This window comes from Achromobacter sp. SX5, assembly GCF_056711425.1.
This window is the reverse complement of sequence record NZ_CM160041.1, coordinates 506,856-563,968: the sequence shown is the minus strand read 5'-3', so window position 1 is coordinate 563,968 and position 57,113 is coordinate 506,856. Positions and strand designations below refer to the sequence as shown.

Annotated in this window: 51 protein-coding genes (2 of these 51 cut by a window edge); 28 read left to right on the top strand and 23 right to left on the bottom strand. The window is 68.7% G+C overall.

What is annotated here, in order from left to right; translation table 11 throughout:
* Positions 1–2,282: the 3' portion of a WG repeat-containing protein gene (locus AC1M14_RS02640; protein WP_479730910.1), read on the top strand. Its footprint begins 595 nt before the window's first position; only the last 2,282 of its 2,877 coding nucleotides appear in the window; its start codon lies off the left edge, out of view; its stop codon occupies positions 2,280–2,282.
* Positions 2,283–2,294: 12 nt separating this feature from the next.
* Here the strand turns inward: AC1M14_RS02640 and AC1M14_RS02635 are convergent, their stop codons facing one another.
* Positions 2,295–3,155: an isocitrate lyase/PEP mutase family protein gene (locus AC1M14_RS02635; protein WP_102773374.1), complete on the bottom strand. Its 861-nt coding sequence runs from the start codon at positions 3,153–3,155 to the stop codon at positions 2,295–2,297.
* Between the two features lie 103 nt (positions 3,156–3,258).
* Between AC1M14_RS02635 and AC1M14_RS02630 the strand changes: the two genes are divergently transcribed.
* Positions 3,259–4,137, top strand: coding sequence for a LysR family transcriptional regulator (locus tag AC1M14_RS02630; protein WP_102773373.1), 879 nt, complete (start codon positions 3,259–3,261; stop codon positions 4,135–4,137).
* Positions 4,138–4,146: 9 nt separating this feature from the next.
* Here the strand turns inward: AC1M14_RS02630 and AC1M14_RS02625 are convergent, their stop codons facing one another.
* The 4 genes from AC1M14_RS02625 to AC1M14_RS02610 form a co-directional block, all read right to left on the bottom strand.
* Positions 4,147–4,962 (bottom strand): siderophore-interacting protein, encoded by an 816-nt coding sequence (locus AC1M14_RS02625; protein WP_479730909.1) that lies wholly within the window; start codon positions 4,960–4,962, stop codon positions 4,147–4,149.
* A 23-nt stretch (positions 4,963–4,985) separates the two neighbouring features.
* Positions 4,986–5,711, bottom strand: a complete 726-nt coding sequence (locus tag AC1M14_RS02620; RefSeq protein WP_479730908.1) for a PadR family transcriptional regulator — start codon at positions 5,709–5,711, stop codon at positions 4,986–4,988.
* Between the two features lie 85 nt (positions 5,712–5,796).
* Positions 5,797–6,603 (bottom strand): pyrroline-5-carboxylate reductase, encoded by an 807-nt coding sequence (gene proC, locus AC1M14_RS02615; protein WP_479730907.1) that lies wholly within the window; start codon positions 6,601–6,603, stop codon positions 5,797–5,799.
* A 32-nt stretch (positions 6,604–6,635) separates the two neighbouring features.
* Positions 6,636–7,769, bottom strand: coding sequence for an alpha-hydroxy acid oxidase (locus AC1M14_RS02610; protein ID WP_479730906.1), 1,134 nt, complete (start codon positions 7,767–7,769; stop codon positions 6,636–6,638).
* A 271-nt stretch (positions 7,770–8,040) separates the two neighbouring features.
* On the opposite strand from AC1M14_RS02610, the gene AC1M14_RS02605 reads away from it, so the two are divergent.
* Genes AC1M14_RS02605 through dapA form a run of 5 tightly spaced genes read left to right on the top strand, consistent with a single transcriptional unit; the run spans position 8,041 to position 14,409 of the window.
* A complete protein-coding gene (locus tag AC1M14_RS02605) occupies positions 8,041–9,468 on the top strand; it encodes an FAD-binding oxidoreductase (protein WP_479730905.1) in 1,428 nt (475 codons plus the stop codon).
* Positions 9,469–9,495: 27 nt separating this feature from the next.
* Positions 9,496–10,578, top strand: coding sequence for an ABC transporter substrate-binding protein (locus AC1M14_RS02600; protein ID WP_102773367.1), 1,083 nt, complete (start codon positions 9,496–9,498; stop codon positions 10,576–10,578).
* 20 nt (positions 10,579–10,598) lie between these two features.
* Entirely contained in the window at positions 10,599–11,687 is a 1,089-nt protein-coding gene (locus tag AC1M14_RS02595) for an ABC transporter ATP-binding protein (protein WP_479730904.1), read from the top strand.
* A 4-nt stretch (positions 11,688–11,691) separates the two neighbouring features.
* Positions 11,692–13,467, top strand: a complete 1,776-nt coding sequence (locus AC1M14_RS02590; protein ID WP_102773365.1) for an ABC transporter permease subunit — start codon at positions 11,692–11,694, stop codon at positions 13,465–13,467.
* A 33-nt stretch (positions 13,468–13,500) separates the two neighbouring features.
* The gene (dapA, locus tag AC1M14_RS02585; protein ID WP_479730903.1) at positions 13,501–14,409 is read left to right on the top strand and encodes a 4-hydroxy-tetrahydrodipicolinate synthase; all 909 of its coding nucleotides are present in this window, start codon (positions 13,501–13,503) and stop codon (positions 14,407–14,409) included.
* A gap of 89 nt (positions 14,410–14,498) precedes the next feature.
* Here dapA and AC1M14_RS02580 read toward each other — a convergent pair whose 3' ends face one another.
* The 4 genes from AC1M14_RS02580 to AC1M14_RS02565 form a co-directional block, all read right to left on the bottom strand.
* Entirely contained in the window at positions 14,499–15,326 is an 828-nt protein-coding gene (locus tag AC1M14_RS02580; protein WP_102773363.1) for an IclR family transcriptional regulator, read from the bottom strand.
* A 125-nt stretch (positions 15,327–15,451) separates the two neighbouring features.
* The gene (locus tag AC1M14_RS02575) at positions 15,452–16,228 is read right to left on the bottom strand and encodes a phytanoyl-CoA dioxygenase family protein (protein WP_479730902.1); all 777 of its coding nucleotides are present in this window, start codon (positions 16,226–16,228) and stop codon (positions 15,452–15,454) included.
* Positions 16,229–16,322: 94 nt separating this feature from the next.
* Positions 16,323–17,411: an AI-2E family transporter gene (locus tag AC1M14_RS02570; RefSeq protein ID WP_209164671.1), complete on the bottom strand. Its 1,089-nt coding sequence runs from the start codon at positions 17,409–17,411 to the stop codon at positions 16,323–16,325.
* 150 nt (positions 17,412–17,561) lie between these two features.
* Positions 17,562–18,617, bottom strand: a complete 1,056-nt coding sequence (locus AC1M14_RS02565; protein WP_102773537.1) for a LysR family transcriptional regulator — start codon at positions 18,615–18,617, stop codon at positions 17,562–17,564.
* A gap of 396 nt (positions 18,618–19,013) precedes the next feature.
* Between AC1M14_RS02565 and AC1M14_RS02560 the strand changes: the two genes are divergently transcribed.
* From AC1M14_RS02560 to AC1M14_RS02535, 6 genes are all read left to right on the top strand, one after another.
* Positions 19,014–20,213, top strand: a complete 1,200-nt coding sequence (locus AC1M14_RS02560) for an efflux RND transporter periplasmic adaptor subunit (protein WP_102773360.1) — start codon at positions 19,014–19,016, stop codon at positions 20,211–20,213.
* A 34-nt stretch (positions 20,214–20,247) separates the two neighbouring features.
* Positions 20,248–23,463, top strand: a complete 3,216-nt coding sequence (locus AC1M14_RS02555) for an efflux RND transporter permease subunit (protein WP_102773359.1) — start codon at positions 20,248–20,250, stop codon at positions 23,461–23,463.
* Positions 23,464–23,484: 21 nt separating this feature from the next.
* Positions 23,485–24,963, top strand: a complete 1,479-nt coding sequence (locus AC1M14_RS02550; protein ID WP_479730901.1) for an efflux transporter outer membrane subunit — start codon at positions 23,485–23,487, stop codon at positions 24,961–24,963.
* Positions 24,964–25,147: 184 nt separating this feature from the next.
* Positions 25,148–25,303: a helix-turn-helix domain-containing transcriptional regulator gene (locus tag AC1M14_RS02545; RefSeq protein ID WP_479730900.1), complete on the top strand. Its 156-nt coding sequence runs from the start codon at positions 25,148–25,150 to the stop codon at positions 25,301–25,303.
* A 150-nt stretch (positions 25,304–25,453) separates the two neighbouring features.
* A complete protein-coding gene (locus AC1M14_RS02540) occupies positions 25,454–25,771 on the top strand; it encodes a type II toxin-antitoxin system Phd/YefM family antitoxin (protein ID WP_479730899.1) in 318 nt (105 codons plus the stop codon).
* Positions 25,764–26,150, top strand: coding sequence for a type II toxin-antitoxin system RelE/ParE family toxin (locus AC1M14_RS02535; RefSeq protein ID WP_479730898.1), 387 nt, complete (start codon positions 25,764–25,766; stop codon positions 26,148–26,150). Before AC1M14_RS02540 ends, AC1M14_RS02535 begins: the two co-directional genes overlap by 8 nt.
* 26 nt (positions 26,151–26,176) lie before the next feature.
* On the opposite strand, the gene AC1M14_RS02530 is transcribed toward AC1M14_RS02535, so the two are convergent.
* Together AC1M14_RS02530 and AC1M14_RS02525 are read right to left on the bottom strand one after the other, a co-directional pair.
* A complete protein-coding gene (locus tag AC1M14_RS02530) occupies positions 26,177–26,722 on the bottom strand; it encodes a hypothetical protein (protein ID WP_479730897.1) in 546 nt (181 codons plus the stop codon).
* The gene (locus tag AC1M14_RS02525; RefSeq protein ID WP_479730896.1) at positions 26,722–27,657 is read right to left on the bottom strand and encodes a LysR substrate-binding domain-containing protein; all 936 of its coding nucleotides are present in this window, start codon (positions 27,655–27,657) and stop codon (positions 26,722–26,724) included. The genes AC1M14_RS02530 and AC1M14_RS02525 overlap by 1 nt, the downstream gene beginning before the upstream one ends.
* Positions 27,658–27,818: 161 nt before the next feature.
* On the opposite strand from AC1M14_RS02525, the gene gtdA reads away from it, so the two are divergent.
* The 14 genes from gtdA (at position 27,819) to AC1M14_RS02455 (ending at position 41,233) form a co-directional block, all read left to right on the top strand.
* Entirely contained in the window at positions 27,819–28,871 is a 1,053-nt protein-coding gene (gtdA, locus tag AC1M14_RS02520) for a gentisate 1,2-dioxygenase (RefSeq protein WP_111826021.1), read from the top strand.
* 73 nt (positions 28,872–28,944) lie between these two features.
* A complete protein-coding gene (locus AC1M14_RS02515) occupies positions 28,945–29,643 on the top strand; it encodes a fumarylacetoacetate hydrolase family protein (protein ID WP_479730895.1) in 699 nt (232 codons plus the stop codon).
* 2 nt (positions 29,644–29,645) lie between these two features.
* Positions 29,646–30,905: a flavin-dependent oxidoreductase gene (locus tag AC1M14_RS02510; RefSeq protein ID WP_479730894.1), complete on the top strand. Its 1,260-nt coding sequence runs from the start codon at positions 29,646–29,648 to the stop codon at positions 30,903–30,905.
* Between the two features lie 49 nt (positions 30,906–30,954).
* The gene (locus AC1M14_RS02505) at positions 30,955–31,923 is read left to right on the top strand and encodes a tripartite tricarboxylate transporter substrate binding protein (protein ID WP_102773352.1); all 969 of its coding nucleotides are present in this window, start codon (positions 30,955–30,957) and stop codon (positions 31,921–31,923) included.
* Between the two features lie 52 nt (positions 31,924–31,975).
* Positions 31,976–32,614: a maleylacetoacetate isomerase gene (gene maiA, locus AC1M14_RS02500; RefSeq protein WP_102773351.1), complete on the top strand. Its 639-nt coding sequence runs from the start codon at positions 31,976–31,978 to the stop codon at positions 32,612–32,614.
* Positions 32,611–32,997, top strand: coding sequence for a chorismate mutase (locus tag AC1M14_RS02495; RefSeq protein ID WP_111826022.1), 387 nt, complete (start codon positions 32,611–32,613; stop codon positions 32,995–32,997). Before maiA ends, AC1M14_RS02495 begins: the two co-directional genes overlap by 4 nt.
* Entirely contained in the window at positions 32,990–34,003 is a 1,014-nt protein-coding gene (locus AC1M14_RS02490; RefSeq protein WP_479730893.1) for a Bug family tripartite tricarboxylate transporter substrate binding protein, read from the top strand. The genes AC1M14_RS02495 and AC1M14_RS02490 overlap by 8 nt, the downstream gene beginning before the upstream one ends.
* Before the next feature lie 39 nt (positions 34,004–34,042).
* Positions 34,043–35,395: an FAD-dependent oxidoreductase gene (locus AC1M14_RS02485; protein ID WP_479730892.1), complete on the top strand. Its 1,353-nt coding sequence runs from the start codon at positions 34,043–34,045 to the stop codon at positions 35,393–35,395.
* A gap of 18 nt (positions 35,396–35,413) precedes the next feature.
* Positions 35,414–36,637: a 3-hydroxybenzoate 6-monooxygenase gene (locus AC1M14_RS02480; RefSeq protein WP_102773347.1), complete on the top strand. Its 1,224-nt coding sequence runs from the start codon at positions 35,414–35,416 to the stop codon at positions 36,635–36,637.
* A 27-nt stretch (positions 36,638–36,664) separates the two neighbouring features.
* Entirely contained in the window at positions 36,665–37,846 is a 1,182-nt protein-coding gene (locus AC1M14_RS02475; RefSeq protein WP_479730891.1) for an ABC transporter substrate-binding protein, read from the top strand.
* 55 nt (positions 37,847–37,901) lie between these two features.
* The gene (locus tag AC1M14_RS02470; protein WP_102773345.1) at positions 37,902–38,816 is read left to right on the top strand and encodes a branched-chain amino acid ABC transporter permease; all 915 of its coding nucleotides are present in this window, start codon (positions 37,902–37,904) and stop codon (positions 38,814–38,816) included.
* Between the two features lie 11 nt (positions 38,817–38,827).
* Entirely contained in the window at positions 38,828–39,796 is a 969-nt protein-coding gene (locus AC1M14_RS02465) for a branched-chain amino acid ABC transporter permease (RefSeq protein ID WP_102773344.1), read from the top strand.
* Positions 39,789–40,541 carry an ABC transporter ATP-binding protein gene (locus AC1M14_RS02460; RefSeq protein WP_479730890.1) on the top strand — a complete coding sequence of 251 codons (753 nt, stop codon included), beginning with the start codon at positions 39,789–39,791 and terminating at the stop codon, positions 40,539–40,541. Before AC1M14_RS02465 ends, AC1M14_RS02460 begins: the two co-directional genes overlap by 8 nt.
* A complete protein-coding gene (locus tag AC1M14_RS02455; protein ID WP_111826028.1) occupies positions 40,541–41,233 on the top strand; it encodes an ABC transporter ATP-binding protein in 693 nt (230 codons plus the stop codon). Before AC1M14_RS02460 ends, AC1M14_RS02455 begins: the two co-directional genes overlap by 1 nt.
* Positions 41,234–41,410: 177 nt before the next feature.
* On the opposite strand, the gene AC1M14_RS02450 is transcribed toward AC1M14_RS02455, so the two are convergent.
* From AC1M14_RS02450 to AC1M14_RS02440, 3 genes are all read right to left on the bottom strand, one after another.
* The gene (locus AC1M14_RS02450) at positions 41,411–42,424 is read right to left on the bottom strand and encodes a Bug family tripartite tricarboxylate transporter substrate binding protein (RefSeq protein WP_102773341.1); all 1,014 of its coding nucleotides are present in this window, start codon (positions 42,422–42,424) and stop codon (positions 41,411–41,413) included.
* Between the two features lie 87 nt (positions 42,425–42,511).
* Positions 42,512–43,366, bottom strand: a complete 855-nt coding sequence (locus AC1M14_RS02445; protein WP_479730889.1) for an enoyl-CoA hydratase/isomerase family protein — start codon at positions 43,364–43,366, stop codon at positions 42,512–42,514.
* A gap of 13 nt (positions 43,367–43,379) precedes the next feature.
* Positions 43,380–44,600, bottom strand: a complete 1,221-nt coding sequence (locus AC1M14_RS02440) for a CaiB/BaiF CoA transferase family protein (protein ID WP_111826029.1) — start codon at positions 44,598–44,600, stop codon at positions 43,380–43,382.
* Positions 44,601–44,695: 95 nt separating this feature from the next.
* On the opposite strand from AC1M14_RS02440, the gene AC1M14_RS02435 reads away from it, so the two are divergent.
* Positions 44,696–45,544 carry a LysR family transcriptional regulator gene (locus AC1M14_RS02435; protein WP_479730888.1) on the top strand — a complete coding sequence of 283 codons (849 nt, stop codon included), beginning with the start codon at positions 44,696–44,698 and terminating at the stop codon, positions 45,542–45,544.
* 8 nt (positions 45,545–45,552) lie between these two features.
* Here AC1M14_RS02435 and AC1M14_RS02430 read toward each other — a convergent pair whose 3' ends face one another.
* The 9 genes from AC1M14_RS02430 to AC1M14_RS02390 form a co-directional block, all read right to left on the bottom strand.
* Entirely contained in the window at positions 45,553–46,527 is a 975-nt protein-coding gene (locus tag AC1M14_RS02430) for a Bug family tripartite tricarboxylate transporter substrate binding protein (RefSeq protein ID WP_102773338.1), read from the bottom strand.
* 30 nt (positions 46,528–46,557) lie between these two features.
* Entirely contained in the window at positions 46,558–48,369 is a 1,812-nt protein-coding gene (locus tag AC1M14_RS02425) for an acyclic terpene utilization AtuA family protein (protein WP_479730887.1), read from the bottom strand.
* Positions 48,366–50,330, bottom strand: a complete 1,965-nt coding sequence (locus AC1M14_RS02420) for an acetyl/propionyl/methylcrotonyl-CoA carboxylase subunit alpha (protein WP_479730886.1) — start codon at positions 50,328–50,330, stop codon at positions 48,366–48,368. The genes AC1M14_RS02425 and AC1M14_RS02420 overlap by 4 nt, the downstream gene beginning before the upstream one ends.
* An 18-nt stretch (positions 50,331–50,348) precedes the next feature.
* On the bottom strand, positions 50,349–51,518 hold the full coding sequence (locus tag AC1M14_RS02415) for an acyl-CoA dehydrogenase family protein (protein WP_102773335.1): 1,170 nt from the start codon (positions 51,516–51,518) through the stop codon (positions 50,349–50,351).
* A 12-nt stretch (positions 51,519–51,530) separates the two neighbouring features.
* On the bottom strand, positions 51,531–53,147 hold the full coding sequence (locus tag AC1M14_RS02410; protein ID WP_111826032.1) for an acyl-CoA carboxylase subunit beta: 1,617 nt from the start codon (positions 53,145–53,147) through the stop codon (positions 51,531–51,533).
* Between the two features lie 204 nt (positions 53,148–53,351).
* On the bottom strand, positions 53,352–54,092 hold the full coding sequence (locus AC1M14_RS02405; RefSeq protein ID WP_102773333.1) for an amino acid ABC transporter ATP-binding protein: 741 nt from the start codon (positions 54,090–54,092) through the stop codon (positions 53,352–53,354).
* 60 nt (positions 54,093–54,152) lie between these two features.
* A complete protein-coding gene (locus tag AC1M14_RS02400; RefSeq protein WP_479730885.1) occupies positions 54,153–55,253 on the bottom strand; it encodes an amino acid ABC transporter permease in 1,101 nt (366 codons plus the stop codon).
* Between the two features lies 1 nt (position 55,254).
* Entirely contained in the window at positions 55,255–56,445 is a 1,191-nt protein-coding gene (locus AC1M14_RS02395) for an amino acid ABC transporter permease (protein ID WP_102773331.1), read from the bottom strand.
* 162 nt (positions 56,446–56,607) lie between these two features.
* On the bottom strand, positions 56,608–57,113 hold the 3' end of the coding sequence (locus AC1M14_RS02390) for an amino acid ABC transporter substrate-binding protein (RefSeq protein WP_102773330.1). 511 nt of this gene lie beyond the right edge of the window; only the last 506 of its 1,017 coding nucleotides appear in the window; its start codon lies beyond the right edge, outside the window; its stop codon occupies positions 56,608–56,610.

The window sequence follows — 57,113 nt, the reverse complement described above, 5'->3', positions numbered from 1 at the left end:
ACCGCTCCGCCAGCGGCGAGCGCCGCTACGGCGACGCCGGCATCCATCTGATCCGCGCCTATGGCAAGCAGCTGTACGTGGCGCGCAACGACGAGGGCCGCTACGGCCTGGTGGACGGCCAGTGGAACTGGGCGCTGGAGCCGGTCTACGACGACATCCTGGAGCCGTCCGAGGAAGGCGCGCTGGCCCTGGCCTACGGGCCGCGCGGCGCGGAATTGCTGGACCCGCAGGGCCGGTCGGTGCTGGACGAGGGCCAGCGCTACCGCGAACTGAGGCAACTGGGCAATGCGTTCTGGAGCGCCGAGCTGGAGCGCGGCAGCTATGCGGTGCTGGACGCCGCGGGCAAGCCCGTGGCCAGGCTCAAGGGCGATCAGGCCTATGGTTCGCAGCGCTTTGGCGACACGCTGCTCTATCCCTCCGGCAACAAGGTGATGGCCTTGATCCCGGGCCGCGGCGAACCGGTGGAGCTGGGCGCGGACCTGGCCGTCGTCGGCGATCTGGACGGCTATGTGCGTTTCACCGACGCGCAAAACACGTCGGCCGGGCTGCTGACGCCCTCCGGCGCCTGGCTGTACGGCGACCGCGCGCCGGCCTGGCTGGGCGAGTTCAGCCGCATGGAGGTGCGCCAGGGCAGGCTGTGGCTGTTCCAGGACACCCGCCTGCTCAACGTGATCGACGCCGAAGGCCGCGCGCTGCTCAAGCCCGAGACGGTCGAGGCCGCGCAGCAGATGGCGCTGCGGCCGCTGGCGCTGGACATGCCCGGCGGCCCGCTGGGCCTGCTCAGCCACGGCTACTGCCACTGCAACACCGAGACCGGCGCCGGCCTGGTGCTGGCCGACGGCAGCATCGTGAGCGACGCCGCCTGGACCGAGGTGACCCCGCTGGACGTCGTCGACCGGTACGACGGCGAGCCGCCCGCAGGACTTGAGGCGCGGCACCTGCGCTACGCCGCCCACACGGCCGACGGCATGCGCCTGCTGGACGCGGCCGGCAAGCCCATCGACCTGCCCGCGCAGCAATACATCGGGGAATTCCGCCACGGCTATGCGCTGGCCTACGGCGGCGGCGCAAGCCGCATGATCGACCGCGACGGCAAGGCCTATGCGCTGCCGGCGGGTTACTTCGACACGGAAATCGTCGCGCCCGGCGTGGTGCGTTTCGTGGAGACCGCGGCCGAGGACGCGCCCTGGGGCCTGTACGACTTCGTGGCCGGCAAGGTCATCGCCGAGGCGCGCTATCGCAGCATCGGCGAATTCGAGCACGGCCAGGCCGTGGCCTCGCTGGGGCCGGACCGCAGCGGCGTCATCGACCTGCAGGGCCGCTGGATCGTGCCGGCCAGCCACCATGCCGCCAGGCGCGTCAACGCGCAGCTGTGGCAGGTGCAGCAGGCCGACCCGCAGCAGGAGGAATACAAACGCCCCTCCGCCCTGTTCAACGCCGAGGGCCGCGCGCTGACCGCCTTCCTGCCCAACCTGCAGGCCCACGCCGACGAGACCGGCGCCATTACCGCCGACGACGGCAAGCGCCGCTGGATCATCTCGCCCGACGGCGCCGACGCGCTGGACATGGAGGATGCGCGCTACACCCGCCTGGGCGACTGGATGGAGATCCGCCGCGCCCCGCGCAGCGGCTATCTGGACGCGCAGGGCCGGTGGCAGATCGCGCCCGCCGCCGTGATCGGCGGCACCTTCCGCGGCGCGCCGGCCCGCGCCCTGGTGAGCGACGACGACGGCGACCGCGTGATCGACGCGCAGGGCAAGACCGTCGCCGCCCTGCCCGATGGCGACTGGAGTTGGCCGGCCGGCTCGCCCACGCTGCTGCGGCGCTACATCGACCAGGGCAGGCAGAAGACCGACTACGTCGGCCTGGACGGCAAGGTCCGCGTGAGCGCCGAGGGCCTTGCGTCGGCCTACTCGGAAGGCTATGCCGTGTCGCAGCTGTCGAGCCGCGCGATGCGCGCGGTCGACGCCCGCGGCGCGCTCACCGGACCCGCGTTCGATGCGCTGGGCCGCCTGAGCGAGGGCCTGGCGCCGGTCTACGCCGACAGCGCCTATGGCTACGTCAACGCCGCCGGCGAGATGGCGCTGCTGCCCGCCTACGAAACCGTCTCGCCGTTCCGGGACGGGCGCGCCGTGGTCTCGACCATGGAATGGTCTTCCATCATCGACCGCACCGGCAGGCCGGTGGCGCGCGTGGCGATGGAATGCGGCGTGCGCACGCTGTACGGCTCGTACGGCCAGCGGCTGTGGCCGCTGACCCTGCCGCGGCGCTGCCCCGGATAGCGCCTCCCGCCGCTATTGCGCGTCCAGCGCCAGGTAGCGGCGGGTCTGCACGATCTCCTCGCGCTCCTTGAAGCTGGTGAGGCGCTCGGCCAGGGCGCTGCTGTCGCCGGTCTGGCGGATGGCCGCCAGCGTGGCCTGCATGGCATGGATGGCGGCGCGCTGCAGGTCCGACGGAATGATGACCAGGCGATAGCCCATTGCCGCCAGTTCGGGCAACGGCACCAGCGGCGTCTTGCCGCCGTAGAACATGTTGATGAGCTTCAGGCCGGGCAGGCGCTCGGCGATGGCCTGGATCTGCTCCCGCGTCTCGGGCGCTTCCACGAACAGCATGTCGGCGCCCGCTTCCACGTAGCGCTGCGCGCGCGCCAGCGCGGCGTCGAAGCCCTCGACCGCGATGGCGTCGGTGCGCGCGATCACCAGCGCGTCGGGGTCGCTCAGGGTCTGGCGCGCGATGTGCACCTTGCGGCACATTTCCTCCACGTCGACCAGGCTCTTGTCGTCCAGGTGGCCGCAGCGCTTGGGAAACGACTGGTCCTCGATGTGGAAGGCGGCCACGCCGGCGCGCTCCATGATGCGCACGGTGCGCTCGACGTTGGCCGACCCGCCGAAGCCGGTGTCGGCATCGGCCACCACCGGCAGCCCGCTGGCGTCGACGATTTTTTCCACGCGGTCCATCACTTCGGTAAAGCTCAGCAGGCCGATGTCGGGGTAGCCCGCGGCGCGCGCGATGGCGCCGCCGCTGGCGTAGACCGCCGGAAAGCCGGCCGCGGCCACCAGGCGGGCCGACATGCCGTCATAGGCGCCGGGCGCCACGACGACGTCGGCGGCCAGGCGCTGGCGCAACAGGGTGCTGGGTTTGACTGGGGCGTTCATGCGGATTCCTTGAAGGACGTATCGGATGCGTCCATGATCGTTCCGCGACACTAGAATGTCCAATATATGGAAAATTGATAATTAATACTTTCTAGATACCGATATGGAACTGCGCCACCTGCGTTATTTCGTCGCCACCGCCGAGGCCGAACACTTCACCCGCGCCGCCGAACAACTGGGCATGGCGCAGCCGCCGCTGTCGCAGCAGATCCGCCAGCTGGAGCAGGAAGTCGGCACGCCGCTGTTCGACCGCAACGGCCGGGGCGTGGCGCTGAACGACGCGGGCCGCGCCTTCCTGGCCTGCGCGCAGGACATCCTGCAGCGCGCCCAGGCGGCCGTGCTGACCGCGCAGCGGGCGGCGCGCGGCGAGGTCGGCGAGCTGACGTTGGGGTTCACGGAATCGGCTTCGTTCAACGGCGTGGTGACCGGGCTGATCCGGCAATACCGCCAGCGCTATCCGGAAGTGGAGATGACGCTGTCGCAAGGCGATAGCGAAACGCTGGTGGCGCAGCTGCGCAGCGGCGCGATAGACGCGGCCTTCGTGCGGCCGCCCTTCGCGCTGGACGGCGGGCTGGCCTTCACGCAGCTGGCGCAGGAGCCGCTGGTGGTGGCGCTGCCGCTGGGCCATCGCCTGGCCGGCGCGGCGCAACTGGCGCCCGCCGACCTGGCGCGCGAGCGCTTCATTCTGTATTCGCGCAAGTCAGGTTACGGACTGAGCGCGGACATCATGGCGGCCTGCCGGCAGCAGGGGCTCAACCCCAGCATCGGCCAGCGCGCGCCGCAGCTGTCTTCGGCGGTGAACCTAGTGGCGGCGGGCATGGGCGTGGCGATCGTGCCGGATTCGCTGCGCCATCTGCGCCCCGACGGCGTGGTGTACCGTCCGTTCGCGCTGGACTGGCCGCGCGCGGTGCTGGGCCTGGCGGTGCGCCAGCCCGGCGCGGGCGCGCGCGTGCGCAACCTGCTGGCGCTGGCCGCGGCCTGAGGCCGCCGTTCAGTCTTCGTGCGACTCGTGCACGGCGGCCGCGCCGCGCTTCCAGTAGCTGGCGGCGCGGATGCGGCGCTTGTCCACGCCATGGCCCGCCACCATGATTTCGCGCAGCGCCCTGGCCACGGCGGACTCGGCCGCGATCCACACATAGCCTTCGCCCGGCGGCAGGCGCAGTTCGCGCGCCGCGTCCAGCAGCGCCGCGCCGTCGCCGGACGCCGCGCCGTCGCGGTGCAGCCAGCGGACCGTCGCGCGCGCGGGGCTGGCCAGCGCGATCTCGTTGGCGGCATGCGGCACTTCGATCAGGGCCAGCGCCTGCGCGGTCTCGGGCAGCTCTTCCAGGCGGCGCGCGATGGCGGGCAAGGCGGTTTCGTCGCCGATCAGCAGGTGCCAGTCAAAGCCCGTGGGCACCACGAAGGAACCGCGCGGCCCGGCTATGCCCAGCCGCTGGCCGGGCGCGGCCTGCTCGGCCCAGGTCGAGGCGGGGCCGTCGCCGTGCAGCACGAAGTCGATCACGAGTTCCCTGCGCGCCGCGTCATAACGGCGCGGGGTGTAGTCGCGCGCGGCTGGCCGGGGCGCACCTTCGGGGAACGTGATGCCGTCCGGGCCGAAGCTGGGCAGGACCGGCGGCAGCGAAGGGTCGGGCGAAAAGAAAAGCTTCACGTGGTCGTCGAACGAGGCGGAGACGAAGTCGTGCAGGTCGTCGCCGGTGAAGGTGACGCGGGCCAGCAGGCCGGCGATGCGCTCGACGTGCGCCACGGTCAGCACGCGCGCCTTCAGTTCGTGGCGGACGCGTTCGACATTGAGGTCGGTGCGGGTCATGGATACTCCAGGAAGGTACGGAATCAGGAACAGGAGCCCGTGATTTCCGCCGTGGCGCGCGCCAGGATGGCCGCGATGCGCCGCTGTTCCTTGGGCGCGGCGTCGGTGCGTTCGAGCAGCGCGCGCTTGAGCGCCTGGCGGGCCTCGACGAATTCCGGCAGCCAGCCGGTGGCGGCGTCCTCGCCCTCCGGGCCGGTACTGCGCGGCTGGCCGCTCCAGGCCTGGCGCATCCAGTCCATCTTGCGCGCCACGTGCTTGAACTTGTTGAACATGAGCGACAGGCGCTCGCGGTTGGCGTCCAGGCGCTCGCGCCCCGCCGGCGCCAGGTGGTAGCGCTTCTTGGCGCCGGCCTGCTCGACCGTGGCGTAGCCCAGCTCTTCCAGATAGGTCAACGCCGGATAGACCATGCCGGGGCTGGGCGTGTAGAAGCCGTTGCTGAGCGCGCCCAGCGCCTTGATGAGTTCATAGCCGTGGCTGGGGTTCTGTTCCAGCAGGCCCAGCAGCATCAGCTGCAGGTCGTCGCCCGAGACCTTGCGGCTGCGGTTCCAGCCGCCGCCGTCGCCGCCCAGGCCGTCCGGCTCGCCGCGCCCGCCGGGCGGGCCGGAGAACCAGTCGCTGCCCGCGCCGGCATGGCGCTGGTGATGGGCGTGGCGGCCGTCGTGGTCTTGCGGCCGCACGGCCTCGTGAGGCTTGTTCCGCGCGCGGCGCGGGCCGCGCGGGAACGCGGTCAGGAATTGGGGTTGACGCATGGGACCTCCTCGGAACGTATCTTACGATATATATCGTACGATATAATTCCGATAGGCCTTCCGTCAAGCCCGGGGCGCGGACGCCCTATCCCGCGGCCAGTTCCCGCGCACGTTGCCGGGCGCAATGCACGGCCCGGGCGATCGCCTCGGCCACGCCGGCTTCGCGCATGTGCGACAGGGCCGCGTGGGTGGTGCCGCCCTTGGAGGTGACGCGGTCCTGCAGCTCGGACAAGGCGGTGTCTTCGGCGGCGGCCAGCGCGGCCGCGCCGCGAAACGCCGATACCGCCAGCCGGCGCGCTTCGGCGGGCGCGAAACCCAGTTCGACCGCGCCCTGCTCCAGCGCGGCCATGAAATGGAAGACGTAGCCCGGCCCGCTGCCGGTCACCGCGGTGACGGCGTCGATCATGGCTTCGCTGGCGGTCCAGATGCGTTCGCCCACCGCCGCGAACAGGGCGTCGGCCAGCGCGCGTTCGCGCGGCCCGCAGGCCGGCGTGGCGTACAGACCCGTCATGCCCAGGCCCACCTTGGCCGGCGTGTTCGGCATGGCGCGCACGATGCGAGCATGGCCGCCCAGCCAGTCCGACAGCGCGGCCAGTTCGACGCCGGCCGCGATGCTGACCACGACGGCCTCGGCCGACAGATGACGCCGGACCTGCGCGCAGGCCTCGCGCAGCACCTGCGGCTTGGTGGCCAGCACGCACAGCGCGGCGTCGCCCAGGCCGGGACCGGGCAGCTCCACGCAGGCCAGGCCGCGCGCGGCCAGGGCCTCGCGCGTGGGCGCGTAGGGCTCCACCACCAGGAAGTCTTCCAACGCCCTGCCCTGGCCGAGCAGGCCGTCGATGATGGCCGAGGCCATGTTGCCGCCGCCGATGAAAACGATTTTTTCGCGCATGGATGTTCCGATGAAGGTTGCAGGCGTGGAGCTCAGCGCCGCCGCACCGCGCCCGCGTTCAGGGCGTCGATGCGGCTGCGGCCCAGCAGCCTGAGGGTGTTTTCGAGTTCGGTGCGCAGAATCGCCAGCACCTCGTGCGCGCCGGCCGGCCCACGGCCCGCCAGGCCGTACAGCGGCGCGCGGCCCAGCAGCACGGCGCGCGCGCCCAGCGCCACCGCCTTGGCGATATCGCTGCCGCGGCGCACGCCGCCGTCGACCATGATTTCCAGCGAGCGTCCCAGTTCGGCCGCCACCTCCGGCAGGATTTCCAGCGGGCATGGCGCGCTTTCGAGCTGGCGGCCGCCGTGGTTGGACAGGACGATGCCGTCGACGCCGCGCGCCCGGGCGCGGCGCGCGTCGGCCAGCCCCTGGATGCCCTTGATGACGATGCGCCCGCGCCAGACGCGGCGCAGCCAGGCGACGTCGTCCCAGCTCAGCGCCAGGTCCATCTGGCGGCTGAGCGCCGAGGCCTGTTCGGTGATGTTCTCGCGCGCGTTGGAGCTGACGGCCAGGTTCTTCAACTGCGGGCCGCCGTGGCGCAGCATGCGCCAGCACCAGCCCGGATGCGCGGCCAGGTCCAGCAGCAGGCGCGGCGACGGCCGCAGCGGCAGCTTGAATCCGTTGCGCTTGTCGTGGTCGCGGTTGCCGTGGACCGGCACATCCACGGTCAGGAACAGCACGGTATAGCCGTTCTGCCAGGCGCGGTCCATCAGGTGCTCGGCGATGCGGCGGTCGCGCTGCACGTAGAGCTGCAGCCAGAGCTCGCCGGAGGTCGCCGCGCGCACGTCTTCCAGCAGGGAAGTGGACGCGGTCGACAGCACGAAAGGCAGGCCGGCCCGGTGCGCGGCGCGCGCCAGGTGGACGTCGGCGTCGGGCCAGAACAGCCCGTTCAGGCCGGTGGGGCCGACGGCGGCCGGCATGGCGGCGGTGGCGCCCAGCAGCGGCGTTTCCAGCCGGCATTCGGAGACGTCGACCAGCACGTCCGGGCGGAATTCCAGCGCGGCGTAGGCCGATGCGTTGCGCGCCATCGTCAGGCCGTCCTCCGCCCCGCCTTCGAGGTAATCGAACGCCAGCCGGGGCAGGCGTTTTTGCGCGTGGCGCCGGTAGTCCATCACGCACGGCAGCATTGCAGTTCCTTGTTTTCCATGGCCTGGCGGTGTTTAAAATAAATCGAATACAGAATAATATAATTGTATTTCGATCATTTTGAGCGCCGCAATCCGGATCGCCACTAATCCGCGGTTACGCCCGGCGCACGGGCCTGGGCGAGCGACGCGCTAGCCTAGGACATACCCTAAAATCAATTGCAATTCGATTACTTAAATCGAAAAGCAATTTAAGTAATCGTATGCTGTGCCCGAACGCGCTGGGACTCCAGCGCCCATCGGGACCACAGACATGACCAACGGCAACACCCTGCTAGACGCGCTGACCCAGGCCCTGGGCGCGGACGCCATCCTCCACAGCGAAGCCGACATGGCCGGCTACACCGAAGACTGGCGCGGCCGCTACAAGGGCCCGGCGCTGTGCGTGGCGCTGCCCGGCAACACGCAGCAGGTGTCCGAGGTGGTGCGCCTGTGCCACGCGCACGGCGCGCCGGTGCTGCCCCAGGGCGGCAACACCAGCCTGTGCGGCGGCGCCGTGCCCGCCGCCAGAGGCCGCCCGCCCGTGATCGTGAACCTGGCGCGCATGCGCCGCGTGCGCCGCGTGGACGCGGCCAACAATTCCATGGAAGTCGAGGCCGGCTGCGTGCTGGCCGCAGTGCAGGAAGCGGCGGCCGCGCAAGGCCGGCTGTACCCGATCAGCCTGGGCGCGGAAGGCTCGTGCCAGATCGGCGGCACCATCGCCACCAACGCGGGCGGCACCGGCGTGCTGCGCTACGGCAACACGCGCGACAACATCCTGGGGCTGGAAGTGGTGCTGCCCGACGGCTCCATCTGGGACGGCCTGACCGCGCTGCGCAAGAACAACACGGGCTATGACCTCAAGCACCTGTTCATCGGCGCCGAAGGCACGATGGGCATCGTCACCGCCGCCGTGCTGAAGCTGCATCCCCTGCCCAGCGCGCACGCCGTGGCCTGGCTGGCGCCGGACAGCCCGCAGGCCGCGCTGGACATCCTGGGCCTGTTCCAGCGGGCCTGCGGCTCGCGCCTGTCGGCCTTCGAAATGATCGACAGCAACCAGCTGGACGTGGTGATGGCGCACGTGCCGGGCCGCAAGAATCCGCTGCCCGGCGCCCATCCCTGGCACGTGCTGGTGGAACTGTCCGACACCGGCGACGACGCCGGATTGCAGGAACTGCTGCAACAGATCCTGGAGCAGGCCGCGTCCCAGGGCCTGTTGCACGACGCCGTGCTGGCCGCCAACGGCGCGCAGCGCGCCGCCCTCTGGGAAGTGCGCCACAGCGTGTCGGAAGGCAACAAGAAGGCCGGCGTGGGCCTGACCACCGACACCGCCGTGCCCGTATCCGCCGTGCCGCGCTTCATCGACGAAGCCACCCGGGCCGTGCGCGAACTGGCGCCGGGACTGCCGGTGCTGATCGTGGCGCACCTGGGCGACGGCAACGTGCACTTCATTCCGTTTTTCACCTTCGATGCCTGGAACGCGCTGCCCGACCGCGACGCGATGGCCGCCGCCGTCCGGCGCGCGGTCAACGACGTGGCCGCGGCGCTGGGCGGCACCTTCAGCGCCGAACACGGCGTGGGCCGCAGCTCGCTCGCCGAAATGGCGCACTACAAGTCGCCGGTGGAGCTGGCGATGATGCGCGCGATGAAACAGGCTTTCGATCCCGCCCAGCTTTTCAACCCCGGCCGCTTGCTGCCTTGAGCCGTTCTCAATCCGTAGGAGCCTTCCATGAAACCGATCTCCCATAACGCCTCGCGCCGCAACGCGCTCAAGACCGTGGCCGCCGGCGCCGCCGCCCTGGCCATGCCCATGATCTGGACGCCGTCGCGCGCGGCCTCCAAGCGCATCGTCGTGCGCGACGACGGCGGCATCTACAGCAAGGCCTACGGCGCCGTGTTCTACCGCCCGTTCACCGAGGCCACCGGCATCCAGGTGGTGGGCGTGCAGGCCAACGCCGAGCCCACCGCCCAGATCCGCAGCATGGTGGAGACCGGCAACTACACCTGGGACATGGCCAAGATCAGCCAGCCCGCCATCCTGATGCTGACCGAAGGCGGCAAGGTCTACCTGGAAAAGCACGGCCTGGAATCCGACCCGGTGGTGGCCAGCATTCCCAAGCAGTACATGTCGCCGTATGGCGTCGGCAACAACGTCTATTCCACCGTGCTGGCCTACCGCAAGGATGCGTTCCAGGGCCGCCGTGCGCCGGCGTCGTGGGCCGACTTCTGGGACGTGAAGAACATCCCGGGCCGCCGCGGCCTGCGCAAGCATCCGTTCGACACCATCGAGGAAGCGCTGATGGCCGACGGCGTGCCGACCGACAAGGTCTACCCCTGCGACATCGACCGCGCCCTGGCCAGCCTGGACAAGATCAAGCCGGCGGTGGAGGTGTGGTGGAACACCGGCGCCCAGGTCGAGCAGATGCTGGGCTCCGGCGAGGTCGACATGATCGCCACCTGGGTGTCGCGCGCGCAATCGGCCATCGCCAACGGCGCGCCGGTGGAGATCGTGTGGGACCAGAACATCTGGGGTTGCGACAACTGGTCGATCCTCAAGGGCACGCCCAACGCCGACGCCTGCCGCGAATTCATCAAGTTCGCCTCGGACCCCAAGCGCCAGGCCGCGCTGGTCGAGTATTTCGCGGCCGGCGTCACGCAGCCCGCCGCCTTCGACCACATCAAGCCCGAGGTGGCGCGCAATTGCCCGACCCACCCCGACAACATCAAGACGGGCCTGCACATCAACGCCGCCTACTGGCTGGAGAAGCAGCGCGACGTCATCGAGCGCTTCAACGGCTGGGTCCTGAAGTAATCCCTACCTCGTCGAACATCATGTCCTCCTCCAATCTGCAAATCTCGGGCCTGGGCAAACGCTATGGCGACTTCGTCGCCCTGGCCCCCACCCACCTGGACGTCGCACGCGGCGAATTCCTGACGCTGCTGGGGCCGTCCGGCTCCGGCAAGACCACCCTGCTGAGCCTGATCGCGGGCCTGGCCCAGCCCGACGAGGGCCAGGTGCTGATCGACGGCGTCGACGTGACCTACGGCGCGCCGTACGAACGCGACATCGGCATGGTGTTCCAGAACTACGCGCTGTTCCCGCACATGAGCATCGAAGAGAACATCGCGTTCCCGCTGAAGATGCGCAAAGTGCCGGCGGCCGAAGCGCGCCGCCGCGCGATGGAGGCGCTGGAGATGGTGCGCCTGCCGCACGTCGCGGCGCGCCTGCCGCGCGAACTGTCCGGCGGCCAGCAGCAGCGCATCGCGCTGGCGCGCTGCATGGTCTACCGCCCCGCCATCATCCTGATGGACGAACCGCTGGGCGCGCTGGACAAGAAGCTGCGCGACCAGATGCAGCTGGAGATCAAGCGCATCCACCGCGAACTGGGCACGACCATCGTCTACGTGACGCACGACCAGGAAGAGGCGATGACCATGTCCGACCGCATCTGCCTGATGAACGGCGGCGCGATCGAACAGCTGGGCACGCCGGCCGACCTGTACTTCCGCCCGCGCACCCTGTTCGTGGCCGACTTCCTGGGCGAATCCAATCTGCTGCGGGGCGTGGTCGAATCGGCGGATGGCGACACCGTCTCGGTCAGGCTGGAACACCAAGGCGTGACCGGCCCCGCGCTGTCCAATGGCGCGCCGCTGCGCGCCGGCCAGAAGGTCACCGTGATGCTGCGCCCGCAGAACCTGCGCGTGAGCGCGGCCGGCGACCAGGGCCCGGCCCTGGACGGCAAGCTGCTGGACGTCATGGTCACCGGCAGCCTGACCAAGCTCTACCTGGACACGGGCGTGGCCGACGCGGCGCCCATCGTCGCCGCCCATCCGACGCAGCGGCAGGCCGAGCAGTACGCCATCGGCCAGCCGTTGTCGGTCAGCTGGCAGGCCGCCGACGCCGTCGCCATCCCGGAGTAAGCCCATGACGACCCTCGCCACTCCCCGCAAGCGCATGGGCCAGGGCCGCCGCCACTTCCTGATGGCGGCGCCGCTGGTCGTGCTGCTGCTGGTGCTGCTCATCTACCCGGTGGGCCAGCTGCTGCTGTTGAGCGTCTACGGCGACCAGGGCTTTTCGCTGACGCAGTACCAGCGGCTCTTCGACTCGTCCGTGTACGTGAACGTGCTGCTGATCACGCTGAAGATCTCGCTGTGGACTACGTTCTTCTCGGTGGTCGCGGGCTACCCCGTGGCCTACCTGATCTCCAGCCTGTCGGCGCGGCGCAAGACCTCGCTGCTGTTCTGGGTGCTGCTGTCCTTCTGGACCAGCTTCCTGGTGCGCACCTTCGCCTGGGTGGTGCTGCTGGGACGCAACGGCGTGGTCAACCAGCTGCTGCAGGCGCTGGGCATCCTGGATGCGCCGGCCAACCTGCTCTACAACTTCGGCAGCGTGCTGGTGGGCATGGTGCACGCGCTGATGCCGCTGGCGGTGCTGACGATGCTGTCCGTCATGGAAAACATCGACCGCAACCTGCCGCGCGCCGCTTCCACGCTGGGCGCGCGTCCCGGCACGGCGTTCTGGAAGATCTACTTCCCCTTGTCCATGCCCGGCGTGGCCGCCGCCGCCATCATGGTGTTCGTGACCGCCATCGGCTTCTTCATCACGCCGGCCCTGCTGGGCGGGCGCAAGGAAACGATGATCACCCAGATCATCATCGACCAGGTCCAGCAGACCATGAACTGGGAATTCGCCGGCGCGGTGTCGGTGCTGCTGCTGGTGGTGGTGCTGGTGGTGTTCGCCATCTACGACAAGGTGCTGGGCCTGTCGACCATGACCGGCGCCGCCTCGACCCGCGTGCGCGCCTCGGGCCGGGCGGGCCTGGGCCGGCGCGCCGGCGACGCGGCGCTGACGCTGCTGGCCGACGTCTCGGACCGCCTGTTCGGCCTCCTGCCCGGACGCCTGCGGCGCTCGGTGTCGGGCACCGGCCAGTCGCGCACGCTATGGTGGATCGTGCTGCTGGTGCTGGCCTTCCTGTCGGCGCCGGCCTTCCTGATGATCCCGCTGTCGTTCGATGCCGGCTCGGGCCTGACCTGGCCGCCCAAGGGCTTCTCGCTGCAATGGTACGAACAGATGTTCACCTCGCCCGTGTGGATGCAGGCGATCACCCGTTCGCTCATCGTCGGCGTGGGCACCGGCCTGCTGGCCATGCTGATCGGCACCCCGGCCGCGTTCCTGCTGGTGCGCGCCAACATGCGCGGCAAGTCGGCCATGCTGGCCTTCGTGCTGTCGCCCATCGTGGTGCCGCGCATGATCATCGCCGTGGGCATGTTCTATTTCTTCGCCCGCGTCGGTCTGGTGGGGTCGGCCGTCGGCCTGATCCTGGCGCACACCGTCGTCGCCGTGCCCTACGTGGTGATCACCATGATGGCCGTGCTGCGCAACTACGACACGCGGCTGGACCTGGCGGCGCAAAGCCTGGGAGCCAGCCCCTGGGCCACGCTGCGCTTCGTCACCTTCCCGATCCTGGGCGCGGGCCTGATGTCGTCGTTCCTGTTCGCCTTCGCCACCTCGTTCGACGAACTGACCATCGCCCTGTTCGCGTCTGGCGGCCTGAACGCCACGCTGCCCAAACAGTTCTGGGACGAAGTGACCCTGCAGATCTCGCCCGTGATCGCCGCGGTCTCGACCTGCCTTTTCATCTTCATTGCCGTGCTGATCTGGCTGGCCGACCGGCTGCGCCGCCGCAGCCTGGCCAACTGATCCGCGCCCGTTTCACCTAACTGGATAGGTTTCATGCTGAACGCAACCCGACTGCGCGGAGTCTTCCCCGCCATCCCCACCCCCGTCAACGCCGACGACACCATCAACGCCGCCGCCGCGCAGGCCCTGATCGCCTACCTGCTCAAGCAGGGCATAGACGGCATCGTGCCGCTGGGCGGCACCGGCGAATACGGCGCGCTGGCCCGCGCCGAACGCATCCGCATGTGCAAGCTGACCGTGGACGCCGTGCAAGGCCGGATTCCGGTGATCCCCGGCGTGCTGGACCCGGGCTTTCACGACGCGCTGCAGGCCGGCCAGGAATTCGCCGACGCCGGCGCCGACGCGCTGATGGTGCTGACTCCCTACTACACCACCCCCACCCAGGCCGGCATCCGCGAGTACTTCCTGCGCTACGCCGACGCCTCGCCGCTGCCGGTGATGATCTACGAGATCCCCTACCGCACCCGCATCGCCATCGCCCCCGAAGTGCTGCACGAACTTTCACGCCACGAGAACATCATCGGCATGAAGGCCTGCAACACCGACATGTACCACTTCCTGCGCACCGTGGCCGGCGTGGACGACTCCTTCGCCGTCTTCAGCGGCGAAGACACCCTGCTCCCCGTCCACCTGGCCGCCGGCGCAAAAGGCGGCATCGTCGTCACCGCCAGCCTGCTGCCCACCGCCTGGCGCAAGGTCTACGAACTCGCCTCCCAGGGCCACACCCGCGAATCGATGGCACTGCACCGCCGCCTGATCCCCCTGATGAACCTGGCCTTCGCCGAAACCAACCCCGGCCCCATGAAGTCGGTCATGGACCTGATCGGCGTAAACGCCCCCGAAGTCCTGGCCCCCCTGGTCCCCCCCGCCGACGGCCTGCAGGCCGCGCTGCGCAAGGAACTGATTCCGCTGCTGAAGGAATTCGAGGGCATCAGCGCCTAATCCCTTACGCCTCCCGCCCAAACCAACCCACCACGGATGCCCATGACAGCCGCCCGCGCGGCAGCCATGGGCGACCTGCGAAGAAAAACCTACCTCGAATAAGCCGAAAACTTGGACTTGGAAATAGAAGTCGCCGCCACCTGCACATGAGGCGCCAACTCGGCCTCCACCCGTGCAACCGTCCACCGAGTCGTAGGCACGGCAATATTGATCGCAGCCACCGCCAACCCCCGATGATCGATCACCGGCGCCGCCACCGAAATATCCCCCAGCACCGTCTCGTTCACGATGATCGCGTACCCCTTCTCGGCCACGCGCCGCACCCGCTCCAGCAGCTTCTCCGGGTCCACCTCGGTATAAGGCGTAATCGGCTCCAGCCTGGTCTGCGCCAGGATCTCCCGCCGCTGCTCTTCCGACAGCCGTGACAGGATCGCCGTCCCCGACGCCGTGAAATAGGCCGGCAGCCGGCTCCCCACCGCGATATCCACATTCACCAGGTGGTGCCCCGGAAACCGCGCCACGAACACGATCTCGTGCCCGTCGAGCTCCTGCAGATTGGTGGTCTCGCCCAGCGTGCGGCTGATGTCCAGCAGATACGGCGAGGCCTTGTCGATCAGTTCGTTGGCGCGCACATAGTTGTACGAAAACTGCAGCACCTTCGGCGTCAGCCCGTAATTGCGCGTGTCGGGAATCCGGCGCAGATAGCCCAGCGTCTCCAGCGTATAGACCAGGCGCTGCGTCGCGCTGCGGTCCAGGCCCGACGCGCGGGCGATGTCGGCCAGCGTCATATGGCGCTTCGGACCGTCGAACGCATGCAGGACCTGGAAGGCCTTTTCGGTGGAGCCCACGAAGAGCGACGACCGGGTCTCGGTCGCCGCCCGCGTTTTTTCCGTATCGGCAGGGGGTTGATTGCGCACAGGAAACAGCCTATTCGAGTTCTAGGGATGCGGCGCGAGAAATCACGCACGGCCGATCGGGCCATGCGCAGTGCGCTAATATTAATTGTAATTCAATTATTAATAGCAGATTCCAATCAGTTTCCCTATCCGGCCGGGTCCTCCAAGGGCACGCCCGGCTGCGACGCCGAACGGGTGCCGGCCACCGGATGACAGGACTGCGGATGGTAGGTGTGCACCACCGACAGCTTCACTTGCTCGCTGCGGTTGCCCTGGGCGGCGTGCAGCGTGCGGCAATGGAAGAACACCACGTCGCCGGCCTGCAGCGCCGGACAGACCGCGCGCGCGATCCACTCGGCGTTGCGCGGCTCGTCGTCGCGGAAGAATTTCTGGGCGTCGAACTGCTCCGGCGCATACGAAGCCGCGTGCGATCCGGGAATGAAGGAAAGCCCGCCGTTCTCGCGGGTTTCCGGCCCCAGCGCCAGCCAGCAGGACACCAGGTCGGTGTCCGAGAACGACCAGTAGCGGATGTCCTGGTGCCAGCCCGTCAGGCTGCCATAGGCCGGATGCTTGGTCATCACGCAATTGTGGTGCACGGTGGACAGCACCGGCGTTTCGCCGAAATAGCGCCCCAGCCATCGTCCGATGCGCGGATCGGTGGCCCAGCGCGCGAACAGCGGATCGCGCGCGTAGGCGCCCAGCAGCCGCCTGACGGTCAGCCCGCCCTCGGCGGCGCGCGATTCGGGCGCGCCCGGATAGCGCAGGTCGGCCTCGTATTCGATGGGCGCGACGTGGTCGCGCAAATGGCGTTCGGCCACGGCGCGCAGCGCCGCCACCTGTTCGGGGCTGGCGAACCCGCGCAGCACCACGAAGCCCTGCTCGCGCAGGACGGCGATCTGATCATCAATCAGTAATCCAGACATGTCGATCCTCAACCCGCATCACGAGCCGCAAGGCGTCTGCGTACCGGACAGGCGCCGGCATGCGCGGGGACGGCTAGATTACCAAAACCGCGTCCTAGGCCGCCGGCGGATTCACCCGGGCCGCGTCGCGCTCCTGCACCTCATGGTGCACCCATTCGCGCCATACGGCCACCAGCAGGGCCATCAGCACCGGGCCGACGAACAGGCCGACGATGCCCATGGTCTTCACGCCCCCCACCAGGCCGAAGAAGGTCGGCAGGAACGGCAGCTTGACCGGCCCGCCCACCAGGCGCGGACGCAGGGTCTTGTCGACGATGAAGAGTTCCACGCTGCCCCACACCATCAGCGCGATGCCCGCCACCACGTGGCCCGAGCCGACCAGGTACAGCGACACCAGCGTGAACGACAGCGGCGCGCCGCCCGGAATCAGGGCCATGAACCCGGTGACCACGCCCAGCAGCACCGGCGAGGGCACGCCCGCGATCCAGTAGGCGATGCCCAGCACCACGCCCTCGCCCAGCGCGATCAGGCCCATGCCGGTGACGGTGGAGTTGATGGTGGCCGGCACCACGCGCGAAAAGCGCAGCCAGCGCGCCGGCAGGATGCGCTCGCCCAGCACGTCGAGCTGCGCCACCATGCGGGTGCCGTCCTTGTAGACGAAGAACAGCGTGATCAGCATGAACAGCACGGTCAGCAGCAGCTGGAACACGTTGCCCGTGGCCGCCAGGATCATGCGGTAGATATTGCCCAGGTGCTCGCCGCTGACGGCCTCGACCAGCGCGCCCAGCGCGTGGGGCTCGCCGATATAGGTCGTCCAGTACTGGCCCAGGCGTTCGCCCACCACCGGCATCGAAGTGATCCAGGCGGGCACCGCCACGCCATGCCGGTTGGCCGCGATGGCCCAGGCGAAGAAGGCGCTGGCTTCCTTGATGGCGTAGGACAGCGCCAGCGACATCGGCACGATCAGCACCACCACCACCATCAGCAGCGCCAGCGAGGCGGCCAGCGTGGTGCGTCCGCCGCAGCGCGCCACCAGCCGCTGGTACAGCGGCCAGCTGGCCAGGCCTATGATCAGCGCCGCCAGCGCCGGCACCAGGAAGCCGCTAAGGAAATACACCCCCGCCAACAACACGAGCAGCAAAAGCCAACGGGCGATCAGGTAGGCGGGAAGTACGGGCTGCATGGAGCGGATCGACAGTAAGTTGTAAGGCTCAGACTGTCGGACTATACAGACGTTTCGTGTGATACGAGGGACACAAGACCTGTATTTACTACGGGGTTACCCGTGCATACCGGGGCGGAACCGGCCTGCGGCGCCGCCCCGCGCCCGCGTTTACAGGGCGTATTCCGCCGCTTCCTCGCGCGCGCTGCGCCGGCGCGCCGGCGTGGCCGGCAGGGGCGCGCCCATAGCGGCGATGGCCTGCGAGGCCTGGCCGCGCGCATAGATGCCGCAGTGGGCGGCGGCGGGATCGTTTTCGTCGCGGCCGCTCAGCAGCGGGCAGCCGGCGAACAGTTCCGCCACCCAGTCGGAAAACGCGCGCACCTTGGGCGAGAGCTGGCGGCTTTGCGGATACAGCACCGAAATCGCCGTGGCGCTGGGTTTCCATTGGGGCAGCACCTCGATCAGTTCGCCCGCCTGCAGGTGCGGCAGCGCCATGAAGCGCGGCACCTGGATCAGGCCGAAGCCCTTGAGCCCGCAATCCAGGTAGGCGCCGGATTCGTTCACGGCCACCACGCCCTTCATGTCGACTTCCTGGTGCTTGCCGTCCACGTTGAAGTCCCAGGCGCAGTTGCGTCCGGTGCGGCTGGAGAAGTAGTGCACCGCCTGGTGGTCGCGCAGGGCTTCGATGGTCTGCGGCAGGCCGTGGCGCGCCACGTAGGCGGGCGCGGCGCAGGTGACGGTCTGCAGCGAACCGATGCGGCGCGCCACCAGGCTGGAGTCTTCCAGCTCGCCGCCGCGGATCACGCAGTCCACGGCCTCCTGCACCATGTCGACCGGACGGTCGCTCAGGCCCAGCACCAGCTCCACGTCGGGGTACTTGTCGTGGAAATCGCACAATGCGGGAATCAGGATGAGCCGCCCGATGGCCGTGGGCACGTCGATGCGCAGCCGGCCCTTCAGGCGCAGCGCCGCTTCCTGGAAACAGGCCTCGGTTTCTTCCACGTCGGCCAGGATGCGCACGCAATGCTGGTAATAACCGGCGCCGTCCGGCGTCAGGCCGATACGGCGCGTGGTGCGGTTGAGCAGGCGCACGCCCAGCAGGCGTTCGAGGTTCTGGATGATGGTGGTGACGGTGGTGCGCGGGAGCGAGAGGCTGTCGGCCGCCCGGGTGAAGCTGTTGGCGTCCACGACGCGCACAAACACCTGCATAGCCTGAAAGCGATCCATGGCGGCGGTGTCCTTGGGATAGACAAAAGGGGGTGCGTGCAGCATAACCCGATTTCGCCGCCGATTAGTCGTTTATGCCGACTAGTGTTGCCGAAACATACGGGTTTATCCGCTGTCGCAAAACACTCAGAATGCAAACCATCTTGAAGTGCCCTTGCCGCCCGGCTCCCCCGCCCGGCACCCCGTAAGGGCATGTCGCTCCTCAGTTTCCGGCCATCGCAATGACCGCCTTTCCCCGGGCGCCACTGCCTGGAAGACGCGACAGCGTCTCATGCTGCACCGCAGCATAGATACCGGCTCCCGAGGGGCGGCATTGCCCAGGGAACGCCGCAAGCCGCCTCCCGTTCCGCAGGCGCCCGGCAGGCACTCCGCCCCGATACCACTTGAGGAAACACCATGCTTTCGCGTCATCGTATTGCTGTGCTCGCCGTTTTCGCAGCCGTCATCGCGGCCGGCGGCGGTTATGCCCTGTTCCGCGCTCCCGCCGGGGCCAACGCCGCCCAGGCCCAGGCCGCTCCCACGGCCACGCCGGTGGAGGTGGCCGAGGTCGTCAACAAGACCATCGTGGACTGGCAGCGCTATTCCGGCCGGCTCGAAGCCATCGACCGCGTCGACATCCGCCCGCTGGTGTCCGGCACGCTGACCGCCGTGCACTTCCAGGACGGCAGCATCGTCAAGAAGGGCGACGTGCTGTTCACGATCGACCCGCGCCCCTACGAGGCCGAAGTCAACCGCGCCGCCGCCGCCCTGACCGCCGCCAAGGCCCGCGTCTCCTACACGGCCAGCGAACTGGCGCGCGGCCAGCGGCTGCTGGCCGACAACGCCATCGCCCGCCGCGACTTCGAGGAAAAGCAGAACGCCGCGCGCGAAGCCGCGGCCAATCTGCAGGGCGCGCAGGCGGCTTTGGACTACGCCAGGCTGAACCTGGGCTACACCCGCATCGAGGCGCCGGTCGACGGGCGCGTGTCGCGCGCCGAAGTGACGGTGGGCAACGTGGTGGCGGCCGGCGCCGCCTCGGTGCCGCTGACCACGCTGGTGTCGGTGTCCAAGATGTACGCCTCCTTCGACGTGGACGAGCAGACCTTCCTGCGCTACGTGAATCCGGTGCGCAACGGCGGCGGCGGCGGCGCCGTGCCCGTGGAGCTGGGCCTGGCCAACGAGGAAGGCTATTCGCGCAGCGGCGTGGTGCATTCGGTGGACAACCGCCTGGACGCCACCTCCGGCACCATCCGCGTGCGCGCCGAGTTCGACAACGCCGACGGCTCGCTGCTGCCGGGGCTGTACGCCCGCGTGCGCCTGGGCGGCAGCGAACCGCGCGAGGCCGTGCTGATCGACGAACGCGCCATCGGCACCGACCAGGACAAGCGCTACGTGCTGGTGCTCGACGACAAGAACCACGCCGTCTACCGCCAGGTCAGGCTGGGCGCCAACCAGGACGGCCTGCGCGTGGTCGATTCCGGCTTGGCCGCCGGCGAGCGCATCGTCGTCAACGGCCTGCAGCGCATCCGCCCGGGCGACGCCGTCACCCCCACCGTCGTCCCCATGAACGTGGCCCAGCGCAAGCCGGTCGCCACCGCCTCGGCCGCCCGCCAGTAAGCGGCCCGAACCATCAGGCGCAACGAGAACGTCCATGAATATCTCGAAATTCTTCATCGACCGGCCGATCTTCGCCGGCGTGCTGTCCGTCCTGGTGCTGCTGGCGGGCCTGCTGGCCATGTTCCAGCTGCCCATCTCCGAGTATCCGGAAGTGGTGCCGCCGTCGGTCGTGGTGCGCGCGCAGTACCCCGGCGCCAACCCCAAGGTCATCGCCGAGACCGTCGCCTCGCCGCTGGAGGAATCCATCAACGGCGTCGAGGACATGCTGTACATGCAGTCGCAGGCCAACAGCGACGGCAACCTGACGCTGACGGTCAACTTCAAGCTGGGCGTCGATCCCGACAAGGCCCAGCAACTGGTGCAGAACCGCGTGTCGCAGGCGCTGCCGCGCCTGCCGCCGGACGTGCAGCGCCTGGGCGTCACCACGGCCAAGAGCTCGCCCACGCTGACGCTGGTGGTGCACCTGATCTCGCCCAACGACCGCTATGACATCACCTATCTGCGCAACTACGCGATCCTGAACGTCAAGGACCGCCTGGCCCGCATCTCGGGCGTGGGCGAAGTGACGGTGTGGGGCTCGGGCAATTACTCCATGCGCGTCTGGCTGGACCCGCAGAAGGTGGCCCAGCGCGGCATGACCGCCGGCGAGGTGGTGGCCGCCATCCGCGAACAGAACGTGCAGGTCGCCGCCGGCGTGATCGGCGCCTCGCCCACGCTGGGCGACGTGCCGCTGCAGCTCAACGTCAATGCGCGCGGCCGCCTGCAGACCGAGGACGAATTCCGCGACATCATCCTGAAGACCTCGCCGGACGGCGCCGTGACCTACCTGTCCGACGTCGCCCGCGTGGAGCTGGACGCCCAGGAATACGGCCTGCGCTCGCTGCTGGACAACAAGCAGGCCGTCGGCATGGGCATCATGCAGTCGCCCGGCGCCAACGCGCTGGACGTCTCCACCAAGGTGCGCGCGGCCATGGCCGAGCTGGCCCAGGACTTCCCGCCGGGCGTGGAATACCGCATCGAATACGACCCCACCCAGTTCGTCAGCGCCAGCATCGAGGCGGTGGTGCACACCCTGCTCGAAGCCATCGCGCTGGTGGTGCTGGTGGTGATCCTGTTCCTGCAGACCTGGCGCGCCTCCATCATCCCGCTGCTGGCCGTGCCGGTCTCCATCGTCGGCACCTTCGCGCTGCTGCTGATCTTCGGCTACTCGATCAACGCGCTGTCGCTGTTCGGCATGGTGCTGGCCATCGGCATCGTGGTCGACGACGCCATCGTGGTGGTCGAGAACGTGGAGCGCAACATCGCGGCCGGGCTCACGCCGCGCGAGGCGACCTACCGCGCCATGCGCGAAGTCAGCGGGCCCATCATCGCCATCGCGCTGACGCTGTGCGCGGTGTTCGTGCCGCTGGCCTTCATGACCGGCCTGACCGGGCAGTTCTACAAGCAGTTCGCCATGACCATCGCCATCTCGACGGTGATCTCGGCCTTCAACTCGCTGACGCTGTCGCCGGCGCTGTCGGCCATCCTGCTCAAGGGCCACCACGAGAAGCCCGACTGGCTGACCCGCGGCATGAACCGCGTGTTCGGCCGCTTCTTCGACTGGTTCAACCGCATGTTCGGCCGCGCCTCCGAATCCTACGGCACCGGCGTGGCCGGCGTGATTCGGCGCAAGGCCGGCGCGATGGGCGTGTACGCCGTGCTGGTGGCCGCCACCATCGGCGTCTCGTACCTGGTGCCGGGCGGCTTCGTGCCCGCGCAGGACAAGCAGTACCTGATCGGCTTCACGCAGCTGCCCAACGGCGCCTCGCTGGACCGCACCGACGCGGTGATCCGGCGCATGAGCGACATCGCCCTGAAAGAGCCCGGCGTGCAGAGCGCGATCGCCTTTCCCGGCCTGTCGATCAACGGCTTCACCAACAGCTCCAGCGCCGGCATCGTGTTCGTGATGCTCAAGCCCTTCAACGAGCGCAAGAGCGCCGCGCTGTCGGGCGACGCGATCGCGGCCTCGCTGAACCAGAAGTTCGCGGCCATCCAGGATTCCTTCATCGCGGTGTTCCCGCCGCCGCCGGTGATGGGCCTGGGCACGCTGGGCGGCTTCAAGTTCCAGATCGAGGACCGCGGCGCCGCCGGCTACGCCGAATTGGACCGCGCCAAGGCCGCCTTCCTGGCCAAGGCGCGCCAGACGCCCGAGCTCGGCCCGGCCTTCTCCAGCTACGAGATCAACGTGCCGCAGCTCGACGTGGACCTGGACCGCGTCAAGGCCAAGCAGCTGGGCGTGCCCGTGACCGAAGTGTTCGACACCATGCAGATCTACCTGGGCTCGATGTACGTCAACGACTTCAACCGCTTCGGGCGCGTGTTCCAGGTGCGCGCGCAGGCCGACGCGCCGTTCCGCGCGCACGCCGACGACATCCTGCAGCTCAAGACCCGCAACAACGCCGGCGACATGGTGCCGCTCTCGTCGCTGGTCACGGTCAAGCAGACCTTCGGCCCCGAAATGGTGGTGCGCTACAACGGCTACACCGCCGCCGACATCAACGGCGGCCCGGCGCCCGGCTACTCGTCCGACCAGGCGCAGGCCGCGGCCGAGCGCGTGGCCGCCGAGACCCTGCCGCGCGGCATGAAGATGGAATGGACCGACCTGACCTACCAGCAGATCCTGGCGGGCAACGCCGGCCTGTGGGTGTTCCCGATCAGCGTGCTGCTGGTGTTCCTGGTGCTGGCCGCGCTGTACGAAAGCCTGACGCTGCCGCTGGCCGTGATCCTGATCGTGCCCATGAGCATCCTGGCCGCGCTGACCGGCGTCTACCTGACCGGCAACGACAACAACATCTTCACGCAGATCGGCCTGATGGTGCTGGTGGGGCTGTCGGCCAAGAACGCGATCCTGATCGTGGAATTCGCGCGCGAACTGGAGATGAACGGCCGCGGTCCGCTGGAAGCCGCCATCGAGGCCAGCCGGCTGCGCCTGCGCCCCATCCTGATGACCTCCATCGCGTTCATCATGGGCGTGGTGCCGCTGGTGCTGTCCTCCGGCGCCGGCTCGGAAATGCGCCACGCCATGGGCGTCGCGGTGTTCTTCGGCATGCTGGGCGTGACGCTGTTCGGCCTGTTCCTGACGCCGGTGTTCTACGTGCTGCTGCGCACGCTGGGCGGCAAGCCGCTGCACTCGGCCGCGCCGCACGAGGCCCCCGTCTGCGTGCCGCACCTGGACCCGCAAGCGCCGCCGGCTCCGCAGCCCCACGCCTGAGTTCTCAAGAGATTAGCCATCATGATCCAAAGACTGACCCGCGGTTCCGCCCTGCTTGCCCTCCTGCTCGCGCTGGCCGGCTGCGCGGTGGGCCCGACCTACGAGCGGCCCTCGGCCGCCGTGCCCGCGGCCTACAAGGAAGCCGCCCTGCCCGCCTCCGAGGCCGGCACCTGGAAACCCGCCGAGCCCTCGGAAGAGGCGCTGCGCGGCGCCTGGTGGAAGGTATTCAACGACGAAGGCCTGAACCAGCTGGAAGAAGAAGCCCAGCGCGCCAACCAGAACCTGCAGGCCGCCGCCGCGCGCCTGACCCAGGCGCGCGCGCTGCAGCGCGAAGCCCGCTCGGGCTTTTTCCCCACGCTGGACGCCGCCTTCGGCCCCAACCGCCAGCGCCCCTCGGCCGTCTCGCAAGGCCTGCCCGACGGCGCCGACACCAGTCCGGTGACCACCTGGCGCGCCCAGGGCATGGTCTCTTACGAGGCCGACCTGTTCGGCCGCGTGGCCTCGACCTACGACGCCGCCAGCGCCGACGCCCAGCAAAGCGAAGCGCTGTACCGCTCGGTGCTGCTGGCGCTGCAGGCCGACGTCGCCACCACCTACTTCCTGGTGCGCGAACAGGACGCCGAATCGCAGCTCTACCGCCAGACCGTCAAGCTGCGCATGGACACGCTGCAACTGATCCAGCGCCGCTACGACGCCGGCGACATCAGCGAACTGGACCTGGCCCGCGCCAAGACCGAACTGGCCAGCGCGCAATCGGAAGCGCTCGGCATCGAACGCCGCCGCGCCGCGTCCGAGCATGCGCTGGCGGTGCTGCTGGGCCGCACGCCGTCGGAATTCACCATGCCGCCGCAGCCGATCCAGAAAGTGGCGCTGTCCATCCCGGCCGGCCTGCCGTCGGCCCTGCTTGAGCGGCGCCCCGACATCGCCGCCGCCGAACGCGCGATGGCGGCCGCCAACGCCCGCGTCGGCGCGGCCAAGTCGGCGTTCTTCCCGCGCCTGGACATCACCGGCGCCTTCGGCTATGAGTCCTCGGAACTGGGCAACCTCTTCCAGTGGTCCAGCCGCACCTTCCTGCTCGGCCCGCTGGTCGGCGCCGCGCTGTCCATGCCGATCTTCGACGGCGGACGCCGCCAGGCCGGCCTGGACCGCGCCCGCGCCGTCTACGAGGAAGACGTCGCCAGCTATCGCCAGACCGTGCTCAACGCCTTCCGCGAAGTGGAAGACAACCTGGCCAACCTGCGCATCCTGGCCGACCAGACCCGCGCCCAGGACGCCGCCGTCGAATCCGCCGCGCGCGCCGCCCGGCTCTCGCACACCCAGTACCGCGAAGGCTCCATCAGCTACCTCGACGTGATCGAAGCCGACCGCAGCGTGCTGCTGCAACAGCGCGTGGCGGTGCAGCTCAGCGGCGAACAGGCGCGCTCGGCGGTAGGCCTGATCCGCGCCATCGGCGGCGGCTGGGACAACCCCGTGCCGCCCGAGCAGGTGGCGGCGAAGTAGGCGCGAGCGGTCGGTCCGGGTCGAAAACCAGCAATCCCTTTTTGGCAAGACGATCCAGGTCTTTTTTAGCAAGCACCTTTATCCGACCGATTCGTCATCGCCTGGCTGTGACCCGGCTAAATATGACCGCCAAACACTGCCCGGCTGAGGCAACATCGGATTTTGCAGACATGGAGAGCGCAGCATGACTGAGACATTCACTGAATTCGACCCCGCCGACTACCTCGCCAGTCCCGAGGCCATCGTGGAGTTCATGACCGACGCCCTGGAAACGGGCGACGCTGGCTATATCGCCAAGGCCATGGGTGTGGTCACGCGCGCCAAAGGCTTGCCGTCATGAAGGCGCTGGGAATCGACATGGCCGTGCGCCCGCAGGGCATTTGAAACCCAGTCCGGGTCGCGCAAACGGCGCCGGGACGGGTTTCTCACAGGAAAGACTCAAGGTAAAATTCTGCACAGAATTCTGTAAACACTGTTCAAGAGGTGGATCATGGCCTTTTCTGCTCGCGATGTGGTGCCATTCACCCAGGCCCGCGCCAATCTGTCCGAGTTGGCTGAGCAGGCCAAGGCGGGCGCCGAGAAAATCATCACCAAGAACGGCGAAAGCTACGTCGCGCTAATCGACTCCAACCGACTGGACTACTACCACCGGTTGGAGCGCGAGCGTATCCACCTGCTAATGATCGAAGATGCCAAGCGCGGTTTGGCGGATATTGAGGCAGGACGCACGCACGAAGCTGACACCGCCATAGCTCGCCTTCAGCAGCGCCGCGCCGAAACCGGCAAAGCGGCTAAAAAGCGTGGCTGAAAAGGCTTACCGGGTCGAACTGACCACCAGCTTCCTGGAGCGGCTGGAAAGCATAGAAGCATTCCTGGTCGATGCAGATGCCGCATTTGCATTCGATCACTTGCTCAACGAACTTCGCACCACGGTCATCCCAAACCTTGCGCGATTTCCGCGCGTCGGTCGGCGTTATTTGGACAATCCACCTCAGTCCGCCGAAGCGCTGGCTCAACTTGCTGCCTTACCGATGGGCGCCGCAGATGCGCTACGCGAATACCTGCATGGCGACTACCTGCTGCTTTACGCATGCGTCGAGGCCGATGCCACGGCGTACCTGCTGTCCATTCGTCACCATCGCCAGCTTTCCTTCGATTTCGCCCGGCTGTGGCCAAGCTCGACCTGACCGCCCGACACGTTCCCGCACTACCCTTACCGCCGCCGCTCCAGATAACGCCGCGCCATCTGGTACCCGACAAACACATAAAAGCCGTTGCAGTTCAGCACCAGCCACGCGCCCAGTCCGCCCAGCAGCGCCACCACCGGGCCGACCGCGTGCATGTCGCCCTGCATCCAGGCGATCACGCCCAGCAGACCGACGACGATCAGGCCCAGGGCCAGCCGCCTGAGCAGCACCAGGCCGTATGCGTAGCCGCCCATGAACGAGACCACGCCGATCGCCAGGGCCAGCGCCATACAGGCACAGACCAGCACCAGCGCGAAGGCCGCCAGCGCCGATCCTGCGCCATGCAGCAGCAGGTCCAGCAGCCCGATCCCCACGCCCAGCCCGCCGGTCATCACCAGCACCGCCAGCGCCAGCGGCGACCACATGCCCGGCGGCGCGCGGTAGGCGTCCATGGCCTCGACGAAGCGGTGCATCGCGGCCGAGGCGGCCGGGTCTTCGCGTCCGGACAAGGCAACCTCCAGCCTGCGGCATTGCGCGATCAGCGCGTTCAGGCCCGCGGCCGGGCGGTCCATCACACCCTCGCCGCGCCCGAAGCGTGTTCCGCGACGGTATTGCGCAGCGCGGCCATGGCCTGCTGCACCGCGAGCGGGCGGAACTGGTCCTCGCGCCAGTACATCGCCACCGAGCCGAAGCCGGACAGCCGCACCGGAATGACGCGCATGGCCCGCATCTGCGTGAACCGCAGCGCGGCGCGATGCGAGGCCACGCCTATCATGTCGCTGTTGTTGATGAGGGTGAGGTTGACGGTCACCGAATTGGATTCCACGTGATCGGGCGGCGGCGCCTGCCCCGCCGCCGCCAGCGCCGCGTCCACGGCGTTGCGGATCGGCGTGCCCTTGGGCCAGAGTATCCAGCGATACGAAAGCAGGTCCTGCCAGGACGGCTGCTCGATCGAGAACAGCGGATGGCGCGGCCGCGCCACCAGGTGGATGGGCTCCAGGTACAGGGCCTCGAAGCGGATGGCGGGGTCGTGGTATTCGGGCGCGGAGCGGCCCACCACGATGTCCAGGTCGCCCTGCGCCAGCTGGCCCAGCAGCAGGTCGGTGGTGCCCTCGACCAGTTTGACGCGCGCCTGCGGCATACGCTCCAGCAGTTTCAGGACCGCCAGCGGCACGGTGTCCGAGGCCGATGCGCCGGACGCGCCGATCACCACCCGGCCGCCGCCGCCTTCGCGCAGCGCCGCCATGTCCGCGCTGGCGCGGTCGAGCTGGGCCTCGACCCGCTGCGCGTGCGCGATCAGCACGTCGCCGTGCGGCGTCGGCCGCAGGCCGCGGGCGTGGCGTTCGAACAGCGGCAGCCCGATGTCGTCTTCCAGATCCTTCAGCCACTTGGACAGGCCCGGCTGCGTGGTGTTGAGCATCGCGGCCGAGTGGCTGATGTTGCGGGTCTGGGCCAGGCTGAGCAGCATTTTCAGATTGCGCAGGCGCAATCGATGGGTCCAGTCCATACAGGCCCTCGTTTGTCTCGGTATGTATATTCTTCTTTGTATGGATAATAAGATAAATTCATTTCAAAACACATAGCTGCCTTGCGCATAATCGTTTCCATATAAGGACACAGCCGCCACACGAGCGGCCCGGCGCCAGCCGGATATTCCGGAGACGAGACATGCAAGACGGCCGCCTTCCCGCCGCCGATCGCGCCGCGTATTACGCGCGCATCGCCAAGAAGAACATGGCTCCCCTGTGGGAGTCGCTGCACAACCTGGTGCCGCGCGAACCCGCGCCGCGCTGCGTGCCGGCGATCTGGAAATACGATGAAGTGCGCGACGACGTCATGGCCTCGGGCTCGCTCATCAGCGCCGAGGAAGCGGTGCGGCGCGTGCTGATCCTGGAAAACCCCGGCCTGCCCGGCCAGGCCAGCATCACGCAAAGCCTGTACGCCGGCCTGCAGCTGATCCTGCCCGGCGAAATCGCGCCCAGCCACCGCCACACGCAATCGGCGCTGCGCTTCATCGTCGAAGGCCGCGGGGCCTACACGGCCGTCAATGGCGAACGCACCACCATGCACCCGGGCGACTTCATCATCACGCCGTCCTGGACCTGGCACGACCACGGCAACGCCGAGACCGCCGAGGGCGGCGAGCCGGTGGTGTGGCTGGACGGCCTGGACATCCCGCTGCTGCGCTTCCTGGACGCGGGCTTCGCCGAGAACTATCCCGCCGCCACCCAGCCCGTGACCCGCCCCGAAGGCGACAGCATGGCGCGCTACGGCCACAACATGATGCCGGTGCGCCACCAGGCCGCCGGCGGCACCTCGCCCATCTTCAACTATCCCTACGAGCGCAGCCGCGAGGCGCTGGACCAGCTCTACCGCCACGGCGAGCTCGACCCCTGGGACGGCGTGAAGCTGCGCTACCTGAACCCGGCCACCGGCGGCTATCCGATGCCGACGATGGCGACCTTCATGCAGCTGCTGCCGGCCGGCTTCCAGGGCAAGCCCTACCGCAGCACCGATTCCACCGTCTATAGCGTGGTCGAGGGCCGCGGCACCGCCCGCATCGGCGAGCAGGAGTTCCACTTCGGTCCGCGCGACGTGTTCGTCGCGCCGTCGTGGGCGCCGGTGGAGCTGGCCGCGCTGGAAGACGCCACGCTCTTCAGCTACTCCGACCGTCCGGTGCAGGACGCGCTGGGCGTCTGGCGCGAAGCCCGCAACGGCTGAGATTTTCCTCGCCGCCGCGCCCGGCGCGCCGGCGGCGGCCTTCCCGTATCCGTATCCATTCCTTGGGTGATCCATGTCTTACGTCTTCGATCCCACCGCTCCCGTCGCCGTGCCCGTGGCCGGCAGCGACCAGCGCTTCCCGGTGCGCCGCGTCTATTGCGTGGGCCGCAACTACGCCGCCCACGCCCGCGAAATGGGCTTCGATCCCGACCGCGAACCGCCGTTCTTCTTCTGCAAGCCGGCCGACGCCGTGGTGCCGGTGGCCGAAGGCAGCACGCTCACGCTGCCCTACCCGCCCGAGACCGCCAACTTCCACTATGAGATCGAACTGGTGGCGGCCATCGGCCGCGGCGGCGCGGACATCCCGGTCGAACAGGCGCTCGAACACGTCTGGGGCTATGCCGTGGGCCTGGACATGACGCGCCGCGACCTGCAGATGAAAATGCGCGAAGCCGGCCGCCCCTGGGAACTGGGCAAGGCCTTCGACCAGAGCGGCCCCATCGGCCCGCTGCACCCCGCCGCCTCGGTGCCCGACATCGGCCGCGCCGCCATCTGGCTGCAGGTCAACGGCGCCGACAAGCAGCGCAGCGACATCGGCAAGCTGATCTGGTCGGTCGCCGAAACGGTCTCCTATCTTTCCCGCTACTTCCGCCTGGAGCCCGGCGACCTGATCTACACGGGCACGCCCGAGGGCGTGGGCCCGGTGGTGCGCGGCGACCGCATGGTCGGCGGCGTCGACGGCCTGGGCACGCTCAGCGTGCAGGTGGCGTAGCCATGAAAACAGATACCGATGTGGTCATCATCGGTGCCGGGGTCGGCGGCCTGGTCCTGGCGCTGAGCCTGCACCAGGCCGGCATCGCCTGCCGCGTCTATGAGGCGGTGCGCGAAATCAGGCCCCTGGGCGTGGGCATCAATCTGCTGCCCCACGCCACGCGCGAGCTGGACGAACTGGGCCTGCTGCCCGTGCTCGACCGCATCGCCGTGCGCACGCGCGAATCGGTGTTCTACACGCGGCACGGGCAATTCATCTACAGCGAGCCCGCCGGCATCGACGCCGGCTACGACTGGCCACAATATTCCATCCACCGCGGCGATCTGCAAATGGCGCTGCTGGGCGCCGTGCGCGAGCGCCTGGGCCACGATAGCGTGGTCGTCGATGCGCGCTGCACCGGCGTGGAACAGGACGCCGATTCCGTCACGGCGCGCTTCCAGGACAACGACGGCAATGCCCTGCCCCCGGTGCGCGGCCGCATCGCGGTGGGTTGCGACGGCATCCACTCGGCCCTGCGCAAGCAGCTTTATCCGCAGGAAGGCGCCCCGCGCTATTCCGGCGTGAACATGTGGCGCGGCACCACGCGCTGCAAGCCCTTTCTGTCCGGCGCCAGCATGGTGCGCGCCGGCTGGCTGTCCACCGGCAAGATGGTGATCTATCCGATCCGCGACAACATCGACGCGGCGGGCAACCAGCTGGTGAACTGGGTGGCCGAGATCGAGGCTGCCGAACCCGCCGTGCGCGACTGGAACCGCAGCGGCCGGCTGGAAGACTTTTTCCCGGCTTTCGCCGACTGGCATTTCGACTGGCTGGACGTCGCGCGCCTGATCCAGGACGCCGACTCGATCCTGGAATATCCGATGGTGGACCAGGACCCGCTGCCCACCTGGACGCGCGGCCGCATGACCCTGCTCGGCGACGCCGCCCACCCCATGGTGCCGCGCGGCTCCAACGGCGCCGGCCAGGCCGTGGTCGACGCCCGCTACCTGACCGGCCAGCTCAAGCGCGTCGGCCTGGAGCCCGAAGCCTTGCAGCACTACGACCGCGTCCGCGTCGAGGCCACCGCCCGGGTCGTGCTGACCAACCGCAGCAACCCGCCCGACGCGATCCTGCGCGAAGTCCACCTGCGTTCGGCGGACCGGCCCTACGCCAGGATCGAAGACGTCATCGGCCGCGAAGAACTGGAAGGAATATCGCGCCGCTACAAGGAGGTGGCGGGCTTCGACCCGGCCGCGCTGAAAGCGCGGCCTCCCTACGTGTAGTACGCGCCCCAAGCCGGCGCCCGACCGGCCGCAAGAATGGAGACGAACCATGCGCAAGCTCATACGCATCCTGGCCACGGCGGCATTCGCTTTCGGCTGCGCCGCCGGCCACGCCGCATCCTGGCCTGAGCGCCCGGTCACGCTGATCGTGCCCTTCACGCCGGGCACCGGCATCGACCTGATCGCCCGCCAGCTGGCCGCCAGCCTGCCGCGGACGCTGGGCCAGCCGGTCGTGGTCGAAAACCTGGCGGGCGCCAGCGGCAACATCGGCACCGAAAAAGCGGCGCGCGCCGCCCCCGACGGCTACACCTTCCTGGTGACGGTGAACACGTTTGTCATGAACAGCAGCCTCTACAAGGGCAAGCTGCGGTTCGACCCGCTGAAGGATTTCGCGCCCGTGGGCCTGACATCCTGGGGCTCCCTGCTGCTGGTGACGCATCCTTCCAATCCCGCCAACACGGTTGCCGACGTGGTCCAGGCAGCCAAGGCCGCGCCCGGCAAGCTCAGCTACGGAACGCCGGGCGTGGGCACGCCCCATCACCTGTCGATGGCGCTGTTCCTGGACCGCACCGGCGCCGCCATGCTGCACGTCCCCTACAAGGGCACCTCGGGCGCGGTCACCGACATGCTCGGCGGCCGGCTGGACTATATGTTCCTGCCGGTGCACGTGGCGCTGCCGCAGGTGCAGGCCGGGAAGCTCAAAGTGATCGCCACCGGCAGCCCCAGGCGCCTGCCGCAGCTGCCCGACACGCCCACCCTGACCGAGGCCGGCCTGCAAGGCGCGGACGTGGACATGTGGTACGGCGTGCTGGCGCCCCGGGGCACGCCGGCGGCCATCCTCGACCGCATGAACCGCGAGATCAACGGCATCCTCAAGACACCGGCCACCGCCGCCGCATTCGATGCGCAGGGCATGGTCCCCGCCACCTCGACCCCGGCCGAGTTCGGCGCCCTGATCGCCCGCGACGCCAAACGCTGGGACGACGTCGTCGCCCGAACCGGAATCACCGCGCAATAGCGGCGCCGGCCCCGATCCTTCCACGGACCACCCACTCGACCCTACCCATCCCATGCAACTCCACAGCTTCTTCAACAGCTCCACCTCCTACCGCGTGCGCATCGCGCTAGCGCTCAAGGGGCTGCCCTATGACTACCTGGCCGTGAACCTGCGCAAGCTGGAACAGCGCGGCGCCGACTACGTGGCCCTGAATCCTTCGGCCGGCGTGCCGCTGCTGGTCGACGGCGAGTTCCGGCTGTCGCAGTCGCTGGCCATCATCGACTACCTGGACGCCACGCATCCCGAGCCGCGCCTGATCCCGGCCGACACCGTGCAGCGCGCGCGCGTGCTGGAGCTGTCCGACGCCATCTCCTGCGACATCCATCCCGTCAACAACATGCGCATCCTGCGCTATCTGAAGGACGTGCTGGGCGCGACCGAGGAGCAGAGGAACGACTGGTACCGGCACTGGATCGCCGAAGGCCTGGGCGCCGTGGAGGCGCTGCTGGCCCGCCACGGCCACGGCGCGTACTGCTTCGGCGATGCGCCGACGCTGGCCGACTGCTGCCTGGTGCCGCAGGTGGCGAACGCCCAGCGCATGGGCTGCGACCTGTCGCCCTACCCGCGCGTGCTGCGCGTCCACGAACACTGCAACGCGCACCCGGCCTTCCAGCAGGCCGCGCCGGCGCGCCAACCGGACTACATCCAGTGACGAACCGGGAACCCGACGCCCAGGGCGCGCCGCTGCGCGCCTACACCGATCCCGCCTACCGGCCGCTGTGCGCCACGCTGGCCGAGGTGCGCGCCAACATCGACCGGCTGGACGAGGAGATCGTGAAGCTGATCGCCGAACGCGCCATGTACGTCAAGGACGCCGCGCGCTTCAAGCGCGACGCCTTCCAGGTCAGCGCGCCGGCCCGCCAGGCCCAGGTCTACGACAAGGCGCGGCGGCTGGCCGTGACGCACAACCGGGGCTTCGCCAATCTGGAACAGGTGGTCGACGCCACCTACCGCGCGATGGTCGCCGCCTTCATCGCCAACGAGCAGACGTACTTCGACACCATGCAAGACCTGGGAGGAGACACCCATGCCTGAGTTCTCGACGCCGGCCGCCCCCGCCATGCCCGTGCGCCGCATCGCCCGCCGTGCGCTGGCGCTTGCGCTTGCCGCCCTGGCGCCGCTGGCCGCGGCGCATGCGCAAACCTGGCCGGCCCAGCCGCTCAAGGCCATCGTGCCGTTCGGCCCGGGCTCCAGCCCCGACCAGGTGGCCCGCATCGTCGGCGAGAAGGCCGGCGCCATTCTGGGCCAGGCCATCGTCATCGAGAACAAGCCGGGCGCCAGCGGCAACATCGGCACCTACGCCATCGCCAACGCCAAGCCCGACGGCTACACCTTCGGCGTGTCCATCACGGGGCCGCTGGTCAACAACACGCTGCTTTTCGACAAACTGCCCTACGCGCCGGCCACCGACCTGTCGCCGCTCACGCTGGCGGTGCACCAGCCCAACGTGCTGGTGGTGCCCGCCGCGGCCGGCATCGGCAGCGTGGGCCAACTGCTGCAGGCGCTCAAGCAGAACCCCGACAAGTACAACTTTCCGTCGCCGGGCGCGGGCACGGTTTCGCACCTGGCCGTGGAACTGATGTTGCAGCAAATCGGCGCGCGCGCCACCCACGTTCCCTATCCGTCCTCGCCGGCCGCGCTCAGTTCGCTGCTGTCGGGCGATACGCAATTCGCCGCGCTGCCGCCCATCGCCGTCATGCCCATGGTGAAGGACGGCCGCCTGAAGGCGCTGGCCGTCACCTCCTCCAAACGCTCGGCCCTGCTGCCCGACATCCCGACGCTGGCCGAGGCCGGCGTGCCGGACATCGAAGGCTCGGCGTGGATCGGTTTCGTGATCTCGTCCAGGACGCCCGCCGACGTGCGCAAGAAGCTGTCCGACGCCCTGATCCAGGCAGTGCGCGACCCCGAAGTCGCCAAGCGGCTGCAGGCCCAGTTCATGGACCCGGTGGGCGACACGCCGGCCGAATTCCGCGCCTATATGGACGATGAGCTCAACCGCTGGGCGCCGCTGATCCGCAAGCTCGGCATCAAGGCGCAGTAAGGCGACGGACGCGCCGCCGGCCCCCGCAAGGAGAACCAGATGGTCATCACCGAACCCGCCCGCCAGACCCCGCTGTACGGCGAATTCGACGTCGTCGTGCTGGGCGGCGGACCGGCCGGCCTGCTGGCCGCCGCCAGCGCGGCGCGCAACGGCGCCCGCGTGCTGCTGGCGGAGCGCTACGGATTTCTCGGCGGCATGGGCACGGCCGCCGGCGTGTCGAATTTCTGCGGGCTGCACGCCAATGTCCGCGGCGACATCCGCCAGGTCGTGCACGGCATGACCGACGAGCTGCTCGACCGCATGCGCGCCTTGGACGGCCTGAACGACCCGCATCTCATCCTCGGCAAGATCCACGCCCAGGCCTACGACATCTCGGCTTTCAAATGCGCCGCCGACGACATGGTCCAGGCCAGCGGCGCGCAGGTGCTGTTCCATGCCCTGGCCACGGGGCTGTCGCGCGGCGAGGACGGGCGGGCCGATGCGCTGTTCCTGGAAACCAAGTCGGGGCGCTGCGCGGTGCGGGCCCGCATCTTCATCGATTGCTCCGGCGACGCCGAGATCGCGCGCTGGGCCGGCCTGCCTTTCGAAAAGGGCGATGAGCGCGGCCGCATGCTTTATCCCACGCTGATGTTCAAGGTCGGCAACGTGGACGGCGCGCGCGCCCAGGAGGCGTGGAAAACCATTCCGCAGCTGATGGACCAGGCCGCCGCCAGCGGCGAGTTCACGTTTCCGCGCCGCGGCGCCATCGTGCGGCCGCAAAAGCACGACTACGAATGGCGCGTCAACGTCACCCAGCTGGCCAACGCCGACGGCAGCGCGGCCGACGGCACCGACGCCGACTCGCTGTCGGCCGGCGAGCTGGAAGGCCGCCGCCAGATCGTGCGGTACCTCGCGTTCCTGCGCGCCAAAGTGCCCGGCTTCGAGCAGGCCTATGTGCTGGACATCGCGCCCCAGCTCGGCATCCGCGAAACGCGCCGGCTCGTGGGCGCCGCGGTGCTGAGCAAGGACGACGTGCTGGGCTGCGCCGACTTCGAGGACAGCATCGGCGTCAACGGCTGGCCGCTGGAAATGCATACCGCCGGCGACGTGCAGTGGCTGTGGCCGCCCATTCCGCAATCGCGCGGCTACAACCAGCTGCCGTTTCGCATGCTGGTGCCGCGCCCCGGCCCGGACGTGGCGGACAACGTGCTGGTGGCCGGGCGCTGCGCGTCCATGACGCACGAAGGCCAATCCGCCGCGCGCGTGAGCGGCAGCTGTTTCGTGATGGGCGAAGCGGCGGGCACCGCCGCGGCGATGGCGCTGCGCGCCGGCGTCGCGCCGGCCGATATATCCATTTCCGCCCTGCAGGCCCAGCTGCGGCAGCAAGGCGCCTTCCTGGGCGGCCAGGACTGAACGGAGCGCAAGCCGAACATGAACGCAAGCAATAACCCTCAAGCCACCGGACAATCCGTCATCGTCGTCGGCGGCGGCATCGGCGGCCTGGCCGCCGCGCTGGCGCTGACCCGCCAGGGCGTCGCGGTGCAGCTGCTGGAGCAGGCCGCCCATATCGGCGAGATCGGAGCCGGCATCCAGCTCGGCCCCAATGCCTTCGCGGCGCTGGACGCGCTGGGCGTGGGCGCGGCGGCGCGCGGACGCGCCGTGTTCACCGACCACATCATCATGATGGACGCGGTCGATGCCCACGAAGTGGTGCGCATCGACACCGGCGAGGCGTTCCGCGAGCGCTTCGGCGGCCCCTACGCCGTCATCCACCGCGCCGACATCCATCTGTCGATACTGGAGGCGGTGCAGCAGAATCCGCTCATCCGCTTTCGCACCTCCACCCAGATCGCCGCGATGTCGCAGGACGGCAAGGGCGTGGAAGTGACGGACACCGAAGGCAACCGCTACCGCGCCGACGCGCTGGTGGGCGCCGACGGCGTGAAGTCCGTGATCCGCGAACACATGGTGGGCGACCCGGCCCGCGTGACCGGCCACGTCGTCTACCGCGCCGTGGTCGAGCGCGAGAACATGCCCGAAGAGCTGCGCATCAACGCGCCGGTGCTGTGGGCCGGCCCGCACTGCCACCTGGTGCACTACCCCTTGCGCGGCGGGCTGCAATACAACCTGGTGGTCACCTTCCACAGCCGCGAACAGGAGCAATGGGGCGTGCGCGAGGGCAGCAAGGAAGAGGTGCTGTCCTACTTCGAGGGCATCCATCCGCGCCCGCGCCAGATGCTGGACCGCCCCACCTCCTGGAAACGCTGGGCCACCGCCGACCGCGAGCCCGTGGAACGCTGGGGCCAGGGACGCGCCACCCTGCTGGGCGACGCCGCCCACCCCATGACCCAGTACATGGCCCAGGGCGCCTGCATGGCGCTGGAGGACGCGGTGACGCTGGGCGAGGCCGTGCGCCGATGCGGCCACGACCTGCAAGCCGCCTTCCGCCTCTACGAGTCGGTCCGCATCCCGCGCAGCGCGCGCGTGGTGTGGTCCACCCGCGAGATGGGCAGGCTCTATCACGCGCGGGGCGTCGAACGCACCGTGCGCAACATGCTGTGGACCGGCCGCAGCCAGTCCCAGTTCTACGACGCGTTGCAGTGGCTGTACGGCTGGAAAGTGGAAAACTGCCTCGCGGGGAATACGGCGCAGTAAACACAAAAACAGACTCAGGAGACAACCATGAAAAAGACCTTAGGCGGCGCGGCCGCCGCCCTCGCCCTCGCGCTGGCGCTGTCCTCGTTCGCCGCCTCCGCGCAGACCAAGCCGGTGGAGATCGGCTTCATCGGCACGCTGTCCACGCCGGCCGGCTACATCGGCGAGGACGAGCGCGACGCCTTCATGCTGGCCATCAAGGAAGGCGGCGGCAAGCTGGGCGGCGTGCCGGTCGACCTGCGCGTGGAGGACGATGCGCTCAAGCCCGCCAACGCCAAGCAGATCGCCGACAAGATGGTGCAAAGCGGCGTGCGCCTGTTCACCGGCATCAATTTCTCGAACGTGATGGCGGCGGTCGGCCCCACCGTGCTGAACGCCGGCGCCTTCTACGTCAGCCTCAACGCCGGCCCGTCGAACTACGCCGGCAAGGCCTGCAACCCGAACTACTTCTCGGTGGCCTTCCAGAACGACTCCTACGCCGACACCGCGGGCATCGCGGCCAATGAGCTGGGCGCCAAGCGGGTGGTCATCATGGCACCCAACTACCAGGCCGGACGCGACGCGGTAGCCGGCTTCAAGCGCACCTACAAGGGCGAGATCGCCGACGAGATCTACACCAAGCTGGAACAGGCCGACTTCTCGGTGGAGCTGGCGCGCATCCGCTCGCTCAAGCCCGACGCCATCTTCCAGTTCCATCCGGGCGGCGCGGGCATCAACCTGACCAAGCAGTTCGCCAATTCCGGACTGGCCGGCCAGATCAAGATGATCACGCCGATCTACTCCATGGACGACCGCATGCTGGCCGCCACCGGCAACGCCGGCGCGGGCTTCTACCTCAGCTCGCTGTGGAGCGCCGACCTGGACAATCCGCAGAACAAGCACTTCGTCGAAGCCTTCACCAAGGCCTACAACCGCGCACCCACGGCCTACGCCGCGCAGGCCTACGACACCGCCAACCTGATCGGCTCGGCGCTGAAGGCCGTGGACGGCGACGTCGCCGGCCGCGCCGACGACTTCCGCGCCGCGCTGCGCCGCGCCGACTTCCCCAGCGTGCGCGGCAAGTTCAAGTTCGGGCCCAACCAGCATCCGGTCCAGGACTGGTATCTGCTGCACATCGAAGCCGGGCCGGACGGCAAGCTGACCTACAAGAACCTCAAGGTCATCGCCCGCGACCACACCGACGTGCACGCGGCGCAATGCAAGATGTAGGCCAGGACGGGGGCCGGCCGCGGCCGCCCCCCGCCCCGCTCCACAAGGAGTTTCCATGCTGATGTTCCTGGAGCAGGTCTTGAACGGCCTGCAATACAGCGCCTTGCTGTTCCTGTTGTCGGCGGGCTTGACGCTGGTGTTCGGCATCATGAACGTCATCAACCTCACGCACGGCTCGTTCTACATGGTGGGCGCGTTCTGCGCGGCCAGCGCCGCGGCCGCCACCGGCTCGTTCGCCGCGGCGCTGCTGGCCGCGCTCGCCGGCGCGGCCCTGTACGGCCTGGTGGTCGAGCTGCTGGTGATCCGCCACCTGTACCGCCGCGACCACCTGGACCAGGTGCTGGCCACGCTGGGCCTGACGCTGTTCACCAACGAGCTGGTCACGGTGCTGTTCGGCCGCAGCCCGCCCTTCATGGACATCCCGCCGTTCCTGTCGGGGTCGGTGGCGCTGCTGCCGGGCCTGAACTATCCGGTGATGCGGCTGGCCTTCATCGGCGCCGGCGTGCTGGTGGCGATCGGGCTGTGGCTGCTGATCTCGCGCACCCGCGTCGGCATGCTGGTGCGCGCCGGCGCCGACGACGGCGAGATGGTCGACGCGCTGGGCGTGAACATCCAGCGCCTGTTCACGCTGATCTTCACGCTGGGCGCCCTGCTGTGCGGCTTCGCCGGCGTCATGGCCGCGCCCCTGCTGGCGGTGGAGATCGGCATGGGCGAACGCATCCTGATCACGACCTTCGTGGTCATCGTGGTGGGCGGCGTGGGCTCGGTGCGCGGCGCGCTGGCGGGCTCGCTCATGATCGGCATGACCGACGCGCTGGGACGCGCCTACATCCCGTTCTGGATGTCGCGGCTGCTGCCGCCCGAGCTGTCCGATTCCGCCAGCTCCAGCCTGGTGTCGGCCAGCATCTACATCCTGATGGCCATCGTGCTGCTGTTCAAGCCGCGCGGGCTGGTGCCCGCCCAGCGTTAGGAACGATACCCATGACTCGAAAAATGATCGTCAACACGATCGGGTTCCTGCTGTTCGCCCTGGTGCCGGCCATCGCGTCGGCCACGGGCGAGACCTTCCTGGTCAACCTGATGACCCGCTTTCTCATCTACGCCATCGCCGCGGTCAGCCTGGACCTGATCCTGGGCTACGGCGCCATGGTCAGCTTCGGCCACGCCGCCTTCTTCGGCCTGGGCGGCTACGTGATCGGCATCGTCGGCTTTCACATGAGCCAGGGCGATACGCTGTTCGGCTGGAGCGGCAGCGAAGCCGCGCTGGTGATGTGGCCGCTGGCCGTCGCGGCCGCGGCGCTGGCCGGGCTGGTGGTGGGATTCCTGTCGCTGCGCACCTCGGGCGTGCAGTTCATCATGATCACGCTGGCGTTCGGGCAGATGCTGTATTTCATCCTCGTGGGCCTGATGGTCTACGGCGGCGACGACGGCCTGTCGATCGACGCGCGCAACACCCTGCCCGGGCTGGACATGAACCATCCCGCCACCTTCTACTACGTCTGCCTGGCGCTCCTGACGGCCTGGGTGCTGGCCTGCCGGCGCATCGTCGATTCGCCTTTCGGCATGGCGCTGCAGAGCATCAGGCAGAACCCGCGGCGCAGCGTCGGCCTGGGCCTGGCGCCGCTGCGCTACCGCCTCACCGCCTTCGTGCTGTCGGCCGCCGGCACCGGCCTGGCCGGCGCGCTGTGGGCCAACTACGCGCTCTTCGTCAGCCCGGACATGGCCGCGTGGCAGAAATCCGGCGAACTGATGGCCATGGTCATCCTGGGCGGCATGGGCTCGATCTTCGGGCCGGTGCTGGGCGTGGCCGTATACCTGGGGCTGGAGCAGGTCGCCACGGCCTGGACCGAGCACTGGATGCTGATCCTCGGCCCGGTGCTGGTGCTGGTGGTGCTGTTCGGCAAGCGCGGCGTGTACGGCTGGCTGGCGGGAGGCAAGCATCATGGCTGAGCAACCCAAACTCGAGATCCGCGACCTGCAGAAGCGCTTCGGCGCCGTGCACGCCACGCAGGGCGTCAACCTGGCCGTGCGGCCGGGCGAACTGCATGCGCTGATCGGCCCCAACGGCGCGGGCAAGACCACGCTGCTGTCGCAGATCAGCGGCGAGATCCTGCCCGACGCCGGCAGCATCCTGCTCGACGGCCACGACATCACCCGCATGCCGGCGCACAAGCGGCCGGCCGCCGGGCTGGCCCGTTCCTTCCAGATCAGCCAGCTCTATCCCGACTTCAGCGCCGAGGACAACGTCGCCATGGCGGTGCAGGCGCACAGCCCGGGCGGCTTCAATCTTTGGAAGAATGCGCGCCGCCTGCCGCAGCTGCGCGAGCCGGCGCGCCAGGCGCTGGCGCGCGTCGGCCTGGACGGACGCGGCGACGTGCGCGTCTCGGCGCTGGCCCATGGCGAGAAACGCCAGCTGGAGCTGGCGATGGCGCTGTCCCTGAACGCGTCGGTGCTGCTCCTGGACGAGCCCATGGCCGGCATGGGCGCGGAGGAATCGCAGCGCATGACCGCGCTGCTGCGGGAACTCAAGGGCCGCTACGCCATCCTGCTGGTGGAGCACGACATGGACGCGGTCTTCGCGCTGGCCGACCGCATCACCGTGCTGGTCTACGGCAAGACGATCTTCACCGGCACGCCGGACGAGGTGCGCCGCCACCCCGACGTGCGCGCCGCCTATCTGGGCGAGGAGGAATGATGCTGCAAATCCAGGCATTGCAGGCCGGCTACGGCGCAAGCAAAGTGCTGTTCGGCGTGGACCTCGAGATCGCGCCGCGCCAGGTCGTGTCCCTGATCGGCCGCAACGGCATGGGCAAGACCACCACGGTCAAGACCCTCATGGGCATGCTGCCGGCCCAGGACGGCGCCATCCTGCTCGACGGCAAGCCCATCGCCGGCCTGCCCCCGCACCGCATCGCGCAGCTGGGCATCGGCCTGGTGCCCGAAGGCCGCCGCGTCTTCGGTTCGCTGTCGGTGGAGGAAAACCTGGTAGCCACCGCCCGCAATACCCGCGCGGGCTGGCACGTGGAGCGCGTATTCGAGCTGTTCCCGCGCCTGAAGGAACGCCGCGCGCAGTCGGCCCGCACCCTGTCCGGCGGCGAACAGCAGATGCTGGCCGTGGGCCGCGCGCTGCTCATCAACCCGCGCCTGCTGGTGCTGGACGAAGCCACCGAGGGGCTGGCGCCGCTGATCCGCCAGGAAATCTGGAACTGCCTGCGCCGCCTGAAAGAGGAAGGCCAGACCATCCTGGTGATCGACAAGAACCTGAAGGAAATGGCCACGCTGGTCGACCGCCACCACGTGCTGGAAAAAGGCCGCGTCGTCTGGCAGGGCAGCCCCGCGGAACTCGCCGCGCAGCCGGAGCTGGCGCAGCGGTATCTGGGGGTGTAGTCGTGGCGGCGCCCGATGGGTTTCGCGCGCTCTGCATTCGGATTCTTGCCCAAGGGATCTCGCGCTACACCCATCCTACGTCAGGGGGCCCGAAGGCGTAGGATGGGTGTAGCGCGGCAAGCCGCCGGCAAAAATGCCGACGCGAATCGCGCGAAACCCATCAGCTCCCCCCCGCGCTCAGTTCAGGCTGGCGCCCGAGATCTTCACGATCTCCTGGTACTTCGCCTTCTCGCTCTTGACGAAGGCGGCGAACGCCTCGGGCGTCATCGGGCCGGCTTCCGAGCCCATCGTCAGCAGGCGCTGCTTGACGTCGGGCTGCTGCATCGCTTCGGCGTAGGCCTGGTTCAGCTTGGCGACCACCGGGGCGGGCGTGCCGCCCGTGGTGAACACGCCGAACCAGGTGCCCAGGTCGAAGCCCTTGACGCCCGATTCCTCCACCGTCGGCACGTCGGCCAGCAGCGAGGAACGCTGGGCCGTGGTGACGGCCAGCGCCTTGACCTTGCCGTCCTTGATCAGCGGCGCCGAGGCCGCCAGGTTGTCGAACATGAAGTCCGACTGGCCCGACAGCAGCGCCAGCTGGGCCGGGGCCGCGCCCTGGTAGGGAATGTGCTCGACCTTGATGCCGGCGCGCGCCTTCAGCAGCTCGCCCGACAGGTGGCCGGCGCTGCCGTTGCCGCCCGAGCCGTAGTTCAGCTTGCCGGGATTCTGCTTGGCGTAGGCGATCAGGTCGGACAGTTTTTCGATCTTGTTCTTCTGGGCGAACTCCAGGTTCATCACCAGCACGTTGGGCACCGAGGCCACGATGGTGACGGGCGCGAAGTCCTTCACCGGGTCGTACGGCAGGTTGGCGAACAGCCAGGGGTTGATCGCGTGGGTCGCGACCGCGCCCATCACCAGCGTATAGCCGTCGGCCGGCGCCTTGGCCACCAGGTCGGCGCCGATATTGCCGCCCGCGCCCGAGCGGTTCTCGACGATGACGGGCTGGCCCAGCGAGCCGCGCACCTTCTCGGCCAGCATGCGGGCCATGGTGTCCAGCGGACCGCCGGGCGGATAGGGCACGACGAAGCGCAGCGGCTTGGTCGGGAAGTCGGCGGCGGCGCCGGCGGGCGCGCAGAAAGGCAGGGTCGCGGCCAGCGCCACGGCGCCTTGCAGCAGGGCGCGGCGCATCGCGCTGCGGGGGGTGGGCTTCATTGATTGTTCTCCTCGCTCTGGAATGATTGCGGTCAGTAGCATACTCCAGGCCGCGGAGATGGTAACAAAGCAATACCGTCGAAAGCGTCAGGAAACCGACGGCGCCGCGTCCCAATCCGGCCGCCGCCTGGCCTTGGCCGCCGCGATTCCCTCGATCGCCTCGCTGCGCAGCTGGCTGGCGAAACACTGCGACGCCGAATCCAGATAGGCGCCCAGTTCTTCCTCGTGCCAGCGCTGCTGGCCGAACAGTCCCCGCAGCATCCGCTTGGTCTGCCCGGCGGCGCGGGGCGCGGCGTCCACGCAGCGCCGCAGCATGCCGGCCACGCCCTCCTCCCAGTCCTGCCCGGCATCGAAAACGTAGTCGAGCAGGCCGATGGCGCGCGCCGCATCGGCGTCGATGCGCTCGCCGGTCAGCATCATCCGGCGGGCCGCCTGCACGCCGATGCGGGCCGCGACGAACGGCAGGATCTGCGCCGGCACCAGGCCGATCGAGACTTCGGGAAAGCCGAAGCGCGCCCCGCGCAAGCCGGCGGCGATATCGGCGGCGCAGACCAGGCCCGCGCCGCCGCCCATGGCCGCCCCCTGCGCCAGCACCACGGTGATCTTGGAGCAGCCGGCGAAGCGTTCCAGGAAGCGTCCATAGCGCCGGTTGCCCAGCGCCACCGGGTCCTGTCCGTCGGCGTCGGGACGCGCAGCGATCCGGTCCGCGACGTTGCCCAGGTTGCCGCCGGCGCTGAACGCCGGCCCCGCCGCGCCGATCGCCACGACCCTCACGGCCGGGTCGGCTTCGGCCTGGCCGAGCGCGTCCTCCAGCCGCTCGACCATTTCGCCGCCCAGCGGATTGCGCGTCTCGGGCCGGTTCAGGGTCAGGTGAAAAACCGCGCCGTCGCGCCGGGTGAGCAGCGGCGCGTCGGCCGCCCCGTTAGATTGCGCCAGGTTCATGTGTACGGCTCCTTCAGTGCGCTGCGGCGGCCTGCGCCGCCGGTTGAATAATCCCCTGCTGCGCCAGCGCGCGGATGTCGGCCGGCGAGTAATCCAGTTCCCGCAGCACGGCCTGCGTGTCCTCGCCCACCGCCGGCACCCGCCCGCCGGCCGAACCGCTCGCGGGATGCACGCCCGGCAGGCCGACGAAGGGCACGTCGCCCAGGCCGGGCTGGCTCAGGGTCTGCACCAGGCCCAGGTGCCGCACCTGCTCGTCTTCCTGGAACTGGTCGTAGTCCTTGACCTCGCCATACAGGATGTCGTTGTCGCGGAAGCACTGGGTCCAGTAGGCGGTGGAACGCGTGCGCAGGATCTGCGCCACCCCCGCGTTGATCTCGTCGCCGACCTGTATGCGGCGCTGCGGCGTGTCCATGCGCGGGTCCGTCAGCCAGTCGTCGCGCCCGATCACGCGGCAGATGGCCGCGAACATGGCGTTGTTCATGGCGAACACCAGCACATAGCCGTCCTGCGTGCTGAAGATCCCCTGGGGATAGGTGACGCTGGTGGCCGGCTCGCCGCGGCGCAATGCGTGGTCGATGAGCGAGCTGTTCTGCAGCGCCGCCATGGTGGCCAGCAGGCTGACGTCGATGTGCCGGCCGGATTGTCCGCGCTCGCGCGCGAACAAGGCGCCCCCGATCGCATTGGCGGTGTAGACGCCGCAGGACAGGTCGCCGATGAACGGCTTGACCCGCTGGGGCAGCCCCGCGCCGTCGCAGTTCGCCGTGGTCAGGCCGGTCAGCGCCTGCACGACGGAATCGGTGCCCGGGCGGTCGGCATACGGTCCCGACAGGCCGAATCCCGAGATCGAGGCATAGACCAGGCGCGGATTGAGGTCGCGCAGCGTCGCATAGCCCAGGCCCAGCCGGTCCGCCACGCCGGGACGGAAGCTCTGCACCACGACGTCGGCGCGCGCCGCCAGCCTGTGCAGCACCTCGCGTCCGGCATCGGTTTGCGCGTCCAGCGCCAGGCTGCGCTTGCCCCGGTTGAAAGCCAGCGCAATGGCGCTGAAGCCGCCGCGCGGCACGCCCATGCTGCGTCCCCAGTCTCCGTGCAAGGGCTCCACTTTCGTCACCTGCGCGCCCATCTGGCCCAGGATCTGCGCGCAATAAGGGCCTGCGATGCCCTGCGACAGGTCGAGCACGTGCAGGCCCTCATAGACCTCGTGCAAAGGATTCGGATCGATGAAGGCATTCACGGCAGTCTCCCTGGATTGGGGGAAAGGCTGGGCTTGTGCCCGACGCCCGGCGCCCCGGATAATCGTCTGCGTACACTGGCACATAAGGAAATCTCATGGCGGTGCGCGATCTGGACATAGGCTTGCTCAGGACCTTCCTGGCGGTGGCCGACCGCGAGAATTTCGCGGGCGCGGCCGACCAGGTATTCCGCACCCAGGCCGCCGTCTCGCAACAGATGCAGCGGCTCGAACGGCTGCTGGACTGCAAGCTGCTGGTGCGCGTGGGACGGCACAAGCGCCTCACCGAACAGGGCGTGCGCCTGCGCGAGTACGCGCGGCGCATGCTGGCGCTGAACGACGAGACCTGCCGCGCGATGAACCAGAGCGTCTTCGCCGCGCCCACGCGCATCGGCGTCTGCGCCGACGCCGTGGACACGATCCTGCCCGACTATCTGGCGCTGTGCGCGCGCACCTACCCCGGCATGCGCATCGAGATTCAGGTCAATCGCAGTCGCTGGCTGGCCTCGGCGCTGCGCCGCGGCGACATCGACCTGCTGCTGGAACTCGAACAGTTCGACGAGTTTCCCCGCATCACGTTTCGGACCTCGCCCGTCGTCTGGATTTCGGGCACGCATTTCCATCATCAACAAAACCTCCCCTTGCCTCTGGTGCTGGTGGACGCGCCCTGCGTCTTCCGTCGCATGGCGCTCAACCGCCTGGAACAGGAGAACCGCCCCTGGCGCAATGCCTTCCAGACGCCCACGCTGGCCGGCGTGCGCGCCGCCTTGCGGGCCGGCCTGGGCATCACGCCGCGCACTATCGAGATGCTCACGCCCGGCCTCAAAGTGGTGGGTGAAGAGCTCGGCCTGCCCGCCCTGCCTTCGGCCAGCTACCACCTCTACATGCGCGCGGGGGACACCTCCGACGGCGCCCGCAAGCTCAGCGAACTCTTCGTCCCGTCCTGACCGGTTGCCTAGCGCTGCTGCATGCCGGCGGCCACGATCACCTTGCCCCACTCCACCGTGTCCCGCCGCTGGATCGCGCGCAGATCCTCGGGCGATCCCGGCTGCGGGACCAGCGCGCGGTCGGTCAGGAAGCGGCGGCCTTCCGGGTTGTCGAGCGCGCCGTTGATCCAGGCCGCCAGGCGCTGCGCGACCGCCGGCGGCGTGGAGGCGGCGGCCCAGATCGCGATCCACGACGACACGTCGAAGCCCGGGTAGCCGAGCTCCGCCACGGTCGGCACGTCCGGAAAGGCGGGCACGCGCTCGGCGGTCGACACCGCCAGGGCGCGGATCTTGCCGGCGCGCAACTGCGGGCTGGCGGTCACGGCGTCGCAAAAATAGAAGTCGTACTGGCCGCCCAGCAGGTCGGTCATGGCCTGCGTGCTGGCGCGATACGGAATGTTCACCGCATTGAGGCCGGCCATCGCGCGAAAGCGCTCGCCGGCGATGCGGCCGCCGACGTTGGCGCTGGCGAAGCTCAGGCTGCCCTTGGAAGCCCGCGCGTCCGCGATGAAGGCCTGCAGGGTCTGCGCCTTGACGCGCTGCGGGTTAACCACCAGGAAGTACGGCGTGGTGGCCAGCGTCGTCAGCGGCGTGAAGTCGCGCTCGGGGTCGTAGGCCAGGGACTTGTAGATGCTGGCGTTGGCCGCGTGCGTGGACGGCCCGGACACCAGCAGGTTGTAGCCGTCGCCGCCCTGCCGCAATACATACTCGGCCGCGATATTGCCGTCGGCCCCGGGCCGGTTCTCGATGATGATGGGGCTGCCCACCTGGTCCCGTATCCTGTCCGCGACGTAGCGGATGATGGTGTCGGTGGCGCCGCCCGCGCCGTAGGCCACGGTCACGTGCACGGTCCGGTCCAGCGCCTGCGCACGCGCGCCGCCGCAAACCGCCAGCAGCGCGCCGGCTCCGGCCAGTTGGATGAATGCCCTGCGGGTCTGTTCCATTTGTAGTCTCCTCCCACTCTCTGGCTCCCGCTATTGCAGGATTTCGCCGGGACAAGGAATCTCCAGGTCCAGCAGCATCTGGGCGTACGACTTGCCCAAGGGGTCCGAGCGCAGGCTGGACGAACCGCCGCCTCCCAGCGCGCGCCGCAGCACGAAGTTCACCGCCCCCGTTCCCGGAAGCTCGAAGCGCGACACTTCGCCCTGGACCAGATGGCTGAAGTACTCGCGCACCCGTTCGGCGGTCAGCTCGCGCAGCAGCACGGGCCAGTAAGCCTCGCGGCGCGCGATCACGCCGATGTTCGAATCGTCGCCCTTGTCGCCGCTGCGGGCGTAGGCGAGCCGGGCCAGCGGCACCCGCACGCTGTTCGCGCCTGCCGGCGCCGGCGCAGCCGCCGGCTGCGTACCGGACGCGGCGACGGGACGGTCCTCGCCGTTGTCCGGCACGGCGACCTCGGCATGCACGTCGCCGCAGTCCAGCCAGATCGGCACGCACTGCTTGGCGATGTAGAACGATCCCGTCTTGATGATGGCCTGGATATCGGCGCGGCCGCCGAAGTGGCTGCGCGTGCCCGGCCCCATCGAGGTGCCGGCCGACGCGGACTCCTTCTGCAGGAATTCCAGGCCTCTGCGCTCGGCGTGCGACGCGGCGATGCGCAAGATCACCTCGCGGCTGTCGTTCTCGCGCGCATTGCCGCCGTACATGGCTTCCGCCCCCAGCAGCTCCACCACGGTCGAGATGTAGTCGGGCATGCCGTTGGCCGCGAGCAGCCTGCGCGTGCGCCGCAGCAGCTCGTCGGCCGTGCGCAGCGCTTTCGCGCGCGCCCGCTGCCCGCGGATCGCCATCATGATGCCGATCTGGTAGCCGGCGTGGCCCGTCGCGGTGATCTTGTACCGGGTGGACGGCGCCCGCCCGCGCGCGCCCTCGACGCGCACGCGGTCCGGCCCTGTCTCGCGGATGCAAACCTGCCGCAGGTCGCAGATCACGTCGGGCAGCTCGTACGCGGACGGATCGCCGATCTCGTACAGCAGCTGCTCGGCGACCGTGGCCCGGCTCACGAGGCCGCCGGTCGCCGGCGGCTTGGTCAGATCGAACCCGCCGTCCCGGTCCAGCACCACTATCGGATAGCCGATATTGGCCCAGTCCGGCACCGTCTCCCAGTCGGTGAAGAGTCCGCCGGTCGCCTGCGGACCGCATTCGATCAGGTGGCCCGCCAGGCTGGCCTGCGCCAGCTTGTCGTAGTCCGAAGCGGTCCAGTCGAACTCGTGTATCGCCACGGCCAGCGCGCAGGCGCTGTCCACGGCGCGGCCCGTGATCACGATGTCCGCGTCCAGGGCCAGCGCCTGGACAATGGGATAGGCGCCCAGATAGGCGTTGGCCGACAGCAGCGGCCCGAAGCCGTCCAGGTCGGGCAGGTGGCGGCCCTGCGCATCGGTGAATTCGGCCTGCAGCGCGGTCACGTCGTCGCCGGTGACGACGGCGATGCGCGGCGCCAGGCCTTGTTCCCGGGCATAGGCCAGGATGGCGTCGCGGCATGCCTCGGGGTTCAGGCCGCCGGCGTTCGACACCAGCCGCACGCCGCGCTCCAGCAGTGTTTTCAGGTGCGGGCGCAGCACGCTGACGAAGTCGGTCGCATAACCCAGCTCGGGACTGCGCATGCGCGCCCGCTGCAGCAGGGACATGGTCGTTTCCGCCAGATAGTCGAAGACGATGTAGTCCAGCTTTTCCGCGGTGAGCAGTTGCGGAATCGCGATCTGGGAGTCGCCCCAGAATCCCGATGCGCACCCGACGTGCACGGGGCTCTTGGGCCGGCGCTGGCCGGCCGGGTTGTGGTTCGCGCTCATTGCTGCACCTCCATCAATACCTGTCCGGTGCTGACCTGGTCGCCCGCGGCGACGGCCACCCTTGCCACGATGCCCGCCGCCCCCGCGGCGATCGACATTTCCATCTTCATGGACTCCAGCACCAGCACGGTCTGCTGCGCCGTCACGCTGTCGCCGTCGCGGACCTCGACGCCGATCACCCTTCCGCTCATCGGCGCGCGCAGCGTCCGCGCCTGCCCGGCCTGCCCGTCGTCGCGGCCGGCGAAGCGCGTGGCCCGCAGGAAGCGCCAGACGCTTGCGCCGTCCTGCACCCAGGCCGCGTCCGCCCCTTCCATGGCCACGCGCAGGCTGCGTCGCAGACCGCCCACGACCAGGGCAAGATCGTCGCCGCGCCGATGCGCGGCCTCGATCCGGACCCGCCTGCATTCGCCTTCGGCGACGTGCCCCTCCCACGCATCCACCGACAGGCCGCCATCGGCCTGCTGCGAAATGCGCAGCAGCCTCGACGCCCCGTCCGAGGCGTCGTCCAGCGCCACCTCGCCCTGCGCCGCAAGATAGGGACGGGCGTGCGCCGCCGGCCATCCGGCCAGCGCCAGCGCCGCGGCGGCCAGCGCATGCTCGGAAGGCTGCGCGCGCCAATGCCCGGACGTCATGTCCTGGCCGGCCAGAAAACCTGTCGTCACGCCGCCGTCGCGGAATTCCGGATGATCGATGGCGCGCGCCAGGAAATGCAGGTTCGACCGGACCCCCAGCAGGCCGCCGGCCTCGCAGGCCCGCATCAGCTTGCGGATGCATTCCTCCCGCGTTTCGCCCCATGCCAGGTACTTGGCCAGCATCGAGTCATAGTGCGGCGTGATCTCCAGCCCGTCCTCCAGCGCCGTATCGACGCGCAGGCCGGGAGGTTCCACCCACCTGAGCACCGTGCCGACCTGCGGCACGAAGCCCGCGGCCGGGTCTTCCGCGCAGACGCGCAGCTCCATCGCGTGGCCGCGGCTGCGCACGTCCTCCTGCCGCAGGCCCAGCGGCTCGCCCTGGGCCACCCTGAGCTGCCATTGCACCAGGTCTATGCCGGTGACCAGTTCGGTCACGCCATGCTCGACCTGCAGCCGGGTGTTCATCTCCATGAAGTAGAAGTCGCCCGCCGCGTCCACCAGGAATTCCAGCGTGCCCGCGCCCACATAGCCGATCGCCTGGCATGCGCGCACCGCCACCGCGCCCATGCGCTCGCGCAGCGCCGGCGACACCGCCGGCGACGGGCTTTCCTCCACCAGCTTCTGGTAGCGCCGCTGCAGCGAGCAATCCCGTTCGCCCAGATGCAGGGCATTGCCGTGTTCGTCGCACAGCACCTGGATCTCGACGTGGCGCGCCCCGAGAATGGCCTTCTCCAGGATCAGCTCGTCCGAGCCGAACGCCCCCAGCGCTTCGGAGCGGGCCAGCGGCAGCGCCTGCGCCAGTTCTGCTTCGTCCCGGGCCAGCCGCATGCCGCGTCCGCCGCCGCCGGCGGCCGCCTTCAGCAGCACCGGATAGCCTATGGCGCGGGCGCGCGCCGCCAGTTCCCTGTCGTCGCTCAGGCCTTGCGCGCCGGGCACGGTCGGCACGTCGGCGTGCCGCAGCGCCTCCTTGGCGCGCGCCTTGTTGCCCATCAGGTCGATGACCTCGGCCGACGGCCCCACGAAGGTCAGGCCGGCTTGCGTCACGGCGCGGGCGAACGCCGCGTTCTCGGACAGAAAACCATAGCCGGGATGCACCGCCTGCGCGCCGCTCAGCGCGCAGGCGCGCAGCAGGGCCTCCACGTTGCGATAGCTGGCGTGGGCCGGCGCCGCGCCGATGTGCACCGCCATGTCGGCCTCGCGCACGTGGCGCGATTCCGCGTCCGCGTCCGAGTACACCGCGACCGTGCGCAGGCCCTGGGCGCGCGCCGCCCGGATCACCCGCAGCGCGATTTCGCCCCGGTTGGCGACGAGCAAGGTATCGAATCTCATCTGTCCACCCCTGCGGCCTCAGGCCGCGCGCGCGGGCAGGATGCCCATGTGCTTGCAAATGATGGTGAGCATGATCTCGTCGGCGCCGCCGCCGATGGAGATCAGGCGCAGGTCGCGCCAGGCGCGCGAGACCGCGTTCTCCCAGGTGAAGCCCATGCCGCCCCAGTACTGCAGGCAGGAGTCCGTGACCTCGCGGCACAGGCGGCCCGCCTTGAGCTTGGCCATCGACGCCAGCTCCGTCATGTCGCCGCCTTCCATGTGCACGCGCGCCGCGCGGTAAACCATGGCGCGCAGCATTTCGACCTCGGTCTTCAGCTCCGCCAGCCGGAAATGCACGGCCTGGTTGTCCAGCAGCGGCTTGCCGAAGACCTGGCGCTGGCGCGTGTAGTCGATCGTGTCGTTGATCACGTCGGTCAGGGCGGTCACGCGCCGCGTCGCGCCGCTCAGGCGCTCTTCCTGGAACTGGCGCATCTGGTAGGTGAAGCCCATGCCCTCTTCGCCGATGCGGTAGCGCTGCGGCACGCGCACTTCATCGAAGAACACCTGCGCGGTGTCCGAGGACCACATGCCCACCTTCTTGATCTTGTTCATGGTGACGCCGGGCACGGGCTTGCCGTTGTCCTGCTTGAGCGGCAGGCAGATCAGCGATTTGTTCCGGTGTGGCTTGTCGTCGCTGGTATTGGCGAGCAGGCACATCCAGTCCGCCTGCGTGGCGTTGGTTATCCACATCTTGGAGCCGCTGATGACGTAGTCGTCGCCGTCCTTGCGCGCGGTGGTCTTCAGCGACGCGACGTCCGAGCCCGCCCCGGTTTCGGACACGCCCAGGCAGGCCACGTAGTCTCCCGCGATGGACGGCTGCAGGAACTGCTCGCGCACCGCATCGTTGCCGAAGCGCGCAAGCGCGGGCGTGGCCATGTCGGTCTGCACGGCGATCGCCATGCCGACGCCGCCGGCGCGCACCGAGCCTATCGCCTCGCAGAACGCGATCTCATAGGAGTAGTCCAGCCCCATCCCGCCGAATTCGACGGGCTTGTTCACGCCCAGGTATCCCGCCTTGCCCAGCTTCTTGAACACTTCATGGGCAGGAAAAATCTCCGCTTCTTCCCACTGGTCCAGATAGGGATTGATCTCTTTGTCGATCAACTGGCGTACGCCGTCCTGCAACGCGATGTGCTCGTGGGTAAACATGGAATCTCCTCGTTAGAATCTGGCGACGCCGAACTGGATCGGATGAACGTCGCGTTTTGCCGACCGCGTGCATGCGGCCAGCGCCACTCCCAGTACGTCCCGGGTGGCGCGCGGGTCGATCACGCCGTCGTCCAGCAGCAGGCTGCTGGTGTGCACGGCGCTGGACTGCAAATCGAAGGTCTGCACGATTTCCCGGCTTTCCGCTTCCAGCGCGGCAAGGTCCGGCTCGGCGCCGGCGCGCCTGGCGCTGTTCTCGGCCACCCGCCGCATGGTCATCGCCGCCTGCTCGCCGCCCATGACGGCGGTGCGCGCGTTCGGCCAGGAAAACAGGAAGTCCGGCTTGAATGCGCGCCCGCACATGCCATAGTTGCCGGCGCCGAACGAGGCGCCGCAGAGCACGGTCAGACGGGGCACGCCGGCGTTGGACAGCGCCTGGATGAGCTTGGCGCCGTGCTTGATCATGCCCGCCTCTTCGTGCGCGCGCCCCACCACGAACCCCGTGATGTTCTGCAGGAACACGATGGGCCTGCCCAGCTGCGAGCACAGTTGTATGAACTGCGCGGCCTTGGCCGAACCGGCCGTGTCGAGCGGACCGTTGTTGGTCAGCAGCCCGATGGGCGTGCCGTGCAGCACGCCATAGCCGCACACCGTGGCCGGCCCGTAGTCGCGCTTGAACTCGTGGAAGTCCGAGCCGTCTGTCAGGCGCGCGATCACTTCGCGCATCTCCACCGGCACCCGGTAGTCGGCCGGCATGATGCCCAGCAGGTCCTGGACGTCGTGCCGGGGCGGAACCTCGGGGCGGTCCTGCTCCGTTTCCGCCCAACCGAAGGCGCGCACGATGTCCCGCACCTGCAGTATGGCCTCGCGGTCGTTCTCGGCCACATAATCGGCCAGGCCCGACACCGACGCATGCATCGCCGCCCCGCCCAGCTCTTCCTCCGTGGCCACCTCTCCGGTCGCGGCCTGCAGCAAGGCCGGGCCGGCCAGGAAGGCATGGGCCTGGTTGCGCACCATGACGACGTAGTCGGACAGGCCGGGCAGATAGGCGCCGCCCGCGGTCGAAGACCCGTGCACCAGCGAGATCACCGGAATCCCGGCGGCCGACAGCTTCGCCAGGTTGTAGAACATGCCGCCGCCGTGAACGAAGCGCTCGGCCCGGTACTTCTTCAGGTTGCCGCCGGCGCTCTCGACCAGCTGGATGAAGGGCAGCCGGTTGGCCAGCGCGATCTCCTGGCAGCGCATCACCTTCTGGGCCGTCATGGCCTGCATGGCGCCGGCGCTGATGCCGGAGTCGTTGACCACGATCATGCACCGCACGCCGCAGACCTCGCCCACGCCGGCGATGATGGCGGCGCCCGGCACGCTGGTGGCGGGGTCCGGATTCTCGATGCCGCAATAGCCCGCCAGCTTCATCAGTTCCAGGAACGGGCGGCCGGCGTCGAGCAACGCCGCCAGGCGCTCCCGCGGCAGCAGCTTGCCGCGCTTGCGGAACGCCGGCGCGGCCTGCGCCGACCGCTCCACCGCCCGCTGCTCCAGTTGCGCCAGTTCTGACAGCAGCGCCAGCATCTGCTCGCGATTGCGCTGGTAGGCGGGGGACTGCCTGTCGAGTCGGGATTCCAGATCGGCCATGGTTGCAGACACCTTATGTCGAGTTCCGGGAGGCTGCGGGCGGACCGGCAGCGTGAACCTATGATGGGCTACACGCGCGGCGCGCACAATCAAGAACTCGTCCGCCGACACTTAAGAATCGCTTATGTGATCCAGGCCGGGGAATAAGGGTCAGGCAAAGAAAAACCCGCCTGGCGGCGGGTCGGTGGACGTCCGGAAAGACGATCAGTGCAGAATCTGGCTCAGGAACAGCTTGGTCCGTTCGTTCTGCGGGTTGTCGAAGAACTCGTCGGGGCTGTTCTGCTCGATGATCTCGCCGCGGTCCATGAAGATGACGCGGTTGGCGACCTTGCGCGCGAAGCCCATTTCGTGGGTCACGCAGATCATGGTCATGCCGCTTTCCTGGGCCAGGCTGACCATCACGTCCAGCACTTCCTTGACCATTTCCGGGTCCAGCGCCGAGGTGGGCTCGTCGAACAGCATGATCTTGGGGTTCATGCACAGCGAGCGCGCGATCGCCACGCGCTGCTGCTGGCCGCCCGAGAGCTGGCCGGGGAACTTGGTGGCCTGTTCCGGGATGCGCACGCGTTCCAGGTACTTCATGGCCGTGGCCTCGGCCTCGGCGCGCGGCTTTTTCAGCACCCACATGGGTCCCAGCGTCAGGTTCTCCAGCACCGTCAGGTGCGGGAACAGGTTGAAGTGCTGGAACACCATGCCGACGTCCTTGCGGATGGTCTCGATGTGCTTGAGGTCGTTGGTGAGCTCCGTGCCGTCCACGATGATGTGGCCCTTCTGGTGCTCTTCCAGGCGGTTGATGCAGCGGATCATGGTGGACTTGCCCGAGCCGGACGGCCCGCAGACCACGATGCGTTCTCCTGGCGCCACTTCCAGGTTGATGTTGCGCAGCACGTGGAACTGGCCGTACCACTTATTCACGTCCTGCAGGCTGATGATGGCATTGGACATGCCTGTACTCCCGTAGATATCGCTGGGCGCGCCCGCCTGCGGCGGACGCGCGGCAAGTTGCTAGCGTGCGTGGCCGGTGGCCAGGCGTTTCTCCAGCGCTTGGCTGTATTTGGACATGGAAAAGCAGAATACGAAGTAGATGAGCGAAATGAACAGGTACGCCTCTACCCCGAAACCGCGCCATGCCGCGTCCGACAGGGCCGCCTTGGCCGCCAGCGTCAGGTCGAAGATGCCGATGATCACCACCAGCGACGTATCCTTGAACAGCGCGATGAAGATGCTGACCAGCGGGGGGATCACGATCTTCAGCGCCTGCGGCAGGATGATCTTGCGCATCTGCTGCCAGTAGCTCAGGCCCAGCGAGTCGGCGCCTTCGTACTGCCCTTTCGGAATCGCCTGCAGGCCGCCGCGCACGGTCTCCGCGATGTAGGCGGCGGCGAACATGATGATGGCGATCTGGGCGCGCAGCAGCTTGTCGATGGAAAAGCCTTCCGGCAGGAACAGCGGCAGCATCACCGAGGACATGAACAGCAGGCTGATCAGCGGCACGCCGCGGATCAGCTCGATGTACACGACGCACAGCGCCTTGATGGCCGGCATCTTCGAGCGCCGGCCCAGGGCCAGCAGCACGCCGATGGGAAACGCGAAGGCGATGCCGAACGTGGACAGGATCAGCGTGAGCGGCAGGCCGCCCCAGCGTGCGTTCTCCACGTAGGTCAGGCCCAGCACCCCGCCCCACATCAGGATGGCCACGGCCGTCAGGCCCACCACCCAGATGACGGCGAGCGTCCAGTTCCAGAAGCGGCGCATGCCGCTGCAGACGATCACCGCCACCAGGATGATGGTCGCGATCAGCGGACGCCACTGTTCGTCGAACGGATAGGTGCCGAACAGGATCAGCCGGTGCTTCTCGACGATGAAGGCCCAGCATGCGCCGCCCGAGGCGCGGCATTCCTGGGCGGTGGCGGCGTTGAAGTCGGCCTTGATGAAGGCCCACTCGACCAGCGCCGGCACCGCCATCAGCAGGAACCACGCCAGCAGCACCGTGATGAGGATGTTCAGCGGCGACGAGAACAGCCGCGTCTTGAGCCAGGCCCAGGGGCCCACGTGCGAGCTGGGCGGCGGCAGGGCGTCGCTGGGGGTATGCGTAGTGCTGCTCATATCAACGCTCCACCAGCGCGATGCGCTTGTTGTACCAGTTCATGAATATCGAGATCGACAGGCTGACCGTGAGGTACGCGGCCATGATGATCAGGATGCCCTCGATGGCCTGCCCGGTCTGGTTCAGCGTGGTGTTGACCACCGACACGATGTCCGGGTAGCCGATGGCCACCGCCAGCGAGCTGTTCTTGGTCAGGTTCAGGTACTGGCTGGTCATCGGCGGAATGATGACGCGCAGCGCCTGCGGCAGCACCACCAGACGCAGCACCTGCTTGCGGCGCAGCCCCAGCGAACCCGCGGCTTCCCACTGGCCGTTGCTCACCGCCTGGATGCCGGAGCGCACCACTTCGGCGATGAAGGCCGAGGTGTAGATCACCAGGCCGGCCAGCAGCGCGGCGAATTCCGGCGACAGCGTCAGGCCGCCCGAGAAGTTAAAGCCCTTGAGCTCCGGCATGTCCAGCGTCAGCGACGCGCCGCTGACCAGCCAGCCGACGATGGGCAGGCCGATCAGCAGGCCGATGGCGGCGCGGCCCAGCGGAAACACGTGGCCGGTGGCCTCCTGGCGCTTTCTGCCCCAGTGGCCCAGCACGATGATGGCGATGATGGCCAGGCCCAGTCCGCCCAGCATCCAGTCCAGCGAGTTGCCTTCCAGCGCCGGCACTTTCAGGCCGCGGTTGGAGATGAACACGCCCGGCAGCGGGCTGTGCGCCTGGCGCGGACCCGGCATGTTTTCCGTGATGAGCGCGTACCAGAAGAACAGCTGCAGCAGCAGCGGAATGTTGCGCATCACCTCGACGTAGACCGAGGTGACCTTGGAGACCAGCCAGTTCTTGGACAGGCGGCCGATGCCGATCAGGGTGCCGAGTATGGTCGCCAGCACGATGCCGATGACGGCCACGCGCAGCGTGTTGAGCAGGCCGACCAGGATGGCGCGGCCATAGGTGTCGGCGGGGCTGTAGTTGATGGGGGTTTCGCCGATGGCGAAGCCGGCTTCGCGGCCCAGGAAGCCGAAACCCGTGGCGATGTTGCGCACCGACAGGTTGTGAAGCGTGTTTGAAACCAGGAACCACACGGCCCAGGCGACCGCGGCCAGCGCCACCACCTGATAGACCACGGAGCGCACGCCGGGGTCGTTCCAGTTCAGGCGCCGCGGCGGAGCCGCCAGCGAGGCGTTTTTTTCGGGAGTCGTCATATGCATCTACAGAAGTCGAACAACTGGCGGCGGGGCCAGACCCCGCCACCCACTCCTGCCACCCGCCCTAGGCGGGCCAGGGCCCGTGCGACGCTCCATCCGGTGTCAACGGGCCCCAGGCAAAACGGAGCGCCAGGCTCCGTTTTAACAGGCAGCCGCGCGTCAGCGCACCGGCCAGCCGTACATCAGGCCCCCTTGCTTGTAGGAGGCGTTCAGACCGCGGTCCAGCTTCATCGCGCTGCTCTTGCCCAGCGTGCTTTCGAAGCTTTCGCCGTAGTTGCCCACCTGCTTGATGATGTTGTAGGCCCACTTGTCATCAACGCCCAGGTTCTTGCCCATGCCCGGGGTCACGCCCAGGATGCGCTGGATGTTGGGGTTGGTGCTCTTGGTCATTTCATCGACGTTGGCCTTGGTGATGCCGTATTCCTCGGCTTCCAGCATGGCGTTGAGCGACCAGCGCACGATGTTGAACCATTGCTCGTCGCCCTGGCGCACCATGGGGCCCAGCGGCTCCTTGGAGAAGTCTTCCGGCAGGATGATGAAGTTGTCGGGCTTTTCCAGCGTGGTGCGGGTCGAGGCCAGCTGCGACTTGTCAGTGGTGAAGGCGTCGCAGCGGCCGGCCGAGAAGGCGCGGATGATTTCGTCGTACTTGTCGATCACGACCGGCT

Bases quoted from the DNA above. Each gene is read 5' to 3' on its own strand.
- AC1M14_RS02565 (WP_102773537.1), bottom strand. From the start codon at position 18,617: ATGGATCGCTTTCAGGCTATGCAGGTGTTTGTGCGCGTCGTGGACGCC.
- AC1M14_RS02485 (WP_479730892.1), top strand. From the start codon at position 34,043: ATGGTCATCACCGAACCCGCCCGCCAGACCCCGCTGTACGGCGAATTC.
- AC1M14_RS02435 (WP_479730888.1), top strand. From the start codon at position 44,696: ATGGCGGTGCGCGATCTGGACATAGGCTTGCTCAGGACCTTCCTGGCG.
- AC1M14_RS02625 (WP_479730909.1), bottom strand. From the start codon at position 4,962: ATGACCCGCACCGACCTCAATGTCGAACGCGTCCGCCACGAACTGAAG.
- AC1M14_RS02450 (WP_102773341.1), bottom strand. From the start codon at position 42,424: ATGAAGCCCACCCCCCGCAGCGCGATGCGCCGCGCCCTGCTGCAAGGC.
- AC1M14_RS02540 (WP_479730899.1), top strand. From the start codon at position 25,454: ATGGCCTTTTCTGCTCGCGATGTGGTGCCATTCACCCAGGCCCGCGCC.
- maiA (WP_102773351.1), top strand. From the start codon at position 31,976: ATGCAACTCCACAGCTTCTTCAACAGCTCCACCTCCTACCGCGTGCGC.
- AC1M14_RS02605 (WP_479730905.1), top strand. From the start codon at position 8,041: ATGACCAACGGCAACACCCTGCTAGACGCGCTGACCCAGGCCCTGGGC.
- AC1M14_RS02430 (WP_102773338.1), bottom strand. From the start codon at position 46,527: ATGGAACAGACCCGCAGGGCATTCATCCAACTGGCCGGAGCCGGCGCG.
- AC1M14_RS02570 (WP_209164671.1), bottom strand. From the start codon at position 17,411: ATGCAGCCCGTACTTCCCGCCTACCTGATCGCCCGTTGGCTTTTGCTG.
- AC1M14_RS02575 (WP_479730902.1), bottom strand. From the start codon at position 16,228: ATGTCTGGATTACTGATTGATGATCAGATCGCCGTCCTGCGCGAGCAG.
- dapA (WP_479730903.1), top strand. From the start codon at position 13,501: ATGCTGAACGCAACCCGACTGCGCGGAGTCTTCCCCGCCATCCCCACC.
- AC1M14_RS02395 (WP_102773331.1), bottom strand. From the start codon at position 56,445: ATGACGACTCCCGAAAAAAACGCCTCGCTGGCGGCTCCGCCGCGGCGC.
- AC1M14_RS02610 (WP_479730906.1), bottom strand. From the start codon at position 7,769: ATGCTGCCGTGCGTGATGGACTACCGGCGCCACGCGCAAAAACGCCTG.
- AC1M14_RS02490 (WP_479730893.1), top strand. From the start codon at position 32,990: ATGCCTGAGTTCTCGACGCCGGCCGCCCCCGCCATGCCCGTGCGCCGC.
- AC1M14_RS02530 (WP_479730897.1), bottom strand. From the start codon at position 26,722: ATGGACCGCCCGGCCGCGGGCCTGAACGCGCTGATCGCGCAATGCCGC.
- AC1M14_RS02405 (WP_102773333.1), bottom strand. From the start codon at position 54,092: ATGTCCAATGCCATCATCAGCCTGCAGGACGTGAATAAGTGGTACGGC.
- AC1M14_RS02480 (WP_102773347.1), top strand. From the start codon at position 35,414: ATGAACGCAAGCAATAACCCTCAAGCCACCGGACAATCCGTCATCGTC.
- gtdA (WP_111826021.1), top strand. From the start codon at position 27,819: ATGCAAGACGGCCGCCTTCCCGCCGCCGATCGCGCCGCGTATTACGCG.
- AC1M14_RS02600 (WP_102773367.1), top strand. From the start codon at position 9,496: ATGAAACCGATCTCCCATAACGCCTCGCGCCGCAACGCGCTCAAGACC.
- AC1M14_RS02590 (WP_102773365.1), top strand. From the start codon at position 11,692: ATGACGACCCTCGCCACTCCCCGCAAGCGCATGGGCCAGGGCCGCCGC.
- AC1M14_RS02415 (WP_102773335.1), bottom strand. From the start codon at position 51,518: ATGTTTACCCACGAGCACATCGCGTTGCAGGACGGCGTACGCCAGTTG.
- AC1M14_RS02620 (WP_479730908.1), bottom strand. From the start codon at position 5,711: ATGCGTCAACCCCAATTCCTGACCGCGTTCCCGCGCGGCCCGCGCCGC.
- AC1M14_RS02400 (WP_479730885.1), bottom strand. From the start codon at position 55,253: ATGAGCAGCACTACGCATACCCCCAGCGACGCCCTGCCGCCGCCCAGC.
- AC1M14_RS02555 (WP_102773359.1), top strand. From the start codon at position 20,248: ATGAATATCTCGAAATTCTTCATCGACCGGCCGATCTTCGCCGGCGTG.
- AC1M14_RS02635 (WP_102773374.1), bottom strand. From the start codon at position 3,155: ATGAACGCCCCAGTCAAACCCAGCACCCTGTTGCGCCAGCGCCTGGCC.
- AC1M14_RS02510 (WP_479730894.1), top strand. From the start codon at position 29,646: ATGAAAACAGATACCGATGTGGTCATCATCGGTGCCGGGGTCGGCGGC.
- AC1M14_RS02560 (WP_102773360.1), top strand. From the start codon at position 19,014: ATGCTTTCGCGTCATCGTATTGCTGTGCTCGCCGTTTTCGCAGCCGTC.
- AC1M14_RS02545 (WP_479730900.1), top strand. From the start codon at position 25,148: ATGACTGAGACATTCACTGAATTCGACCCCGCCGACTACCTCGCCAGT.
- AC1M14_RS02630 (WP_102773373.1), top strand. From the start codon at position 3,259: ATGGAACTGCGCCACCTGCGTTATTTCGTCGCCACCGCCGAGGCCGAA.
- AC1M14_RS02465 (WP_102773344.1), top strand. From the start codon at position 38,828: ATGACTCGAAAAATGATCGTCAACACGATCGGGTTCCTGCTGTTCGCC.
- AC1M14_RS02470 (WP_102773345.1), top strand. From the start codon at position 37,902: ATGCTGATGTTCCTGGAGCAGGTCTTGAACGGCCTGCAATACAGCGCC.
- proC (WP_479730907.1), bottom strand. From the start codon at position 6,603: ATGCGCGAAAAAATCGTTTTCATCGGCGGCGGCAACATGGCCTCGGCC.
- AC1M14_RS02550 (WP_479730901.1), top strand. From the start codon at position 23,485: ATGATCCAAAGACTGACCCGCGGTTCCGCCCTGCTTGCCCTCCTGCTC.
- AC1M14_RS02475 (WP_479730891.1), top strand. From the start codon at position 36,665: ATGAAAAAGACCTTAGGCGGCGCGGCCGCCGCCCTCGCCCTCGCGCTG.
- AC1M14_RS02515 (WP_479730895.1), top strand. From the start codon at position 28,945: ATGTCTTACGTCTTCGATCCCACCGCTCCCGTCGCCGTGCCCGTGGCC.
- AC1M14_RS02595 (WP_479730904.1), top strand. From the start codon at position 10,599: ATGTCCTCCTCCAATCTGCAAATCTCGGGCCTGGGCAAACGCTATGGC.
- AC1M14_RS02525 (WP_479730896.1), bottom strand. From the start codon at position 27,657: ATGGACTGGACCCATCGATTGCGCCTGCGCAATCTGAAAATGCTGCTC.
- AC1M14_RS02420 (WP_479730886.1), bottom strand. From the start codon at position 50,330: ATGAGATTCGATACCTTGCTCGTCGCCAACCGGGGCGAAATCGCGCTG.
- AC1M14_RS02445 (WP_479730889.1), bottom strand. From the start codon at position 43,366: ATGAACCTGGCGCAATCTAACGGGGCGGCCGACGCGCCGCTGCTCACC.
- AC1M14_RS02460 (WP_479730890.1), top strand. From the start codon at position 39,789: ATGGCTGAGCAACCCAAACTCGAGATCCGCGACCTGCAGAAGCGCTTC.
- AC1M14_RS02505 (WP_102773352.1), top strand. From the start codon at position 30,955: ATGCGCAAGCTCATACGCATCCTGGCCACGGCGGCATTCGCTTTCGGC.
- AC1M14_RS02455 (WP_111826028.1), top strand. From the start codon at position 40,541: ATGCTGCAAATCCAGGCATTGCAGGCCGGCTACGGCGCAAGCAAAGTG.
- AC1M14_RS02410 (WP_111826032.1), bottom strand. From the start codon at position 53,147: ATGGCCGATCTGGAATCCCGACTCGACAGGCAGTCCCCCGCCTACCAG.
- AC1M14_RS02425 (WP_479730887.1), bottom strand. From the start codon at position 48,369: ATGAGCGCGAACCACAACCCGGCCGGCCAGCGCCGGCCCAAGAGCCCC.